Origin of the sequence: Hymenobacter sp. YC55, assembly GCF_029433095.1 — a bacterium.
In the GTDB taxonomy this organism is placed as follows: domain Bacteria; phylum Bacteroidota; class Bacteroidia; order Cytophagales; family Hymenobacteraceae; genus Hymenobacter.
In genome coordinates this window covers 1,958,617-2,016,287 of sequence record NZ_JARNTX010000001.1, presented here as the reverse complement: position 1 = coordinate 2,016,287, position 57,671 = coordinate 1,958,617, and the positions used below count along the sequence as shown (strand labels likewise).

The following is a 57,671-nucleotide window of genomic DNA, read 5'->3' as shown; positions in this document are numbered from 1 at the left end:
AAGAACTGGCGCGCGAGCTGCAGTACACGCCCAACCCGCTTGCTATTGGCTTGCTGAAAGACAGGAGTAGCACCATCGGCGTTATCGTCCCCGATCTGGTTACCTACTTCTTTTCCTCCATCATCAGTGGCATCGAAAGCATGGCCAACGAGCACGGCTACCACATCGTAATTCGGTGCAGCTACGAGAGCTACGAAAAGGAAAAAGAGTGTCTGCAAGACCTATTGCGGTTGCGTGTCGACGGCATTGTCATGTGTCTGGCCCAGGAAACCCAAGACTACGCGCACTTCGATACGGTACTGAAATCGGAAACACCCCTCGTGTTTTTCGACCGAGTGTGCCGCCCCGACGAAGTAGCTACCGTGGTAGTCGACAACCAAGAGGCGGCGCGCCGCATTACGCGCCATTTCTTTGAGAGCGGCTACCGCCGCATAGCCCACATTGCGGGCCCGGCCCAGCTTAATATCACCCGCGAGCGAATAGAAGGCTACAAGCAAGGCCTGGCAGAATGCAACCTACCCTTCGATACAGACCTGCTGGTCCACTGCGACCTAAGCATAGCCAGCGCTACGGCGGCCACCCAGCGCCTGCTGGCCCTCAGTTCCCCACCCGATGCTATTTTTGGGGTTAATGATACGACGGCCTTCGCGGCCATGAAAGAAATTAAGCGCCAACACCTTCGCATACCGCAAGACATCGGTTTGGTTGGTTTCACTGACGAGTTTCACGCCACCGTAGTAGAACCCACGTTGACTTCGGTGATGCATCCTACCTATGAGATGGGCCGAGAAGCGGCCTTGCTTTTTCTGGCGCAAGTAGATGCGAAGGTTGCTATTACGCCCAGCCAATCAGTGTTAACCACGCAACTAGTTGTCCGGGAATCCTCTAGCATGATTCCCGTAGAGTAAGCTCTTGCAACTTGGCCGCTAGTAACTGAACTCCCAAAACAAACCGGCCTCTGTGGCATTACTTGATATAGAGTCGTCATTATATACCGCCGTGCCGGTGATGTTTTTGTTGGTAGCTTGCCTTGTTGACAAGTAGTCTTCTACCTTTCTGCAAGCTGCTACTCTCACCTCGCGCTTGCCTCGTCAGCGCCGCCACACGAAGCACCCAAACTGCCTTAATTGCCCGTATGCGCCAGCTTGCCTTATTTCCTTTGAACCTCGTTGTATTCCCCGGCGAGAAATTGAACCTGCACATCTTCGAGCCCCGCTACCGCCAGTTGGTGCGCGACTGTTTGAGCGAGGGCATTACGTTCGGCATTCCCCCTTTCCTGAATGAAGCGGTAAGCCAGCTAGGTACTGAAATGAAGCTTGTAGACGTAGAAAAAAACTACGCCAGCGGCGAAATGGATATCCGCACCAAGGCAGTAGGTGTGTTTCGGGTGGAAGAGTTTTATCGGCAGGTTCCGGGCAAGCTGTACGCCGGGGGGTTAGTGGAAGACCTTGCCGACGACGACCGCACGGATATTCTGCTGCAAAGGCGCATTTCCGAGCAGCTACAGCAACTCTATGATGTGCTTGGCCTGCGCAAGCTAATGCAGGAGTTACCCGCCAATTTCCGGGTGTATGACGTAGCGCATCACTTGGGTTTGAGCACCGAGCAGGAATATCAGTTACTAGAAGCGCTGACCGAGGCCGAACGGCAAGAAATTGTGTTGGAGCATCTGGAGCACATTCTGCCGGTGCTGCTGGAAACCGAGCGCCTGAAAGAGCGAGTCCGCCTGAATGGCCACTTCAAAAACCTAACTCCCCCCAACTTCTAAGAATTGAACCTGCGTATTAACTGCTAGGCAAAATAATAGTAGAGCCCAACAAGCAACTCGTCTGGAATAAGCAAACGCAAGCCACTGGTTTTCACGTATAGAGGCAGATACCGTTTATCTCCTTGCGTTGGCTGTTATCCCCTCTCTCCTTCTTTATGCAATAGTAGCAGCGGCTTTGCTTTCGGCTTTGTGGTTGCTGTTGCGCTACTGGCAGGAACGGCAGTATCGTCGCCGGCCCTACGTGGCACCTGTCCGCAACGACTGGTTGCTACATCAGCCCGACGCCACGAAAGCGCCGCAACACCGCGTGGCGCTGCTCGGCGACCCTGGCGCCGTGGCCACCGATGGCACCGACCCCATACTGCAACTCTTAGCCGATTGGCAGCAGGAAACTGGCCCCGCCGGTACCGTCGTCATCCTCGGCGACAATGTGTATCCGGTTGGCCTGCCCGCCTCTGACAGCCCTGGCCGGCCCGCCGCCGAGAAGCGCCTAAATACACTACTCGATGTACTGCGTACTTTTCCGGGCCGGGTGGTATTCTTGAGTGGCAACCACGACTGGAACAAGGGCCGCGCTGATGGCTACGCTTATCTGCTCAGGCAGGAAGCCTACATTGCCGAGCAGTTGCCATCGGCACTCTACTTGCCTCCTGGCGGGGTGCCCGGCCCAGTTACGGTGCAGCTGAGTGACGATGTGCTGCTGGTGGTGCTCAACACCCAATGGTGGGTGCAGAACGGTGCCCGCCCGGCATCCGACTCGAAAGAGCCGTTTCGCCAGTTGCAGCAACTTTTGAATGCCAATCGACACCAGCGCGTGTTGGTGGCTGGGCATCATCCCCTGTATTCCAATGCGTTGCACGGCGGCAAGTTCACAGCCAAGCAGCACGTTTTTCCGTTGACTACGGTCTATAAGCGGGCTTATCTGCCCTTGCCGCTGGTTGGGTCATTGCTGCCACTGTACCGCAAGGTGGTAGGCGCTGCCGAAGATATGGCCCACCCCCGCTACCGCAAGATGCGGCGGCGCTTGCTGCGGGTGCTCCATGAGTTTCCCAACATCATCTACGCCGCCGGCCACGACCATAACCTGCAATACTTTCACCGGTATGGCGGGCACTACTTGGTAAGCGGGGCCGGCAGCAAAACAGCCTTCGTTCAGAAAGGTGGAAACGCCACGTTTGTGCACGAGCACAAAGGCTTTTTCAGCATCGACTTCTACGAAAACGGCGAGGCGTGGCTACGCACCCTTGAGCCAAGCACCGACGAGAATACGTCGGAAGTGTTCCGTCAACGGCTGCTGCCCGGCCCGGTAGTAGCTTCGCCTGTAGTATCTACCGGCCTTATCAATGAGTCAATAGCTGGCGTATAAGGCTGTGGCCGGTTGTTGATTGAGTTGCCGTGCAGGACTAGCCTTGCAAAGAGTGTACAGTGCCTTCTGTTGCCAACAATGCAAGCATAGTTTACTCGTTGGGTACTGGCACTAGCACCCGCAGGCTATGGTGGTTTATTTTCACCTCTACTGGATTGGGCAGCACTTTGGGCTCGCCATCAATCTGCACTAGAATGTCCCTTTCTCCTGGCACCGATATACTCGCCCGACGGCAACACAACCGCCGGGTATAGACCGATGTATCGAAACCGCTGGTGTAAAGATCATAGAGGATGCCGGGAGCGGCAGCGTTAGGGAATGGCTCGATAAGGCAAATTTCAAATTTGCCATCGTCCATGTCACTGTTAGGGTTGATAACTACGTTGCTCCCGAACGTGTTGGCATTGGCAATAGTCAGCATAAAGGCCGCGCCGTCCCAGGTTTCCTCATCCGTTTCAATGTGGTAGGTAGCCGGTTCGTAGTTCAAAAACTCTTGGGTGGCAATGCGGATGTACGCTCCGGGCCCACGTGTGTCGCCTTGGTCGAAGCGCTCCACCACTACGGCGTTAAACCCAAGGTCGGCGAGGTGCGCAGAGAAGTGGCCTCCAACCTGTAGCGTGTCGATAACGCGCACCTGGTGGCGCCAGATAAGATCTAGCGCCTCCTGTGGGTCTTGTGGAATGCCTAAGTCTTTGGACAGCCCGTTGCCCGAACCAAGCGGTAAAATACCCAGTGCGGTTCCTTTATCTACCAAGGCTTCTGCTACTAAACTAACGGTACCATCACCGCCGGCCGCAAACACGGCATCATAGGCGTGCTTGCTCAGGTAGTCCTGCAGTTTAGCAAGGTCGTCGGTGCCGGTTGTGTGGTAGAAATTGGCCGTGCGGCCTCGCTCGGTGCAATACGTGGTTATGGTTTGCTCTAGGTCAGCCTTGTCGATGTCGCCGGAGATTGGGTTCAGCACAAACAACAGGTGGCGAAGCATGGTGGCAGTGGCGGCAGTCATCGAAGTGAAATTCGTGGAACGCCTGAAAGATACCTTTATATGGGTTCTTTTGGGGCTTTCGTAGCTTCTGATGGTTTCAGACTACGGCTTTAGGTTGCTTGGCATACCTTGGGGAAATTCAGCAGCAATTTCCTGCTCTAAATGCCCAATACGGTTTCCAGGGTTTGGGTGCGTGCTCAAAAACTCGGGTTGCCGTCCGCTGCCACCATTCTGCTCTAGTATCTGCATTACCTGGATCATAGCGCGTGGGTCGTAGCCAGCTTGCGGGGTGTAGTCAACGGCCAGTCTATCGGCTTCTAGCTCGTCGTTGCGGCCATAACGCAAAGTGAGCAGTTTGCCAACCATAGCCGCGGCCGCCGAAGCAGCCATGGTGCCGGGGCGGTCTGGGTCGTACATACCAATAGCGGCGGCTCCCGTCAGTCCCTGCGTCAACTTTGATTTCGCTATTTGCTCGGCAGAATGGCGCCCTACCACGTGGCCAATTTCGTGGGCCAATACCCCCGCTACTTGGCCTTCAGTAGTAAGATGCTTAAGCAAACCAGCCGTAATGAACACCTGGCCGCCTGGCAAGGCAAAGGCATTGATGGTATTTTCGTCGGCCAGTAGGTGAAACTGAAATTTGTAAGGGCTTTGGCTGGCTTTGGTACTGCGTACTATCTGCTGACCGATTTGCTCGACCCGGGCAGCGGCTTCACGGTTAGGGTGCAAACCGCCGTATTGCTGCGCCATTTGGGGGGCTGCTTGCAAGCCGAGGGCTATTTCCTGTTCGGCAGTCATGTCTACGTGTTGCACTTCGCCCGTTACTTCATTCACTGAGCGTTTGCAGTAGTACGTGACGAGGGTAAACCCTGCCATCAGCAGGGCAATGATATAGCGGAGGTTTCCTCTCATGGCAGTAGGTGGTAAAGGCAGGATCAAGAGTTGGCTTTTCAGATAGTGAAAGCCAGATGGGCTTGTAACGCGCCTTTTCTAGAAGAGTTACCGAGAACCGACGTAACGAAACACAAGTAATTGGCACATAGAGCTCAACTAATAAACTGACCAGCAAACTGTTGTGCTACATCTGGCATTTCTTCTTATAGTTATACGTTATAATTTATATACCTAAATCCGGAATATACCGTATCAGGCTTATTCTCCCTTTTCCCGTTTCACATCTATTCAACATTCCCTTCTTATGAATCAGAAACGCACCTTCGGTTCTCTGCTTACCATACTAGGTATTATTGGCATTATCTATGGCGCTCTTGGTTTTCTGCATGTAGCGGGCATAAGCCTAAGCAAAATCAACTCACTCGTTCCCTTCGGCGTTGGGCTGATTTTCTTCTTTGCTGGCATCAATCTGGTAAAAGCCACCGGCGACCGAGCTTAAGCAGATTACAAACCAGAAGCCCTGGCTTCGGCACTCAGCTACTATCGTAGTAGGCGAGTGCCGAAGCCAGGGCTTCTGGTTTGTGTGAGATTATACTAGCTACGAGCTAAACCTTGCCGTTGGGCAAAAGCCAGTAAGGCCGGATCGAGTTGTAGCCACCCCGACGTGTATCGTACTTGGCTTGGCCCGTGCGCATAAATAACGGTTCCGCCCTGTATGGCACGGATAATGGCCGAGCTTTGCTGCGCTGGTAGTGCTGGGCACCCCTGGCTCCGGCCTAGCCGGCCGTGCTGGCGCACAAATTCCTCGCTTACATAGTCGGCACCGTGTACCACTACTGCGCGGTTTGCGGCGTTGGTGTTATAACCTGGGTCTTGGCCGTGCAGTTTCAACGACAACCCGTGCTTACCTTGGTAGGTGCTGCCGGTAGTGTAGAAACCCAAGCTGCTCATCTCGGAGCCTTCCCGGTTCGAAAAAGTACGGGCCAGATCATCACCCGTATTTCTGCCGTGGGCAACCAACGAATGAAACAACACAGTCTGTTTCTTTAAATCAATTACCCACAGGCGCTTTTGCCGGCTAGGACGCTCGAAATCAATGATGGTTAGCACTTGGCGGCTCGGCGAAATTTGTCCGCGCTGGCTAAGGCTATAGTAGCCCATCAGGGCCTCGCGGTAAACGTTGACTGGCACTTTGTAATTTACCAGCTTCGCCTTCATGTAACTAGTTAGTACATATTGCTCGAAAGCAGCCATATACTGCGCCCGCCGTACCTCGATAGTAGGCTTGGGGGCTCCCCCCGTCCGCGAGCCAGCGGCAGCAGAGGAATGAGAATCAACAGATGAAAAAACAAAGCACGCAGTTAACAGTAGCGTGGTAAAGGCGGTTGTTATCTTGGTCATCGGCTAAGCTGTCGGACAAGAGCAAACAAGGTGGCATTTGCTACGAAATAGCAACGTCGGAATTACAATAATAGTACTTTAGCGCAACTTCTTATGTTGGCAGCAACCAATTTATAAAGCCAACCAGTTCCCTTCATCCTGCCTTATGTTGCTGTATCGTTTCTCTTTGTTGAGTGTTTGCCTGCTTTTAATTGCTGCCTGCGGCCGTTCTCGCCCCAATTTACCAGGCCTTGACAGTGCTACCTGGCGCCAAGATCCTTATGGCTGCCGCAACGTACGAGCCTCACAGGCCAAGGCATTTTTAAAGGCAAAAGAGCAGCTTTACGGGAGTACTACAGCTACTATTGAGGAGCTTCTAGGCCGCCCCGATGAGGAAGAATTAGCCGAGCAAACCGAGAAAACCTACTACTATTACCTTGTACCTGGGCCACAGTGTTCACCCAACCACCAGCGTTCTGCTGTCAATAGGCTAAGCATTCATTTCGGGGCTATTGGTACCGTAACGGAAGTACTGACCACGCAACCGCTTTAGATCAATAATATAATTTATTTTATACTACCCTATTCATTTAGCGGCATTCATGCGTACAGGCACGCCGCGCAACTGTGTTGTCTATATTCACCCTGTTCAACCAGTAAAGCAAAAGAGGCACCTCCTTTTCAGGAGGTGCCTCTTTATTTAGCAAAACTTAGCTGGCGAGCAGTTATCCTAATTGCAACGGAATGATGAGTAGCTGTTTAACCTACTCCGCCCTCGTTAGCATCAATTGTGCTACGAATATCATCGTGCTGTTCTTCGGTGCGCAAAGCACTTATTTGGCTAGGTGTAAGAATGCGGCGGCACTCGGCTTCGTACTGCGACTCCAGTTCGCTGATACGCGCCCGTTGTTCTACAATGTCGTCTTTGTACTGCCAGGTTATTTCGTCTAAGCGCGTTAGTCTGATTTGATTCACGGCGCGCAGTCGAATGTATTGTGCTTCGTTTAAATGCAGGCTATTGCACAGCTGGCGGGTTACTTCCCGCACCCGCACAATGGAAGGGTCATTGTTTCCGGGCAGTTCCCCATGGCGGTCTTGCTTTTGCGCGCTTGCAACGCCAGTCAAACCTATAAACAATAATAAGGTGATAAGTGATGATTTCATGGTGAAGAGCAAGCAATAGGTACAGGGATGAGTAGAAAAGGAGGCCGCTAGATAAGCTTGGTTAAAGCAAAGTCATATTTGCTACCTTTTATACAAATATATGTTACCAAAGTTACAGCAACAACAAATAAAACAATTATTTTATTTTAATATTCCAACTAACTATTAGAACCATCATACAATCTGGCTCATCACAAAAAAGGCCTGACTTTCAAATGAAAATCAGGCCTTCTAAATCTTTTGCTAATAGTTATTCAATTCCTTCTATTGGCTTATGATCAGGGCTTTTGAAGTACTGCATAGCTACCAGTGAGATGATGGCACCACCTAGGCTCCCCATCAGAATAATAGCGAGAAAAGCCATAAGCGCCGATAAGTCATAGCCAAACAAGTCGCGGGCGTGGCTTAGATCCAATACATCAGGCTTGATGGCGCTTGTTATAATAAAGAAAAAGCCCAATCCCAAGCTTGCCACAATAGCCGTAACAATACCGGTACCGAAGCCAGCTAGGTAAGGCATTCTGTCTTCTTTGACGCGTTTGAAATTGGCAATAGCCATGGAAATTCCTATCACCAGAATTATTAGGTTGAGGGCGCCGGCCCCCAGGTTATCGAAAAATCCTGCGAAGATGGCAATCAGGGTATACAAAATCAGGGCGCCAGCCGTGAGTAAGCCGAAGCGTACTCCGTTGGTTTCGGGGGTAATGCGGGTGTCATTCATAGCGGGTTCAGGTTGAAGTTGGAAGGGAGATCAAAGAAGACCATACAAGCCATGCCTGTTCTTGATCAGGCATTTACTTACAAGGTTACTTGCTTCTTAATACCGCATTTAGGGAGCTATAGTTGGGGTAAATGCTGTTTTTTTTGTTAGGCTTTACCCAGCTAAACACTTCTGCCTTTTTCATTCCAGGCGATTTTATACCATAGTATTAGTCCCGACTATCGAACTGCATCAACCCATGTGAGCACATAGGTGGCGCTTGTATGCTTGTCGGTGGGCACTAAGAAATTCATCGTCTAGCCTTTGGCAGTGCCTATTGGAGCCTTCGCTATACTCCCATGAAAGGCACCTATCGTTGTAGCCTGCCTATATAATACCCTATAACATATCGGGCGCCACAACAAATTGGAACATGTAGCTTGCTTGTCGTGTTGCAATAAACCGGGCTGAATACGCTGCCAAGCCAGTTTCGCACTGCGCCATGACGTAGAACCGATGGTATTGCTGATGCATCTGATTGGAACCTTCTTCTGTGGACTAGGCAAGCAGCCGCTGCTCTCCAGTTTATTCGCGCATCGTCAACCCAACGATTATCGTAAAGTCTTTAGTTATACAATCTTGCGTCTAAGCTAGCGAGCCTACATTTTGCGTATTTTTGCGCCCGATTACTTTTTTTACTGCCGAAGTCCTACTCGTTTCTTCCTTCGTTTCTCCGCCTTTCACCTAAGATATGATCAGCACCTCCAACGTCAGCTTGCGCTATGGCAAGCGTGTATTGTTTGAAGACGTTACTATCAAATTCATGCCTGGCAACGTGTATGGCCTTATTGGGGCCAACGGGGCTGGCAAATCAACTTTCCTGAAGATTCTATCCGGCGAGATTGAGCCTAACACGGGTTCCGTAACGATGCCACCAAACGCGCGCCTATCGGTGCTGCGTCAGGACCAGTTTGCTTACGACGCCCACCCGGTACTGCAAACCGTTATTCGCGGGCACGAGCGGCTGTGGAAGGTAATGGAGGAAAAAGACGCGCTGTACGCCAAGGCTGATTTCTCGGACGCCGACGGTGAGCGGGCCGCCGAGCTAGAAGGTGAGTTTGCCGACCTCGAAGGCTGGAACGCCGAGTACGAAGCCGCGGAATTGTTGTCGGGTCTTGGCATTGCTGAAGACAAGCACTACACCCTGATGGGCGACCTAGGCAGCTCCGACAAAGTACGCGTATTGCTAGCGCAAGCCTTGTTTGGCAACCCCGATGTACTGCTGCTCGACGAACCTACCAACGGCCTCGATGCCGAAACCGTGCTTTGGCTGGAGAACTTCCTCGACTCATTCCAGAACACTGTAATTGTAGTGAGCCACGACCGTCACTTCCTCGACGCCGTCTGCAACTACATGGCCGACCTCGACTTCTCGAAAATCACGATGTATCCTGGCAACTACTCGTTCTGGTACGAGAGCAGCCAGTTGGCTTTGCGCCAGCGCCAGGAAGTGAACAAGAAAACCGAAGACAAGCGCAAAGAACTGGAAGAGTTTGTGCGCCGCTTCTCAGCCAACGCTTCCAAGAGCAAACAGGCTACTTCGCGTCAGAAGCTGCTCCAGAAGCTTACGCTCGAAGAAATCAAGCCTAGCTCGCGCAAGTACCCCTACATTGCTTTCAAGCCTGAGCGCGAAGCCGGCAACCAGCTGCTGACCGTAGAAAACCTGAGCAAGAAGGTAGACGGCCAGGTGGTGTTCAGCAACGTATCGTTCTCGCTCGACAAGAAAGACAAAGTAGCTATTGTTGGGCGCGACGACCGGGCAGCTTCCCTCCTCTTCGATATTCTGTTCCAGCAGATCCGGCCCGATACCGGCGACTTCAAGTGGGGCACCACCATTACGCCTTCTTACTTCCCGAAAGAAAACTCCGAGTTCTTCGACACCGACCTGAACCTAGTGGACTGGCTGCGTCAGTACTCGACGGAAAAAGACGAGTCGTTCATCCGGGGCTTCTTGGGCCGGATGCTGTTCTCGGGTGAAGAGTCGCAGAAGAAGTCGAACGTGTTGAGCGGGGGCGAGAAAGTGCGCTGCATGCTTAGCAAGATGATGATGGAGTCGGGCAACGTGCTGGTTTTGGATGATCCAACCAACCATTTGGACCTGGAAAGTATCACTGCTTTGAATAACAGCTTAGGTGACTTCGGTGGCACGCTGCTGTTTGCTTCGCACGACTTACAATTCATTCAAACAGTGGCCAACCGCATCATAGAGCTTACGCCCGATGGCATCATCGACCGGCGCATGAGCTATGAGGAATACCTGGCGGATGAAAACGTAAAAGCGCTCCGCCAGCGCAAATACCAATTAGTTTCCTAATGCGTTACCATAAGGTATGAACGCTCTGCAACGTCCCCTATTCGCAATTTTCCTGGTTGGTACCGGGCTGTTGGCGGCTCCCGCTGCCTTCGCCCAGCGCACCGACAGCACCTCCACAGTAAAACCCCAGCTGAACACGGCGCCTCCTGGTGCTGCGCCGCGTCCAACTCCTGCTCCTACCACGCCGGCTCCGCGCCAGGAGGTGCCGGTACCCGTGCCACCACCCGCCAACGAGCCAATTCCGGCCCGCCCTTCTACCGACAGCCCATCGGGGTTGGAACTGCCAAACCGACCTGGCGTAGCTGCGCCACCGCCACCCTTGCGTAAGTACTTCTTATACACCAATTTTGGGCTTGGCTACAGCAGCAACCCATATAGCGGCGGTCAGTTCAGCGTTAGCTTGAGTCCGGCCATAGGCTATCGAGTCACTGAGAAGTTGGCCATAGGCCCTGGTATCAGCTATGCTTACAACAATATTTCGTTTCCTGAGGACTATCAAAGAGTTGGGCTACCAGGTAGCATAAGCTTGAATAGTGTAGGGTTGAAAGGATTCTTGCAATACATTGTTTACAAGGAGTTTTTCATTCACGCCGAATATGAGGTAACAAAAGCGCAGAGCTACGATATCTACGAAGATGCTAGTACTCTGCAATATCGAATAGTGAAAACCAACCGGACGATGAATACGCCTTTGCTTGGAGCTGGCTACCGCAGCCAGATTAGCCAGCGGGCAGCCTTCGACATTGTAGCGCTTTATAATTTCAACAATGGCTACGATGGGCAAGGATATCCTCTCTCACCTTATGGCCAGCCGGTTATTCGCTTCAGCTTCTTGTACGATATCAAATAGCCAATAGACTTGGCTTAAACACAAAAAAGCCTCCCGACGTATCGGGAGGCTTTTTTGTGTTTTTCAGACAATGGTTCAAGAGGCCATCAACCTCATTGCGGGAGTTATACTACCCGGCCGCCGCGAATAACACGCAGCAAAATGGCGATGATAGCAATAACCAGCAGAATGTGAATTAGGTTGTTGCCGGCCATACCAGCGCCTAAAACGCCGAAAAAGCCCAATGCCCAGATGAGAATGAGAACGACGGCGATGATGTACAATAGATTGCCCATGGTGGATGGAATTGATTGGAGAGTGGTGGAAAGGTAGGCTCCGGCTTTGCAAGGAGAAATTGCATGTTGTCAAGCTGGACTGCGGATTTGTACGCGGGGGGTCGAGAAAAGGATATATCGGGTTTAAAAAATCTTGTCTTTTTGTTGCTTGTTTCCCAAAAAACCGCGTTAGCGCAACCCTGACGCACTTTCGCTCGACAAAAAATTTTCTTGCGTTTCCCAAAACATTTACTCTTAGCTTCTGTTTTCGTGACCTTGCACGTGGTAGCCAGTGTTTTCAGATTAGCTTTGTCGTTGCCGGTTTAGCCCCGGCTCGTTACCTCTTCCCACCCCTCTCATACGTTTTGTAGCATGATGCATGTCGCCGTTATTGGCTCAGGTACTATGGGCAATGGCATTGCCCACGTCTTTGCTCAGCACGGATTTTCCGTCGCCCTTATCGACATCAACCAGTCGGCTCTCGACAAAGCCCTCCAAACCATCAGCAAAAACCTGAACCGTCAGGTAGCCAAGGGCACCCTTGCTGAAACCGAAAAAACGGCCACGCTTGAGCGCATCCAAACCCACACCAGCATTGCCGACGGCGTACGCGACGTGCAACTGGTAGTGGAAGCAGCCACCGAAAATGTGGACCTGAAACTGCAAATCTTCCGCGACCTTGATCAGCACGCACCGCAGGAGGCTATTTTGGCATCCAACACCTCGTCAATCTCCATCACCAAAATAGCGGCCGTTACCAAGCGTCCGGCCCAGGTGATTGGGATGCACTTCATGAACCCGGTGCCTGTCATGAAGCTGGTGGAAGTTATTCGGGGCTATGCCACCTCGGATGCCGTGACGGAGCAGATAATGGACCTTTCGCGCCAGCTCAGCAAAACGCCCACCGAAGTAAACGACTACCCTGGCTTCGTGGCCAACCGCATTCTGATGCCGATGATTAATGAAGCCATCATTAGCCTGTTTGAGGGCGTGGCTGGCGTCGAGGAAATTGACACGGTGATGAAACTAGGTATGGCGCACCCCATGGGACCCCTGCAACTAGCCGACTTCATTGGCTTGGATGTATGCTTGGCTATTCTGCGGGTGTTGCACGAAGGCCTTGGCAACCCGAAATACGCCCCCTGCCCACTGCTGGTTAACATGGTAATGGCCGGCAGATTGGGAGTGAAATCTGGTGAAGGCTTCTATAAGTACACAGCAGGCTCCAAGGAGCTAGTAGTAGCAGATCGGTTTCAGAAATAAGCACCTGCCGCTACCTGGGTAAGCAGGTAACACCTGGGGTCCGGGGTAAAGAATCTTTCTTTTCTTCGCGCTAAGCCTAGAATATAACGAGCCCTTGACGACTATACGAGCGTCAGGGGCTTGCTTATTTAGAGGTAAGTTTTTGTGAAAGGTCGAAGTGCTTGGTCGTACTGCCTTGCGCTGACCGCAGCAACCAGAACATTAAACTTTTCTGCTCTATATTCTCTTTTACTCGTATAGGCTACTTTTTAAGCTGAACTAGACGCTGGTTTGTCTGGTGAGGGCTTAAGCAAACACAAGCCTAAGTCAATAAGAATCTCAACTATATGGAACTCGCAACTTTTGGAGCCGGCTGCTTTTGGTGCGTCGAGGCTGTTTTTCAAGACCTTCAGGGCGTACAAAAGGTGGTGTCGGGCTACTCCAATGGCCGCATTGCCAGCCCTACCTACCGAGAAGTATGCAGCGGCCTAACCGGTCACGCCGAAGTAATTCAAATCACCTATGACCCCAAGGTGATTAGCTATGCCGAGTTGCTGGAGGTGTTCTGGAAAACCCACGATCCGACAACTCTTAACCGGCAAGGCAATGACACCGGCACGCAGTACCGCTCTGGCGTGTATTACCACAATGACGAGCAGCGCCGACTAGCTGAAGAATACAAGCAGAAGCTCAACGATGCCCAAGCTTTCGACAAGCCGATTGTCACGGAAATTGAGCCGCTGAAAAGCTTCTATCCGGCTGAAAACTATCACCAGAACTACTACAAGCAGAACGGCCACGAGCCTTATTGCCAATTTGTGGTTCGCCCCAAAGTGCAGAAGGTACAAGCCGTGTTCGGCGACAAACTGAAAAAAGCAACGGTATAATACCTGTTGCTTTTAATTGAAAAGCCCGCTTCAGTCAACTGAAGCGGGCTTTTTCTTGCCCTACATGGCAGCTACCACTAACTAAGTGTGATGGCAAAAGGGCCGTTTTCCTTGCCTAGGAAATAAAACATAGCCACTTTATCAACCACGCTGCGGGCCAGCGGTGAGCAGGAAGCATCCACCACCTGGCCGTTTTTGACCATGATGAAGCCGACTTCTTCGCCTGGCAACGCCCCATCGGGTCCGACGGCTGGAACGGGCGTCAGAAACTTATGTGGCACGATGCGGATATCCTCCTGAGCAGGCAGCTCCAAGGTTGGGTTGGGTTTGCGCGGCTTGAAACCGAAAGTTGGCGAATATGAAAAGTGCGGGTTGTGCACCCAGTCGCCGTTGAAGATGTAGTACTCATCGGTGCCAATGCGAATAAATTCGCGCACCGAGCAACGAACCGCAATACGTGGCGCGTCCGGATTTTGCAGCGCCTCGAGCAGCATCCGGGTCCGCGTTGGGTCGGGCACATCTACCAGGGGCTGCGTGAGGCGAGCATGCGCTACTATTTCGGCGCCGGCATATAAGTTGATCAACTGCTGGCGCCACTCGTGCAAGGTGCCTAGGCGCTTGGCTTCTGCCAACGAAACATCGGGCAGCGTATAGGTATAAGGGCCAGCCATTGCTACCCCATCGGGACCGTTGGCCACCGACCACTCCACGAGGTAGCAGGTTTGCTTGCGCCCATCCACCCACGGCAGTTCCGTGTTGTAGATTACTTTGGTCTGGATATCGGATGGGGCGGATTCCAGCTCGTTTGCCAGGTAGGTCCGGATTTCTTCCCGGGCTTCCGCGGCGGAAGCGGGACTGACTTTAAAGTTCATTAGATAAGTATCAAGTATTGAGCGGCCAGTAAGGTTGACAGCAGCACGCAAGATATTGTCTTGTTGCGTAAGTACATACTACTGGCCGCTCGATACTAGTTAAACGGCTACGTTGTGCTCACGCAAAGCGTCGTTGAGGCTGGTTTTCAGGTCGGTGCTCGGCTTGCGCTGACCAATGATGAGAGCGCAAGGCACGTGATACTCGCCGGCCGGAAACTGCTTGGGCAACGAACCCGGAATCACCACCGAGCGGGCCGGTACGTGGCCACGGTATTCCTTGGGCTCGGCGCCCGTCACGTCGATGATGCGGGTGCTGCCCGTGATGGTCACGCCAGCGCCAATAACGGCTTCCTTACCCACGAAGCAGCCTTCCACCAAAATGCTGCGCGAACCCACAAAAGCGCCGTCTTCTACAATTACGGGCGCAGCCTGCACCGGCTCCAATACGCCGCCAATACCTACGCCCCCGCTCAAGTGCACGCCAGCGCCAATCTGAGCGCACGAACCAACGGTAGCCCAGGTATCCACCATGGTTCCCTCGCCTACCCAGGCGCCAATGTTCACGTAGCTCGGCATCAGAATCACGCCCGATGCGAGGTAGGCGCCGTAGCGGGCCGTAGCGGGCGGCACCACCCGCACCCCCTGACCAGCATAGTCGGTCTTCAGGCGCATTTTGTCGCGGTACTCGAAAGGCGGCAACTCCAGCGTTTCCATCTGCTGAATGGGGAAGTACAGGATAACCGCCTTCTTCACCCAGTCATTCACCGTCCAGCCGCCTTCCTGGTCGTTGGCGGGCTGCGCTACGCGCAGACGCCCTTTGTCCAGCTCTTCGATAACGTGGTGAATGGCGTCGGTGGTGGCAGTTTGTGAAAGCAAGCTGCGGTCGGCCCAAGCCGCCTCAATGGTTTGTTGCAAATCGGTCATGAAAGTTGAATAGTTGGTTGTTTGGCTTCGGTTGTTGGCTGCTGATTGGTTGGGTTGCGGAGCGTGACCAGCTGACAACAGTTCAACAATCAGCAGCCCACAATCGACAATCAACCCCAAACTTACCATCTTCGCGGGCAAGATGCCGCCTCCAATTCATCCTTCCGGTTCGCCGATTCGCATTATTCTGCTGGCTTCGGTGCTCAAGCCCCTGGACGACACCCGGATGTACGGCAAATTTGCTTGCACTTTAGCTCGCCGGCCTGCCACCACTGTGCACGTAGCTGGTCGGCAGGCTTCCTCCGTACCCACAACGCCCGCCAACGTACATCTGCACACGCTGCTGACCGGTACACGCATGAGCTGGGCCCGTCTCGGGGCGCAGCGCCGATATTGGCAACTACTGCAGCGCCTTCGCCCCGACCTTGTGGTAGTGCACGCCCCGGAGCTGCTACCCCTTACGCTACTATGGCAGCGGCTAGCTCCCTACCGCCGGTTTCTGTACGACATCCGCGAGAATTATGCCCTCAACGTATCCACTCAGCGTGTTTATGGTGGCTTCACGCGTCGCTGGCTGGCCGCCGGGTTGCGGTGGGTGGAAGCCTGGGCCGCCCGCCACGCCGCCGGACTGATTTTGGCAGAAGAAAGCTATGCGCAGGAATTGCCGTTTTTAAAGGCGCTGCCACCCTCCCGCGTCGTAACGCTGGAAAACAAATACCAGCCAGCTGCCGGCGAGGTACCCCGCACCGAGCCGCGGCCTCTACCTGCTGTGCATGAACCCTTGCGGCTACTATACTCAGGCACCGTTTCCGAGCTGAACGGTATCCACCAAGCCTTGAAGCTAACCGAAGAACTGCATCATCAGCGGCCAGGCGGTGCCTTGCTGACAGTTATCGGCTTTTGCCAACAGCCCGATTTATTACGGACCTTACAGCAGTTGCAGCAGACGAATCCGCCCTGGCTTCGGCTACTCGTACACGGTGCTACGCCCGTAGCGCACAGCGCCATTGTGGCCGAAATCCAGCGGAGCCACGTGGGTCTTTTGTTGTACCAGCCACATCCTAGCTCGGAGCGTTGCCGGCCCACCAAGCTGTTTGAATACCTAGCGCATGGTCTGCCGATGCTTATTCCTTTTAACCCACTATGGGAGGCATACATCCGGCGCTATGAGGCAGGTTTGGTGGTTGATCTGCATTCGATACCCGAAGCTGCTACCAGCTTACTTGCCGTCACAGAGTTGCCCGCTACCACCAAGCCCGTCTTCTACCCAATAGGCATTCCAGATGACGCTTTTTGGGCTTCGGAAGGCATAAAATTAGGGCGTCTAGTGGATTCAATTGGGTAACTGCCGACCTTTGCCGCCCGTTTACAGAATTTGGCTGCGCGGTTTTATTACCTTCGGCACCCTTTTCGTCTCTTCTCTCTGTACTCTCCCAAAATTTCCCTTTCTATGTCCACTCTCCGCCATTCCGAAATTGCCGGTGTCGGCCACTATGTACCTAGCCGTGTAGTCACCAACGCCGACCTCACCCAACTCATGGAAACGACCGAGGAGTGGATCCAGGAGCGCACTGGTATTCAGGAGCGGCGATGGTTCGAGGAAGGCAAGGATACCACGGCCAACATGGGCGCTGCGGCGTCCCGTAAGGCACTGGAAGCCGCGGGCCTCACCCCCGACGATGTGCAGATGATTGTGTTTGCCACGCTCTCCCCCGACTACTTCTTCCCAGGCTCGGGCGTATTGCTGCAACGCGAACTAGGCATTCAGGCTCCTATCCCCGCTTTCGACGTCCGCAACCAATGTTCGGGCTTCGTATATGCCCTGAGCATGGCCGACCAGTTTGTGCGCACCGGTATGTATGATACGGTGTTGGTTGTAGGCTCGGAAATCCACTCGTCGGGTCTCGACAAAACTACCCGCGGCCGGGGCGTATCAGTTATTTTCGGCGACGGTGCCGGTGCTGCGGTGCTGCGGCCAAGTACGCGCGAAGGGCACGGCATCTTGAGCACCCATTTGCACGCCCAGGGCGAGTTTGCCGAGGAATTGATTGTGAAAGAGCCCGGCTCCAACCGCGAAGGCCGCGTAGATTACGCCGTAGCCAATGCTCTCGACATGTACCCCTACATGAACGGCCAGAACGTGTTCAAGCATGCGGTAGTTCGCTTCCCTCAGGTGATCAAAGAGGCTCTGGATCAGAACGGCTACCAACCCCAGGACATTGATTTGCTGATCCCCCACCAAGCCAACCTGCGCATCACGCAGTTTGTGCAGCAGAAAATGGGCCTCTCCGACGATAAGGTGTTCAGCAACATCCAGCGCTACGGCAACACCACCGCCGCCAGCGTGCCCATTGCTCTCAGCGAAGCTCTGCAGGAAGGCCGCATCCAACGTGGCGACTTAGTTTGCCTTGCCGCCTTTGGCTCCGGCTTCACTTGGGCTTCGGCGCTAATCAAATGGTAGCTTTCACCTAATATTTGCAATTACAATTAGCCGCTTGTCGTTGATTCCCTGTGCACCTCATCTATACGATGGGGTGCATGGGGCTTATCAGACGCTAGTTGATTGTTGAATAACCACATGCCGAGCTTCACCGAGGAAAACTATCTGAAAGCCATTTACAAGCTAGCCGAAGCCGCCCCTGGCTCCGAGGTTAGTACCAATGGTATTGCGGAGGCGCTACAGACGCGGGCTGCCTCCGTGACGGATATGTTGCGCCGGCTTGGGGAGAAAGGGCTGCTGCACTATCAGCGCTACCGCGGTGTGTCGCTTACACCCGAGGGCCGGCAGTTGGCCTTGCTCACTATCCGCAAACACCGGTTATGGGAAGTGTTTCTGGTGCAGAAGCTAGGCTTCAATTGGGACGAGGTACACGACGTAGCCGAGCAGATGGAACACATCCACTCGCCGCTGCTTGTTCGCCGCCTCGACGAGTTCCTTGGCTTCCCCCGCCTCGACCCGCACGGTGACCCTATCCCCACCGAAGATGGTGCCGTACTACGTCCCCAAAACCGCCTCGTCGCCGACCTTGCCCCCGGTGACCATGGCTGCCTTATGGCCGTGAAAAACACCTCACCCGCCTTTCTGCAGTACCTCGACAAGGTAGGTTTGAAGCTTGGTTCTGATATTGAAGTACTAGATAAAATAGAGTTCGATAATTCATTAGAAATCAGGATAAACAGTACAGCCGTTCTAATGCTTTCTCCTGAGGTTGGGCGTAATTTATTCGTAGCTGATCAGGCATAGCTTTCACTCGTTTGTACTAATCTGAACTCTATCTTTTTCGCACAAAGACCAAGGAAATAGGTGCAGCAAGCAGCACTCGAAGTCATGCTGATAGATCTCAACGCTGCCCGACCCGCCCACCTTGCGTACCTTTGCGGCCCATACAACTACCCCGTCTGTGGCTGCTCTTCCCCCCGCACTTTCCGATACTATTGTTGCCCTTTCCACGCCTCCTGGCGCGGGCGCCATTGCCCTGGTGCGCCTTTCGGGCCGGGATGCCATTCGTTTGGTGGCTGATGTTTTCACGGGCAAGCGCCTGCTCGACCAACCCAGCCATACGCTCCATTTCGGCACCATCCGCGACGAAGGCCGCATCCTCGATGAGGTAGTAGTGTCCTTGTTCCGGGCTCCGAACTCCTATACCCGCGAAGACGTGGTGGAAATCAGCTGCCACGGCTCCGATTACATCGTGCAGCAGTTGCTGTTGCTATTCACGCGCCACGGAGCCCGCCTAGCGGAAGCCGGCGAGTTTACCAAGCGTGCTTTCCTCAACGGCGCCTTCGACCTAGCCCAGGCCGAAGCCGTAGCCGACCTGATTGCCGCTGATTCTCAACTGTCGCACCAAGTGGCCATGCAGCAAATGCGTGGCGGCTTCTCGCGCGAACTGAAAGACCTCCGGGCCCGACTAGTACAGTTTGCTGCCTTGCTGGAGTTGGAACTCGACTTCGGGGAGGAAGATGTAGAGTTTGCTGACCGGAGCGGATTGCTAGCCCTACTCGAAGAAGTTCGGACGCTGGTACGCCGGTTGCTGCGCTCCTTTGAGCTCGGCAATGTTATCAAGAACGGCGTCACCACGGTAATTGCCGGGCGGCCCAACGCCGGCAAAAGCACCCTCCTCAATGCCCTGCTCAACGAGGAACGTGCCATTGTTTCCAGCGTAGCCGGCACCACCCGCGACATGATCGAAGATGAAGTAAGCCTCGACGGCATCCGCTTCCGCTTCGTGGATACGGCCGGCCTCCGCGACACCACCGACGTAGTAGAATCTATCGGGGTAGAACGCACTTTGCAGCGGGTTAAGCAGGCCGCATTGGTTATATATCTGTTTGATTTAACGGAAACTACTCCTGCGGAACTTCAAGCAGAGATTGAGGCACTCAACTTGCCTGCTGCCACGCCCGTCTTGGCTGTTGGCAACAAGCTCGATGTAGCTTCCGACCAACAACTGGCCGTCTTCCGGTCCCGTCCCGATACCGCACTAATTGCTGCCAGTCGCGGCGACGGCCTCGATGAGCTTCGTCAGCTCTTACTAGCCCAGGTGCGCAGCGAAGGCCTCGACCGCACCGGCAGCAGCACCATCGTCACGAATCTGCGTCACGCTCGCAGCCTCGATGCCGCTGCCCAGGCCTTGGACGCCGTGTTGGCTGGCCTAACTGCCGGCACCGGTACCGAGTTGCTCGCCGCCGACTTACGCCACGCCTTAGCTGCCCTAGGCGAGATAACCGGCGAAATATCTTCCGACGATTTGTTGACCAGCATTTTCACCCAGTTCTGCATTGGCAAGTAGCGCAGCAGCAAGGCAAGAAGTTGAAAGAGCATCCATAAGTACCTTACTACTCTTTGTCTTCCTCTCTTACCGATGCTGCTCGTAGGTATTGGGGGCTATAGCTTGCTGAAGCATTTCGACTTCACCACTGGTTAAGGGGGATGCGGCAGCTATCTGCACTGCATCGGAGAGTTGCTGTTCCGTACGAATTCCTAGCACCGCCGAGGTCACAGCCGGGTGATGCAGCACAAAGCGGGCAGCTACTTCGGCCGCTGAGCGTTGGGTGGTAGCATCTACTTGTTGCACTGCTGCCGCGGCTTGGGCTACTTCTTGCTCCGAATAGTTCAGGTAGTTTTTTGCGGCTTTGTTTACCAGAAGCCCCTGCGCAAAACTACCCCGAGCTAATACGGCTACGTTATGGTCTTGCAGTAAATCCAAGCAGCTTTCCTCGGGACGCCGGTCGAGCAGGCTATACTGCATCATCACGCTGCCAATACGAGAGCGTTGTACGTACTCGCGAATCACGTTGGGCCGGATAGAGGAAATACCGTACGCCCGGATTTTGCCTTGCTGCTTCAGCAACTCAAACGCTTCAATGATGCCGTCGATGGGGTCTTCGAGAGTGCCGCCGTGTAGTTGGTACAGGTCGATGTAGTCGGTTTCGAGGCGACGGAGGCTGTGCTCCACAGCTTGCAGCAGATAGTCATTGGTAGGCACCCAATCCCAGCCGCTACCATCTGGCCGCCATGCGTTGCCCACTTTCGTGGCAATAACCACCTCGCTGCGTCGGCCTTTAAACGCTTTGCCGACTGTCACCTCGTTTTCCCCTTTTTGATATAAGTCGGCAGTATCAAAGAGCGTAATACCCTGATCCAACGCTTGGTGCAGTAGAATACGGTTGGCCGCGTGATCGGTGCCAAGCGACATACAGCCGAAACTAATTTCGCTGACTTGCAGGCCGGTTTTTCCGAGTGAGTTGTACTTCATGAAAACTACAGTTGATGGCAAGTAGCTTGATACTCTCTTAGAAAGTACAGAGTTATTACCGTATGCCGAAACGGCCTATTGTGAAATCTGAAACGCAACGAAGCCACTTACAACTGCAAGCACTTCCAATGCTTGAAAACCAGCTAGGTCGTTCCTTGGTTGTTATGCATCTAGAGAGGCCACCGGTTTACATAGCCCGGCTCTCAACTCTACTGCCTGCCAAGAATTGGTTGTTATCTAATGCTTCAATGCTCTCGAACAGTGTGCTTGAAAGGCAGAAAGTTAAAGCCAGGTTAATGCGCAGAACCCAAGCGCGAATTTTCGCCGATTTATTGTCGAAAAAGCTCGCTACACACTGCGTATTTTACTGGACTGTGTTTCTTTGCAGGTACTTTCTCATCTAACACAACATCCCAGGACGCATAGCAGTATAGAACTCGACTGGTTTTGCCTTTTCTGGCTTGCTGGTTATTCTTTAGCTTCGCCCCTGAACCACCCTCTATCCCTCTCCTATGGCAGAGTCTGCTGAGATTATCCTCGACGGGAAATCGTACACCTTGCCCGTCATCGAAGGCACCGAGCACGAAAAAGCATTCGATATCGGTAAGCTACGTGACCAGACAGGCTACGTGACCCTCGATTCGGGCTACAAAAACACTGGTGCAACTAAAAGCGCCATCACCTTCCTCGATGGCGAAGAAGGTATTCTGCGCTACCGGGGCTACCCCATCGAGCAGTTGGCCGAAAAATCGACTTTTCTGGAAGTAGCCTATCTACTCATTTATGGGGCACTGCCCAATAAGGCAGAGTTAGACGAGTTCAGCCATCAAATCACCAAGCACACGCTGGTGCATGAGGATGTCCGCAAGATTTTCGACGGCTTCCCATCGGCAGCTCACCCCATGGGCATTCTGAGCAGCCTCATTTGCTCACTCACGGCCTTCTATCCGAAGAGCATTGACCCCGATCAGAGCGCCGAGGAAATCAACCTGAATATTCTGCGCTTGATGGCCAAAATCTCGACCATCGCCGCCTGGACCTACAAGAACTCGCAGGGTCATCCGCTCAACTACCCCCGCAACGACCTCGACTACACGTCGAACTTCCTGTACATGATGTTCAGCTTCCCTACCGAGAAGTATGAAATCAACCCAGTGGTAGTTAGCGCCCTCAACAAGCTGCTTATTCTGCACGCCGACCACGAGCAAAATTGCTCTACCTCCACGGTTCGCCTTGTAGGTTCGGCCAACGCCAGCCTATACGGCTCGGTTTCGGCCGGTATCAACGCCCTGTGGGGTCCGTTACACGGCGGCGCCAACCAAGAGGTGGTTGAAATGCTGGAAGCTATCCAGCGCGACGGTGGCGACACTAGCAAGTTTATTGCGAAAGCCAAAGACAAGAACGACCCATTCCGTTTGATGGGCTTCGGTCACCGCGTATACAAGAACTTCGACCCACGCGCCAAGATCATCAAAAAGGCTGCCGACGAAGTGCTAGCGGCTCTTGGCATCAACGACCCTCTCCTAACGATTGCGCAGGAGTTGGAGCAAGCTGCTCTCACCGATCCGTATTTCGTAGAGCGCAAGCTGTACCCGAACGTAGACTTCTATTCGGGTATCATCTACAAAGCCATTGGCATCCCGACGGAGATGTTCACGGTCATGTTTGCCTTGGGCCGCCTCCCCGGCTGGATTGCTCAGTGGAAAGAAATGCGTGAAAATAAAGAGCCTATCGGCCGTCCTCGCCAGATCTATACCGGTGAGCTAGAGCGCGACTACGTGAGCATCGAGAATCGCTAGGAGCTGATTTATTGACCTGCTCGAACACAAAAAAGCCTGCTTCAGTACTGAAGCAGGCTTTTTTGTGTTCGATTGATATTACTTGGCAACACTCATTGCCATCAAATCGGCTTTGGTCTGGTTGTAAGCTACCATTTGACGAGGGCCAAGGATGGCCGTCAAATCCCACTCGTAGTGAGACTGTAGTTCAGCTAATTGCTGATCAATAGCAGCGGCATCGCCAGCCGACTGGGTTTTCACGGCTTGCACGTCGTTAAGTAGACGCAAATTCAACTGGCGCACTTTCACGTACTGGCCTTCGCTGAGTTGAATCTTCTTAGCTAGTTGTTTCACCATCTGGGTGGCGCGGGCATTGGGGCTGGTTTGGTCGCCAGAGCCGGCTTCAGCTAATTGGCTGGTGCCAATCATTGCAGACAGGAGCAGGAAAGTAAAGATTTTTTTCATGATGGTTTTGTTAGATGTGAAGTGGAACAGACTACTGGTGAGCTTCAGGAGACTAGCAATAACCTACCGAAGCCTTGTACTAAATATACAACATTATTAAATTAAGTCAATATGTTTTATAGATTTATTTTGATGTTATTCTATGTAACATTTGAATACTTATATACCGTATAACAGGGTTTGCCAAACTTATTTCAGTGGGTTAGCAATACCTTTCGGCTGCCAATGGGTCAGGCACTTAGTCTAAGCGCTGTAGGAACTCTAGCAGAATGCTGTTCCAAAATCCTGCTAAAGCTTCTACTACCTCGTTAAGTGTTATTTTATATCAGCCTTTAAAGAGCCTGGTACCACGCTTGCAGTACTAGTGAGGGGCACTAAGCGCCGTCATGCTATTGCGGGACTGATTGAACATTGCCAACTGAGCTGGACGCATAATCGAGGTAAGCTCCAACTCGTAGCGAGCCTGCGCCACCGCAAGCCGCTCGTCTAGAATAGCAGGATCAGACGCAAACCGGTTCTTAATGTCCTCCATTTCAGTGAGCATCCGAATGTTGAGGTTTTTCACTTTCAAGTACTGGCCTTCATCCAGACGAGCCTTTTGCACTTGAATGCGGGTGAGCGCAGTAGCACGTGTAACAATAGCAGATTCTTTATCGCCACTTGCGTAAACGGTAGCACCCAAGGCTAGGATAATACCGGTAAAGAGAAAAGCTTTTTTCATGGGTAATAAGTTGGGGAAAGTGAAAAAGTATACTGAAAGGGCCTATGTAATGATGCTTTCAATTGAGACAGCCGATACCTGCTGAATACAATTTTGAGTGGCCCAAATATAGAGGAATATTTAAACATGCAAGGAATATTTATAACTATTCTAATCCATTGCTTTTATCAGATAGCACTGTAAAGTTCATTATCAGTCTTTTAATAGTCTTATCATAAAGGAATACTACCAAATAAAAAAGTCCGACAACGGCTTTTGTCGGACTGCTTCATAAACTGTATTTATCTTTTACGCTGCCTTTCTAGAGTATTCGCAGCTCTATTCGGCGGTTTTGTTGCCGGTGGCTCTCCGAATCGTTCGCCATTAGCGGCTTACTTTCACCATAACCTTTAAAGCGTAATCGGTCGGCTTTCACCCCTTGGCTAACCAGGTAGCTGTACACTGACTTAGCTCGGTTCTGAGACAAAGCAAGGTTGTCGTCGTCCGAGCCGACATCGTCGGTGTGGCCGCTAACCTCGACTTGTACGTCTGGATATTGCTTCATGAATCCGACCAGCCGGTTAAGCTCAGTGCGCGACTTAGGCTTCAACTCGTACTGCTTGGTATCGAAAAACAGGTTGTTTAGCACTATGCTGCGGCCAGCTCGTACGGGCTCCAGATAGATATCGAGCGTGAGTGGGTCAAAGTTCTTCTTGTCGGTATAGTCGAAGCTCAAACTCTTCATGAGGTACTTATCGGCAGCAGCGTACATAGCGTACTGGCGGCCCTCGTTTAACACCACGGTGTAGTCACCGTTTTCAGCATCGGAACTAACATATTGCGTTAGCTCATCGGTATTCAGGTCGTAGAGTTGCACGTCCGCCTTGATGGGCTTCTTCGTGAAGGCATCAAAAACTCGGCCTTGGGTATAAGTGCTAGTTTCGCGAGGACGAATTTGTTCAGGCACCTCAAAGCTGAACAACTCCACCGGCCGTTCCCGCTCATTCCGCACCCCTGATTCGGCGGCCCGGGAGCGAGAGCAGAAGCCCCGACGGTTATCGGAGGAAATAAAGAGCGAGGCTTCGTTTTCGTGCGTGTTCAGCGGGTATCCGAGGTTTACGGGCTCGCTCCAGCGCCCGGCAGCTTGTTGTTCGCACCGGAAGACGTCCAGCCCGCCCATACCTACCAGCCCATCAGTTACGTAATAGAGCGTTGTGCCACTTGCGTGGATGAAGGGGGCCATGTCCTTGCCGGCCGTGTTGACAGGTTGTCCGAGGTTGCGGGCTGGGGTCCAGTTGCCATCGGCATCAAGGGTGGTTACGTATATATCTTCCTGCCCTTGTCCGCCCCGGCGGGTGGAAGTGAAATACAGCGTTCGACCGTCGGCTGAGAGTGTAGGCTGCGAATCCCATTCCGGCGAATTGACGGTACGTCCCAAATTCAGCGGCTTGCTCCAGTTATTGCCGGTGCGACGCGAAATATACAAATCGCAGTTTCCCACTGAATTAGGACGGTCGCAGGAAGCGAAGACCAAAGTTTTGCCGTCGCCAGAAATAGCCCCCGCCCCCTCATTGTAGGGCGTGTTGATGAAAGGAGATATAGACGCCGGGTCGCCGGTACTCCCATCTTTATTCATCCGGGAAACAAACAGATCCTCGCCACTATCAGCTGCGGGACGCCCCGTAAAGAGCAGGAAGCGGTTGTCGGCAGTAAGCGCGGGGAAGTACTGAAAACGAAACGTATTCAGGGGCGCGCCCATTCGCTCGGGCTGCACACCAATGGGCGCCGCCATAGCTTTAGTGGCAAACTCACAGTTCAAGAGTTGCCGTTGCGCCCGGGCGGCGTTACGTTGGCCTTTAGGGCCGCTTTTTAGCACACGCTTGTAGCTTTCAGCAGCAATTGGGTACTCCCCGAAAGTCATGGCCAGTTCGCCGAGCGTATAATAATCCGTTGCTCGGGCAGGGTCCATCGGGAGTTTGGCCAGTCCGTCGCGGTACGCCTCAAAGGCTGGCCGGTTCTCGCCCATGGCTTTCAGCAACGACCCACGCAGTACGTGTGGCTCCCCTAAGGAAGGAAACTTCTGATTGAGCACCGTTAGGGTCTCGATAGCCTTATCGAAATTGCGTTCCTTTACCTGGGACTGCGCTTTATCCCACAGGCTACGCGCCTTGGTATTAGAACTAGCCAACGTAGCCTGAGCTGCCGCACTAAGTGGCAGCAGCAACGCGCAAGCCAACAGCAGCGGCACGGATATCAATCGGCGCATAGAGCAGAAGCCTAAGGAATATCGAGGAACTTATGAGTCTGTAAGGATACTTGCCAACGCGGATTTGCCTTTACATAGTCTACTATAAGCGGCATCATTTGCGCGGACTTACTCCATTCAGGCTGCAAGTACAGCCGACATTCTGGCCCAACTAAGGCCGCGTGTTCTTCAGCCCACCGAAAATCCGACTTATTGAACACGATGATTTTCAGTTCGTGTGCACGGGCCAGGACGGAAGGTAACGGTGCTTTAAACTTCTTGGGTGAAACGCAGATCCAGTCCCACTCACCGCTCAGCGGATAAGCGCCACTGGTTTCAATCCAGTTCTGGCAACCCGCCGCGTGTAATGCCTGCGTTAAGGGGCCCAGATTGTGCATCAGAGGTTCACCGCCCGTAATAACCACGTTACGACCAGCATGGGCCGTGGCCGAAGCTACAATATCGGAGATGGATACACGGGGATGGGCATCAGCATCCCACGACTCTTTCACGTCGCACCACACGCATCCTACGTCGCACCCGCCGAGGCGGATGAAGTAAGCAGCGCGACCTGTGTTGTAGCCCTCCCCCTGAATCGTATAAAACTGCTCCATCAAGGGCAGTGCAGGAGCTGGGGATTCAGGGGGAGTTGAAGCCGCCAACACAAGAGGAAGTTCGTGCAGCAAAGTAGGGTATTCAAACAAGTAAAGCCAGGCTGTTGGCCGTTACTCCGAACGTTAAAATGCCCGATGTTCGTTCCCTCAACCCGACTCTAAAAGTAGTACAACGCCTTGAACTTCAAAAGCTCTGCCCAGTAATTATTGGATTCTAACGCGGATAAACGTCGCCTTTACAAGCTTTTAAGGTGTTGAGTAGTAACATGGCAATAGTCATCGGACCAACCCCACCCGGCACTGGTGTGATGTAGGAAGTGAGGGGTGCAACTGCTGCAAAGTCCACGTCTCCCTTCAGCGCCCAGCCCGACTTACGGGAAGCATCGTCTACGCGCGTGGTGCCTACGTCGATAACCACCGCACCGGGCTTCACCATGTCGGCCGTTACGAATTCTGGTCGGCCCAAAGCAGCTACCAAGATATCAGCAGTCTTGGTGATGCTAGCCAGATTCTGGGTACGGGAGTGGCATAAAGTAACGGTGCAGTTGCCTGGCGCTAAGTTCTTAGCAAGCAGAATACTAACTGGCGTGCCAACAATATTACTACGCCCGATTACCACACAGTGTTTGCCATCGGTAGGTAGTTTATAGCGGCGGAGTAGCTCCACTATGCCCGAAGGGGTAGCGGGCAATAAAGCCGGCAGCCCAGCCACCATCCGACCAATATTCATTGGGTGAAAACCATCCACATCTTTCTCGGGGCGAATGGCCTCAATCACCTTTTCCGACGAGATGTGACGGGGCAATGGCAGCTGCACAATGAAGCCGTCGATGCCTGCATCCTGGTTCAACTCTTCCACCTTGGCCAGCAGTTCAGCTTCGGTGATGTTGTCTTCGTAGCGCAGCAGCGTGCTCTCGAAACCGACCCGCTCGCAGGCTAGTACTTTATTGCGAACGTAGGTTTCGGAGCCCCCGTCGTGGCCAACGAGGATGGCAGCTAAGTGAGGTACTTTGCTGCCGGCTGCTTTTAGCGCCGCTACCTCAGCAGCAATTTCAACTTTGATATCCTCGGCAGTTTGCTTGCCGTCGATGAGGCGGTAGGTAGTGGCTTCGGGTGCAGTGGTCATGAGTGGTATCGTTTGTTCGGGTACAACTACAGGGGGTTATTCTTCTTTTCTTGATGCAGGAGAATGGCGGCAGTGCCTGCTTCCATCAGAGCTTTTTCCATAGCGGGCCAATCATCCCGCCACCGGAACTTGCGCTCCTGGCCTTTGATAATCTTTTCTAATTGAGCTTCGCTCGTACAGTTGTTGGTGAGGCTTGCAGACATTGGATTGGAGGTAAGTCATAGCACGCCGTGTCAAGAAGTGTATGAGGTGAAAAAGAAAAGAGGAATTTATTGGGCACAAAAAACGCGGCCCTGGAGGAGCCGCGTTTCACGCATTAATCAATCTTCAGTACGGCCAAGAAGGCTTCTTGAGGTATTTCCACGGACCCTACCTGACGCATCCGCTTCTTACCTTCTTTCTGCTTTTCAAGCAGTTTGCGCTTCCGGCTAATATCGCCTCCGTAGCACTTGGCAATTACGTTTTTGCGCAGGGCTTTCACCGTTTCGCGGGCAATAATCTTTTGCCCGATACTGGCCTGGATGGCAATTTCGAACATCTGGCGGGGCAGCAGTTCGCGGAGCTTTTCGCAGAGGCGGCGGCCCCAATCGTAGCTCTTGGAACGGTGCACAATGGCCGACAAGGCGTCTACCTTCTCACCATTGAGTTGGATGTCGAGCTTCACCATGTCCGACTCGCGGAAGCCAATTAGCTCGTAGTCGAGGGAGGCGTAGCCGCGGCTAATGGTTTTAAGCTTATCGAAGAAGTCGAACACGATTTCCGACAGCGGCAGCTCGAAACTCATTTCCACCCGCTCCGAGGTCAGGTACGATTGGCCTTTGATGATACCACGCTTTTCCATGCACAGCGTGATGATCGGACCTACGTAGTCGGCGGCCGTGATGATCTGGGCTTTGATGTAGGGCTCTTCGATCAGCTTGATCATGTTCGGCTCCGGCATTTCCGACGGGGCGTTGATGGTCAGTTGCTGGTCTTTGGTACCAATGGCGTGGAACTGCACCGACGGCACGGTGGTAATTACCGTCATGTCAAATTCGCGCTCCAGGCGCTCCTGCACGATTTCCATGTGCAGCATCCCGAGGAAGCCACAGCGGAATCCAAACCCAAGCGCCACGGAAGTTTCAGGCTCCCACACCAGAGAGGCATCATTAAGTTGAAGCTTTTCCATGCATGAGCGCAGCTCCTCATACTCGGTAGTATCGACGGGGTAGATACCGGCAAATACCATCGGCTTCACGTCGGCAAAACCGTGAATGGCTTCCTTGGTCGGATTTACTACGTGCGTGATAGTGTCACCTACCTTTACTTCACGCGCTTCCTTGATGCCCGAAATGAGGTAGCCCACGTTGCCTGCTGCTATTTCGAGGCGGGGCTCCTGGTTGAGGCCAAGGATGCCGATTTCATCGGCGCCGTATTCCTTGCCGGTAGCCATGAAGCGCAGCTTGTCGCCTTTGCGCATGGTGCCGTTCTTGATACGGAACAGAACTTCGATACCTCGGTAGGAATTGAAAACCGAGTCGAAGATCAGCGCTTGCAACGGGGCTTCCGGGTCGCCTTTCGGCGCTGGAACCCGCTCGACAATGGCGTTCAGGATGTTTTCGATGCCGATGCCGGTTTTGCCGGAGGCATGAATGATGTCTTCGATGTCACAGCCGATGAGGTCCACGATTTCGTCGGACACTTCTTCGGGCATGGCGTGGGGCAAGTCAATCTTATTGAGGACGGGAATGATTTCCAGGTCGGCACCGATAGCTAGGTACAAATTAGAAATCGTCTGGGCCTCAATTCCTTGGGAAGCATCAACGATCAGCAAAGCGCCTTCGCAGGCGGCAATGCTACGCGACACTTCGTAACTGAAGTCGACGTGGCCGGGCGTATCAATCAGGTTCAGCGTGTAGGTTTCGCCTTTGTAGGGAAACTGCATCTGAATGGCGTGGCTCTTGATGGTAATGCCCCGCTCCCGCTCCAGGTCCATGTTGTCGAGCAGCTGGGCCTGCATATCACGCTTGGCCACAGTACTGGTAAACTCCAACAGACGGTCGGCCAGCGTGCTTTTGCCGTGGTCGATATGAGCAATGATGCAGAAATTGCGGATGTTCTTCACTAGAGGCAGTTTTTTCCAACTGCGAAGGTACGCAAAGCGGGCTGGAAATGCTAGCTAGGCCGTACCGTTGCTCTATTCTATTCTGGTTTCGACACCTATTATTAAGTGAGTGCACAGCTCAGCAACCGGAGCATGCAGCCCACGCTTGACGTATTGGTAAACGATGCTGGTGTTGCGGCACCGCTTTGGCTGTGCCCCTTTACGTGAGGCGCAGGCTTCGCGCTACGGCTAATAACCCTGGGTATTAAGTTAAGCACTGTTCTAAGCTCCACTGTAGCACCTCAGAAAGGAGACTGTATACTTCTTTCCTGAGGTGCTGCCTTAAACAAGCTTGACGAAATACCGTTGTTGACGAGGTAATTTTCTCCCACTAACTCCACAACCATCATGGGCATCACTCTCAAACAAGCACAGACCGCTGTACAGGCCGCACACGAAAAGGCCATCGAAATGGGCGTCAAGATGAATATTGCCGTGGTCGACTCCGGCGCTAACCTTGTGGCTTTCATTCGCATGGATGATGCCTGGCTAGGTTCGCTCGACATATCTATCAAGAAAGCTAAAACGGCCCGGTTCTTCGACATGCCTACCGGTGCTATTGGTGCTCTTTCGCAGCCAGGTGGTTCCCTCTACAACATCGAGCATTCCAATGGAGGCCTCATCACCTTCCCTGGTGGTATTCCTATTAAGAACAGTGAAGGCGAAATTTTTGGCGCTATTGGTGTATCGGGCAGCACCGTAGAAGACGACCACGCCGTAGCCGAAGCAGGTGTACGCGTACTGGAAGGACAATAGACGTTTCGCCGCATTACTAGAGCGGTTTTAGGGCAGTTGTTTTAAAGCCAGTTCAACCCTTAGCGTAAGCACAGGGTTGAACTGGCTTTTCTCGTAGGCATACCAGAGAGTTCCGTGGCTTTAGACTACGCACTGAGGTAGATTACACGCAGCAAAAGCTGCCGTTTTGCCCCAATACTCTGCTAGGCATTCAGGAAGCTGAACATTAACTACTCAAGTAGCGACGCGTACATATTGCCGGGCCAAGGGGCCTATTGCGTACGTACCTAACCTCCCACACTTATGAGTATCGAACTGAATCCAGCTGCTGTGAAATTTGCCCAACGGCTTATCGAGGAAGGCAAGCTAAAAAACGACGAAGGCCACTGGGGAGAGCACAACCCCAACACCAAGGCCGAAAACGATTATTTAGATCAGCACGAAATTGCCGAATACGGACAGTGGCACTTAGGCCTGGACATGAGCAAGGGCGAAGACACCAAAGGCCGCTACCACTTCCCCTACGGCGACTTCCAGACCGTCCACCGCGACGGTTTAATTGCCGCCAAGGAACGTGCGGCTCAGCAAGGCTACACAGCTATAGAAAAGGCGGCAGATGAGTTGTTGCAGCAGCTAGAAAAACAAGCTGCTTCCTAACACTGCTTTCACGCCGGGCTTAGGTCCGGCGTTTTTGCTTTATGCAACCGCATTTCCTGCTACAACTTCTTACTAATTTTTATACCTTTCCAAGCTGTTATACATTTTTTTACAAATCGGCGCTTATATTAATATAATTATTTACCGTTGGACTACCTGCATTTTTTCTCCCGCTTTACGTCCAGTAGCCGGTTGCTGATTGCTCTTCTGCTCAGCACTGGAGCTCATCTGGCGCACGCGCAAACAAAAATAGTTGAAGGACAAGTACTTAACTCTCGCACCGGAGAACCTGTGCCGTTTGCTACCCTGGGTGTTCCGGGTCGAGGTCTTGGCACCGTAGCCGATGAACAAGGGCACTACTTGCTGCGCCTCCCTCCTAGCCTGAATGATACACTGATTGTTTCGTGCGTGGGTTTTTCGTCTGCGGTGGTAGTGCCCGCCGCACTAGCCGCCGGAAAACGCGTTTTCCAACTTGCCCCGCAGGAGCATCTCCTGAGTGAAATAAAGGTAGAGCACCGTCGCATGCACCCGGCGCTGCTAGGCAACACCAAAGCCAAGGGCGACATTTTCTGGATGGGAGGCTCTAGCGGTAAGAGAACAGTGGATACGGAATGGGGCTGGGAATTTGGGGCGCTTCTCAAGCCTGTTCGACGCACCTACTTAGAAGAATTTCACATCTTCTTATCGGCCAACAATTACGAACTGCTCCGCTTCCGGTTGAACCTCTATACCGTAGAGCAGGGTCGGCCGGGCCGGACGCTGCTGTCGCAGGACATTCAAGTGGTTTGCAATAAACAGCAACAAGGCTGGATTACGGCAGATCTGCGGCCTTATGAGGTGCTGCTGGATGCGCAGCCGGTGATGGCTACCATTCAGTGGCTGCAGAGTGAAAAGACCGACCCGGAAGATAAATACTTCTCGATTCCTGTAACGCGCCAGTCGCGGCAAGTCATGGTAGAGCGCGAGAACAGCCAAGCCGCCTGGACTATCCACGACATGCAGCCGAGCCTGTACTTCACCGTTATGACGGAGTAGCTCACTCGTCGGCCGCACCCTTTTTGCGTATCCTCCGGATAGCTAATTCCTCTTGGGCGAGCAACTGGCATGGCCCATTGCGCCTGAAACATAAAACGTCTACATCTACCACCCCGGCCAGCCGGAACCAGAAGTGGTGCAGAGCTTCGACAACGAGCTATCTGGCGAGGACGTGCTGCCGGGAGTTCCGGCTGCGGCTGGCGGAGCTGCGGTAAAACATTTATATGCCTACAGGTAATTCGTTAAGACTATCTTGACGCGAATTATTAGTCAATTAGCTCATACATAAATCTATTGCCCGCTTCTACCCAATAGTAAGCAGTTCCTTGATAATTAATCGACCAGCTTTCGGAATCCAAGAACGGCGCATCGTTCCAGATTTGTAGGGCACGACCTGTGTCGAAGTAGATAGCTAAATCACCCCATTCGGAAAGTGTAACTTTAGTAACCTGAGTATCTTCTAATGCTTTTAGTGCGGGTGCTAAAACGGAATCAGCATCATTATGCCCTGTGCAAATGATAGCATCTCGTTCAACAATCCGCCAAGCACAGTATACCATCAAGGAAAATTTCCCCTGAGTTTCGTTGGTGGATAATGCTGACCCAAATTGCAGGGTAAAAATTGAGCCTGTACCACTTCCCGCTCGGCTTCGCCATGCAAGCTGACCCTGTATAAGTTGTATGATCTGCTCAATCTCATTGAACTTGACAAGGCGTTGCTTCATAGAGCGCTAAGGGAATGGATGATCCGGCAGTTGGTCCGGTTAACTTACGCAAATCCCCTCGCCGGGGCTTTTTTCGTACCTTTGCTGCCCCAAATTCCACCCAATTCCCACCTGCGATGCAAGTAGCTCCCGTAGCTCCGTATAAGCCTCAGAACCACGTTCGTATCGTGACGGCGGCGGCCCTCTTTGATGGGCACGACGCCGCCATCAACATCATGCGCCGCATCATCCAGAGCAGCGGCGCCGAAGTTATTCACCTTGGCCACAACCGCTCGGTGCAGGAAATCGTGGACTGTGCCATTCAGGAAGATGCGCAGGCCATTGCCATTACCTCGTACCAAGGCGGCCACAATGAGTACTTCAAGTACATGTACGACCTGCTCCAGGAGCGCGGCGCGGGTCACATCAAGATCTTCGGCGGCGGCGGCGGCGTGATTCTACCCACCGAAATCGAGGAATTGCAGCAGCACGGCATCACCCGCATCTACTCCCCCGACAACGGCCGGGCTATGGGGTTGCAGGGAATGATCAATGACTTGCTGGAGCGCTCCGACTTTCCAACCGGGCAGAACCTGAATGGCGAAGCCGGCCACGTGAAAGAGAAAGACGCTCGCAGCATTGGTCGCCTAATTTCGGCGGCTGAGAACTTCCCGCAGGAATTTGAGCGGGTGAAAGGCCAGCTGATTTCCGAGTTTCAGAAATCGGAAGGTGAGGCCGATCAGCGCATCAACTCCACTCCTACCGACAGCAAAAAAGCGCCTATCCTCGGCATCACGGGTACGGGCGGCGCGGGTAAGTCGTCGTTGGTAGATGAGCTGGTGCGGCGTTTTCTGTTGGACTTCCCCGAGAAGACCATTGCTATTATATCTGTGGACCCGAGCAAGCGCAAAACCGGCGGCGCCCTCCTCGGCGACCGTATCCGGATGAACGCCATCAACTCGCCGCGGGTGTACATGCGCAGCCTCGCTACGCGCCAGAGCAACCTCGCGCTGAGCAAGTACGTGCAGGACGCCGTGGACGTGGTGCGCGCCGCCGACTTCGACCTGATTATTCTGGAAACCTCCGGCATCGGCCAATCCGACACCGAAATTATCGAGCACTCCGACGCCAGCCTCTACGTGATGACGCCTGAGTACGGCGCGGCCACGCAGCTCGAAAAAATCGACATGCTCGATTTTGCTGACGTTATTGCCCTCAACAAATTCGACAAGCGCGGGGCGCTGGATGCGCTGCGCGACGTGCGCAAGCAATACCAGCGCAACCACGGCCTGTGGGACAAACCGCTGGACAGCATGCCGGTGTTCGGCACCATCGCCTCGCAGTTCAACGACCCCGGCATGAACCGGCTGTACCGGGCGCTGCTTTCCACCGTAGAACAGAAAACTGGTGTGCCCTTCGCGTCGCAGTTGGAAACTTCCAACACGGACTCCGAGAAGATTTACATCATTCCGCCGCACCGCACGCGGTATCTTTCCGAAATCACTGAAACCATCCATCAATATGACCAGTGGGTTGATAAACAATCGGCAGTGGCCCAACAACTCTTCGGAATCCGAGAAGCCATCGGAGCCGTTGAAAGCCTCAGCGGACAGCAGCAATCTGGAAGCACTGGCGCTGGGAACGGCAGCCACGGAGTCGCACCAGCAGCACTCGTGGCCGGCCTGGAGAGCACCTTCGAAGAGGTCAAGCTTCGGCTGGACGGACAGAACTGGAAACTTCTGGAGACCTGGCCGCAAAAGGTAGCCGCTTACAAAGCCCCCGAGTTCGTATTCAAGGTGCGCGACAAGGAAATCCGCATCCAGACGCACACCACCAGCCTTTCGCAGCAGCAGATTCCGAAGGTGAGTTTGCCGCGCTACACCGCGTGGGGTGACTTGCTGCGCTGGCAGCTTCAGGAAAACGTGCCCGGCGAGTTCCCCTACACGGCCGGTGTGTTTCCCTTCAAACGCGAAGGTGAAGACCCGACCCGCATGTTTGCCGGCGAAGGCGGCCCCGAACGCACCAACCGCCGCTTCCACTACGTATCGGCCGGGCTGCCCGCCAAGCGCCTGAGTACGGCTTTCGACTCGGTGACGCTCTACGGCGAAGACCCTGACCACCGGCCCGACATTTACGGCAAAATCGGTAACGCCGGCGTGAGCATCTGCTGCCTCGACGATGCCAAGAAGCTCTACTCCGGCTTCAACCTGGCCAACCCGAGCACTTCGGTGTCGATGACCATCAACGGGCCAGCGGCCACGCTGGCGGCTTTCTTCATGAACGCGGCCATCGACCAGCAGTGCGAGCTGTATATTAAGGAGCAAGGCCTGGAAGCGGAAGTTGACGCCAAAATCAATCAGATCTACCAGGAGAAAGGCTTGGAGCGGCCCCGCTACCAGGGCGAGCTGCCCGCCGGCAACGATGGCCTAGGCCTCATGCTGCTGGGTGTAACTGGCGACCAAGTGCTGCCCGCCGACGTGTACGCTACCATCAAGGCGCGCACGCTCAGCCAGGTCCGCGGCACCGTGCAGGCCGACATTCTGAAGGAAGACCAGGCGCAGAACACCTGCATCTTCAGCACCGAGTTTGCCTTGCGCCTCATGGGCGACGTGCAAGAATACTTCATCAAGGAAAAGGTCCGCAACTTCTACTCGGTGTCGATTTCGGGCTACCACATTGCCGAGGCGGGCGCCAACCCCATTACGCAACTGGCCCTGACGCTCTCCAACGGCTTCACCTTCGTGGAGTACTACGTGAGCCGCGGCATGGACGTGAACGACTTCGCGCCCAACCTGTCATTCTTCTTCTCCAACGGCATCGACCCGGAATACGCCGTAATTGGCCGCGTGGCGCGCCGCATCTGGGCCAAGGCTATGAAGTTGAAGTACGGCGCTAATGCCCGCTCGCAGATGTTGAAGTACCACATCCAGACAAGCGGCCGGAGCCTGCACGCGCAGGAAATCGACTTCAACGACATCCGCACCACGTTGCAGGCCCTCTACGCCATCTACGACAACTGCAACTCCTTGCACACCAACGCCTACGACGAGGCCATTACCACGCCTACCGAGGAATCGGTGCGCCGGGCCATGGCCATTCAGCTCATTATCAACCGAGAGCTAGGCTTGGCCAAAAACGAAAACCCGCTGCAAGGCTCTTTCATCATCGAGGAGCTAACGGACTTGGCAGAAGAAGCCGTATTGGCTGAATTCGACCGCATTACGGAGCGCGGCGGCGTGCTCGGAGCCATGGAAACCATGTACCAGCGCGGCAAGATTCAGGAGGAAAGCATGCACTACGAGATGCTGAAGCACACGGGCGAGTACCCCATCATCGGTGTAAACACCTTCCTCTCCTCGAAAGGCTCGCCCACGGTCATCCCGGCCGAGGTAATCCGCGCCACGGAAGAGGAAAAGCAGTATCAAATAGCGATGCTCCAGAGCCTGCACGCCCGCAACGAAGGCACTGCCGAGCAGCGCCTAAAACAGTTGCAACAAGTCGCCATTGCCAACGGCAACCTCTTCGAGGAGCTGATGGAAACCGTAAAATTCTGCTCGCTCGGGCAGATTACGAATGCGCTATTTGAAGTCGGCGGGCAGTACCGCCGGAATATGTAAATGACGGCTTTGGCTGAATGAAAACGGGTGCTACCTCAGCAAGGTAGCACCCGTTTTTGCTTTAGGACAATGAAAGAAAAATTTTTTGGCGCTGGTCTAATTGTGGGTGAATCGTCGATTGTGGTCGTCGATGCAGAGTTGCAAGCGGATGCGGTGCATGGCCAGTGAGCGACTGAACGAGCAGGTCTTGCGTACGAGCACGGCACAGCGCTGGCGCAACGAACAGTTCACCGCCTCGACGATGCTGGCCTGGCCGCTGCCTTTGGCACTGGGCCGGTGGGCGTGGAGCGGAAGCACGCCTCGATACGCCTCCCACTCATCCGTGAAATACCACGTGCCCGTGTGATAATCCGCCGGCAGTGCCCGCCACAGCCGCCGGGCTGTAGCCGTGCCCCGCGTGCCTAGCACCCAGGCCACAATGCGCCGGGTGTGCCGCTCCACAGCCAGCCACAGCCAGACTTTTCGGCGCTTGCGGCCCACAAACGTCCACATCTCATCCAGTTCTAGTACCCGCGGCCGTGCCGGTAGTGGCCGACTCGGCGGCTTGTTCTGCGCTTTTTTTTGCCAACTTCGCTACCGTCATGCGCGACACGCCAGTCAGGCGTACGATGCCTCGCTGAGAAACACGTTCTACTAACAGTTTCTCGACTTGGGCATAGCGGGCAGCGCGAACCGGTGCAGCCGGCTGAAAATATCCTTGGTGGCCGCAACTCGTACACTGATACTTGGCCCGCCCACCACTGCTGCCATTTTTGCGAATCTGCTGGCTGGCGCACCGGCCACAGGTGTGATAAGTCCTTATCATACCAACGTATACGGCATCACCTTACATTAGACCACCGCCAATTTTTTTACTTAATACAGCCATCTACCGAAGAACTTGCAGAGTTATGGGATGACTGTATTTTTACTTTTGATACAAATATTTTACTTAATTTTTATAGATACAAAACCGAGACAACTAATAATTTCTTCGAAATTCTTGCGAAGCTCAAAGAAAAAAGCTGTATGGCTCATCAAGCTATTGAAGAGTATTTAGGCAGGAGACTGGATGTTATAAGCGAACAAGGCAAAACCTATTCAGATTTTATTTCTGATTTGCAGAATGTTATTGAACAGCCATTGACTAATTCAAGGCGGCACCCATACATTAGCCACGAACTTTTAGATGAATTTCTAAAATCCGTATCCAGTGTTAAAGCAGAGCTTACTGATAGAAACCAAAAGTATTCTAAACGTTTAACAGACGATGAAATACTCAGCCGAATCATCAATTTATTTGAAGAAAAAGTAGGAGAGCCATTCTCAGATACAAAGCTTATTGATCATTACAAAGAAGCTGACAAACGCTATAAGGATAAAATTCCACCAGGATTCGAAGACATTAAAAAAGAAGGCAATAGAAAGTACGGTGATTATATATTATGGCTACAGATTATAGATATTTCTTTGGCATCAGGTAAAAATATAGTTTTTGTTTCTGACGATGAGAAAAAAGACTGGATTCTAAGCCACAAAGGCAAAAAAATAGGGCTACTCCCTGAATTAAGAAAAGAATTTAACATATTAACCGGAAAGAAAATACACATCTATAATGCGTCACAATTCTTAGATTTCGCAGGAAAAACTCTCGGGACTCAGGTTCCTGAAGAAGCAATTAAAGATGTTAAAAGTTTTCAAACTGAATCAAGGCCTATCCTAGAGGCAGATTTAATCTGGGAATCAAGTGGACGTTCTAACCAGGGTTTTAGCCAAAAAAATCGTGAACGATTTGGAGATGAACCTATAATGGCTGGTTCGCCTCTTATAGTATTCTGGAAATTAGATTGGTATTTCAAGTTTACTCTACATAATAACTCAAGCTTTCCTGCATACAATATAAAAATCGAACATAATAGCGATGTTTTGTTTTCTTTTTCAAATGGATTGCCCACTATTAACAATCTTGCACCTTTTGCTAATTTAGAGCTAGAAGCCCGTACTCACTTCTTTATTGAAGGTGATAATACAGGAGCTGACAACTTAATACATGAGCGTATACCCAAACACTTGAACGGTTTGCAAATTAAGATTTCTTATAAAGACGAATCACGTAAAGAATATGTAACGCTTGTAGAAATTAATAATGGTGAAATCACGAATGAACAGATTAAGTAGCTTCTATCTAGCGCGAGTTTAAGCACGGTCGTAACTCGTGACTAGCTCTGATATGGAATCTGTGTCTCTCTTGCAGTGCAGACGACAATGCATCACCGCGCTGCCTAGTAGCAAACCCGGCTACCTTGAGCAACAAAGATTCCAGAAAAGCCACTGGTTGCTGCTCCCGTCACGCTGGTTCGGGCCTTAAGGGTAGTAAGCGGGACGTTGCTGGTAGCGAGCATCGTAGATTGGGTTCGGCAAATCGTATTCCTAATACAGGCGACTTGAGCGCGAACCATTTACTCATATGCTAACTGATACCCTACGCCTACTTTTCAGCCGCGACTTGAATCGGGTGAAACAGGAACTTGCGTTGTATAACAATGAGCAACTAATCTGGCACATCGAAAAAGGCATTGCCAATTCGGCCGGCAACCTGTGCCTGCATTTAATCGGTAACCTGAACACTTATATAGGGGCTGAGCTTGGGGGTATAGCGTACATCCGACACCGCGACTTGGAGTTTTCGCTAAAGAACATTCCTCGCCCGGAGTTGCTGGAGAAGCTGGAGGAAACCAGCCGCCGAGTAGATGTGTCATTGGGAAACGTAGGCCCCGAGGTACTGGCGCAGGAGTACCCCCTCCTAGTTTTCGAGCAAAAGACGTCGACCGAATACTTTCTGGTTCACCTGGCTGCTCACCTGACGTACCACTTGGGCCAGATCAATTACCACCGACGCTTGCTCGACTCCACACAGCCGTAAGACACGTTACTCTCGCTACTGATGCGCTTGGTAGCACACGTGCTTGCCGATACGGTATGGCAGCTAGTTGAATTGGGCTACACACGTGGTGGCGTTTCAAGCTAAGTTCAATTGGTGACAAGCCCAGTTGATCGAAAAGCGCAGGATCGACGCCCGACATTTGTCTAGCTTTACTCCATGTGTACGGCTTTCAATAGGTGGGGGAAAGGTCTATTATTAGTGTTTTTAGCGCTGGCTGCCTGCTCGTCGCCTGAGCAGCAGACAGGCGCACCAACGCAGGACCCCACTACGGGCGAGGTGTATACCCGGCGCCGCGTGGTAGTGAACGACTCGCTCATACGGGGCCGCGTGCTCGACCGGAACGACTCGGTGCTGGTGGACACCCGCCTGCAATACCTACTGAAGCTGCCGCGCCGCTCCCCCCTCGACACGCTGGCACTGGGCGAGCTATTAGGCTGGGATTCGACGACCGTCCGGCAGCGCATTGCCGATGCCCTGCCATACGAAAATACGCCCGCCGGCTACCCCGTTCAGCTCAGCCTCACCGCGGCCGAAGTCAAACGGGTACGCCGCGACAGCGCCGATTGGCCAAACCTAATCCTGACCGAGCGCACCCAGCGGGTGTACACTACCGGGGCGGGTGCGCCCGTGCTAGGCTATATGGGCGCGGAGGCGCAGGCGTTCTACCGCCAGGCCAAGCGCTACCGGCGCGGCCGCTTCTATCGGCTCCGCAACGGTGGGGTCGAAACCTACTACAACGGCTTGCTCAACGGGCGCCACGGTTACCTGCACCCGTTGGTGGACGCCAAGGGCAAAGAACACGGCACCTGGGCCAAGGATACCACCTTCCAACAAGGCCAGGACCTGCACCTGACCATCGACGTGAAGCTGCAGGCCTACGCCGAAAAACTGATAGGCAACCGCAAAGGCTACCTTGTGGCCCTGGACCCGCGCACTGGGGAAATCCTGTGCTTTGTGTCGGCACCTGTTTACCCGGCGGCCACCATCACCGCGCCCGATCAGGCTGGTGTGCGCGCCAAGCTGCTGGAAAGCGAAGATATGCCGCTCATCAACCGGCCGGCCATGCTGGCCAACCCGCCCGGTTCGGTTTTCAAGCTGGTGAATGCCGCCGTAGCCTTGCAGCTGGGTGCCATTAGCCCCAGCACTGCCTTCCGCTGCGACCAGTCGCTGGTTAGCTGCGTACATGACCACCCGCAGGCCAGCAGCCTGACTAAGGGACTGAAGTACAGCTGCAACCCGTATTTCTACCAGGTGATGCAGAACCTCATCAACCGCATGCCCGACAGCCTGGCCGTGGATACGGTGGCCGTCCGCCACGCCAACCTGGACCTCTGGCGCCGCTACACCCGGTCGTTTGGGCTGGACTCGGTGCTGGGCGTGGATGTGCCGCGCGAAGCCCCCGGCTTTCTGCCCACCGCGGCGTACTACGACAAGGCTCGCCGCACTACCCGCTGGACGTACCGCTCCGTTTACTCGCTCAGCATTGGCCAAGGCGAAATCAACCTTACGGGCCTGCAAATGGCCAACATGGCGGCCATTATTGCCAACCGCGGCTGGTACTACACGCCCCATCTGGTGCGCAGCGTCGGGGATGGTGGACCGTTGGCGCGCTTCACCGAAAAGCACCGCACCCTTATCGACAGTGTACACTTCGCCGCGCTGGTGCCGGGTATGGTGGCCGTTATGCAGCGCGGCGGCACCGCCGATGCCTCTAGCCTGGCCGATGTAGGCATCACGGTGGCCGGCAAAACCGGCACGGTGCAAAACGACGAGGGCGACGACCATGCCGCCTTCGTGGGCTTCGCGCCGGCCAATAATCCCAAGATAGCCGTAGCAGTTTACATCGAAAATGCGGGCTTTGGGGCTACGGCCGCCGCGCCCTGCGCCGTTATGGTGATGGAGAAATACCTGCGCGGCAGCATTGCGCCCAAGCGCAAACGCTGGGAAAAGCGCATCCAGCGACGGGCACAGAACGGGTATTAATAAAAGCAGCCGTAGGAGTTCCCCGCAAAGAGGCTTGGCAGCTCGACGGCTGGCTTTCTTAGGTGGGTATACCACTGACCTTAGCTGAACGTATAGGCAGCTTATTGCGTTGGAAAGCGCTGCTACCTTATTCTCCTACGCTGTTCGGGTACATGGTTTTGTCTAAGCCTGATTTCCTTGATTTTCTTGCGGTATTTAACGCCATGCCGGGCGCTTACTTGTTGCTCTCGCCCGAGCTTATCATTGAAGCGGTTACCGAAACATATTTAATAGAGACGCTGACCCGGCGGGAAAACTTGCTGGGACGCAACATCTTCGATGCGTTTCCCGACAACCCCGACGCACCCCAGGCCAATGCCGTCCGCAATCTGCGGGCTTCGCTAGAGCAGGTACGAGCCACCGGGCAACCCCACGTCATGGAGCTACAACACTACGACGTGCCCGACCTCGTACACGCCGGCAAGTTTACGGAACGCTATTGGCTGCCGCGCAACACCCCCGTCCTCGACGCGCAAGGGCAGGTGCGGCATATCATCCACGAGGTGGTCAACGTCACGCAGAGTTATCAGACGGATGTCTTGCTGCGCGACAGCCAAGCCAATGAGAGAACTGCGCGCGCCGATGCCCAGGCCGAAATTCTTGCTCGGCAGCTAGTGGAACGTAGCGAAGCTCGATTACGAATTGCCAACCAAGAACTCGAAGCCCGTGTGGTCGAACGCACGCGGGAAGTTCAAATCGCGCAAGCTGAGGCCGAGCGGCAACGGGCTCGGTTGGAGCGACTATTTATGCAGGCTCCAGCGGCTATTTGCATTCTTGGCGGCGACGATTTTGTGTTTGAACTAGTCAATCCCACTTATCAGCAGCTATTTCCGGGTCGGGAGTTACTAGGCAAACCTATTCTGACGGCGCTGCCCGAAATTGCCGAGCATACAGTGTTTCGGACTATTTACCAAGTCTACAACACAGGCGAAACGCACCAGGAACTGGGTACCCTTGTTCCCTTGGCGCGCTCCGCCGACGGCGTATTAGAAAACCGCTATTTCAACTACATCCAACAAGCCCGCTACAACGAGCAAGGCCGCATCGACGGTGTTATTGTCTTTGCTTTCGAGGTGACGCAGCAAGTAGAAGCCTGGCAATTGCTACGCGCCACGTTCGACAGCTCCGCTGACATGATTCAGGCGTTCGAGGCAGTCCGAAATGAACAGGGCGCCATCGTGGATTTTCGCTGGACGTTAGTTAACTCCGTGACTCAGACTTACTACGGTACCGACGTGGTCGGCAAGCAACTGCTGGAACACAATCCGGGGGTACAGGCTGCCGGCATTTTCGAGCGGTTTGTGGAAGTAGTAAAAACGGGTGAACCCCAGCGCTACGAGCAAGAATACCGCTTCGAACAGTTCAACGGCTGGTTTGAGCAGTCGGTGGTGCGCCTGCGCGACGGCTTAGTTACCACTACCGCCAACATTACCACGCGCAAGCAGGCCGAGCAGCAAGTGCTGGCCACCAACGAACAGCTGCGGCGCATCAACGTTGATCTGGACAATTTCATCTACACGGCCTCCCACGACTTAAGAGCTCCTATTACCAACATCGAAGGCCTGGTACACGCCATCCATACCGCTCTTCCGGATGATTTGGAGTGCGCCCAAACCATAGCCCCGCTACTTGCCATGATGCAGGAATCGGTCGAGCGATTCAAACGCACGATTGATTACTTGAGCGACGTAATCAAGCTACAGAAAGAGCACGAGCAAAGCCCCACCCCGCTGGAGTTGGCAACAGTAGTGGAGGATGTACGACAAGACCTACTGCCGCTCATCCAGGCCACCACGGCGCACCTCGATGTTGCCGTCGATTCCTGCTTTACGGTGAAGTTCTCGGCCAAGAATTTGCGCAGCGTAGTGTACAACCTACTGAGCAATGCCCTGAAGTACCGTTCGCCGGACCGGACACCGCACGTGCAGATTCGTTGCGGGCAGGAAGGGGCATTCACTGTACTGACGGTACAAGACAACGGGCTTGGCATCAAATCAAGTCAGCAGCAAGATTTGTTTACCATGTTCCGCCGCTTCCACGACCATGTAGAAGGCAACGGTATCGGCTTGTACATGGTGAAGCGCATCGTGGAAAACGCAGGTGGCCGAATAGAAGTAGCCAGTGAGCTGGGGCAAGGTTCGACCTTCTCTGTTTACTTCCGCCGCTAGCTTCCTCATCGACCTTCAGCATCTATTGGCCAACGCACCCTAACTGGTCTGTTGCCTATTTTACTAACCGACTTACCACCTAGTCCCTTGAGCACAACCATCACCATCGCCCAAACCGCAAGCCAGCCTCTTACCGTCAACCGCTTAGGCTACGGCACTATGCGCCTAACCGGTCCGGAAATATGGGGCGAGCCTGCCAACCGCCCCGAGGCACTGCAAATTCTGCGCACCGCTGTGGAGTTGGGCGTCAACTTCATCGACACGGCCGACTACTACGGCGAGGATGTTACGAACCGGCTTATCCGCGAGGCGCTGCATCCCTACTCTTCCGACCTAGTGATTTGCACGAAGGTAGGCGCCACCCGCCGCCCCGATAAAAGTTGGGTGCCCTACAACACGCCCGAGAACCTGCGCGCCAGCATCGACAACAACCTGCGTACTCTGAAGCAAGAGCAAGTTCAATTAGTGCACCTACGCCTGATGGGCCATGGCCAAGTGCCGCTGGACGAGCAGCTCGGGGCTATGTTTGAGATGCAGCGCGAAGGCAAGATCCTGCACGTGGGCCTAAGCAATGTAACCCGTGAGGAATTGGAAGCTGGTCTGCAGCTAGGACCCATTGCCACCGTGGAAAACATGTACAGCTACGCCCAGCGCACTACCGTGAAGCTCCCACACGGCGCCAACCCCGGTGGCGAGGAAGTGCTCGACCTATGCGAGCAGCACGGCATTCCGCTTATTCCCTTTTTCTCGCTCTTGCACGCGCTGCCCAAGGAGCTAGATAAAATCGGTGAAATAGCGCGCCGTCATGATGCCACCCCGGCCCAAATCAACATTGCCTGGCTACTGCATAAGTCGCCGTGGCTGCTGCCCATCCCTGGCACTTCGTCGTTGGCGCACTTGCAGGAAAACCTGAAGGCGGCCGATATTCGTTTGAGCGCCGAGGATATGGCTTACCTCGGATAATACGTTACTGCGGCGGGCCCGAAGCAACCACCAAGGGCTTCATTCGACTCTAAGCAGAAAACTAGAATTACTTGGTAAAATGAAACGCAGTTTTTGGTACGTTGTAATGGTCCTGCTCCTGGCCGGGCCGGTGCATGCCCAGTCACTGACGGGCGTGTGGCAGGGAGTGGAAACAGATACTGGCGAGCCCGACGGTGTGTGGCCGGCGGTACTTCGGTTACAGAAAACCAAAGGCACCAACCTAATGGGGGTGCTTTATCAGGAAGTAGGTGGGCAGCCTAATGTGTCGGCTACGTTCCAGGTGCAGGGTGTGCGCACCTCAGACGGAATGCGCCTCGACCACGTGCGTAAGCTAAACGAAACCGGCCGCACACCCGACACTTATTGGTGTGAAGGCTCAATGGTTTTCACCTACGATGCCAGTCAGGAAAAGCTAACTGGCCGGGCCGCCTACCGCCCCGTTGGTAGTTGCGACGTGGGTGCTTTCACTTTTTACCGCATCAAGCTGAAATCGGCGGCCTCGGTGAAAGCCAACACCGAAAGCACTCTGCGCGTTTCGGGTCGCAACGTGCTTTGGTATGCCGATGCAGACTTGAAGCAACCGTTGAATACTGGCAACACCTACCGCACCAAACTTGCCAAAACCACCACCTTCTACCTCACGCAAGGCTATTACCCTACTCGCCAAAGCACTGCCGTACCCATCACGATCCAGGTAACCGGAGCAGGTGCGGCACCAAGACCCGCACCGGCCCCTAGCCCTGCAGCTGCTCCCGTGGCAGCCGATACAGTTCGTCCAGCACCGGCCCCCGTTGTGGCTGCTACCCCCGTGGTGCTACCCAAGGTGTTGTTCCGGTTGGGCACCCCCGAGTTGCTACCCGAAGGCTTTCCGGCACTCGATCAGTTAGCCAGTGAATTGAAGGCTAGGCCTGCATTGAAGGTGCGCGTGGCTGGCCACACGGATAAGATTGGGGAGCCTCAGAAAAACCAGACATTATCGGAGCAGCGGGCAGAGGCCGTGAAGGCGTATTTGGTGAAGGCAGGCATTGCAGCCGAGCGCATCAGCACCGCAGGCTACGGCGACACGCGCCCCCTCTACGCCTCTCCTGACGCCCGCAACCGGCGGGTGGAAGTGGAAGAAGTGAAAGAGTAAGGTCAGGCCACGTTCTGAAACCAATTCCAGTTTGCTTCCGGCATTCACTCCGTGTAGCATCTAGCACACGTTGTCTACAGAGATATGTAGAGACGCGACACTTCGCGTTTCGTCGTTGCTGACGTTTTTGGAAAGGTTACTCTAATACCAAATCGTTCATACGATGCAACGTGTAGTGCCACAACTCCACATCGGGTATATATAAATCCGCCCAACAGACGATAGAGCAAGCAAAACTATTTTTTGATTGCTTCACATTGATTTGAGGTAGATTAGGTCGGGGTGAATTACACTAAACTTGTGGGCTCGTGCCCGCTTCTTAAGGCACCCTCTACCTCGTTACCTAAGCCTTAAATCTAGAATGAACCCAACCAAAATTCTTGCGCTAGCCACTACCTTACTTCTGGCAGCACATTCGGGTAGCCACGCCCAAACTAGTAGAACCTGGAACAACAAGCAGTGCGCCGTGGTGCTGACATACGACGATGCCATCGATGTGGACCTGGACAACGTAGTACCGGCCCTCGACTCGCTGAAACTACGGGGTACCTTCTACTTAATAGGTTCCTCGCCAGTGGTCGCCAAGCGGCTACCGGAGTGGCGCCGCGCCGCCCAACGCGGGCACGAGCTAGGCAACCATGCCCTCATGCACCCTTGCGACGGTAGCCTACCCGGCCGCGGTTTCGTTACCCCCGACAACGATTTAAGCAAATACACCGTCAGCCGGGCCGTAAGCGAAATACGGGCAAACAATACCCTACTTAACGCCATCGACGGCAAAACCGCCCGCACTTTTGCTTACCCCTGCGGCGACTTGCAAATCGGCGGTGTTAAGTTCTACGACCAGCTAAAAAACGATTTCGTAGCAGCCCGCGGCGTAAGCGAAGGTCTACAAACGCCCGCGCAAGTAGACCTAACCAATATTGATGCTTATTTCATCAACGGCCACTCGGCGGACTACATGATTAATTTGGTGAAAAAGGCCCAACAGTCGCACACGCTGCTGGTGTTCCTGTTTCACGGGGTGGGGGGCGGCCACTCGCTTAATGTCGGCTTGAAAGAGCACCGACAACTGCTTCGCTACCTCAAAGCCCACGAAAAAGACATCTGGGTGGCCCCTATGGTAGAGGTGGCTCAAAAGATCAAGACAACTCAAGCAGGAGCAACCACCAGCAAGCCGCGTGAATAACAGGGCTGCCTAGCTTTTCATAACTTCTTCTTTTGGACTGGGAGAAATACGACTAATCAGCAGAGCAAAACCCCTACGAAAGCATAGGCTACTCCAATTTTAGCACTCATTTGCCAGAAGAATCAGGAACATCACCTTGGGTCTGGTACACATATCCCTAACAAATAAGTTATGCTTGCATAACAATTTTCCTTTCTATCCGTATTACCTTTGCAGACAATAAACTGACTTCCTTCCATATACATACATCGCCATGAAAAAGAGTACTGCCGCCATTTCTTCTCTCTTGGTATTAGGGGGCCTAGGCTCGCTGAGTTTTCTCGCGGCCCAAGTGCGGAATTTAAACCTGCATTTTGACCTTAACGACGAAGAAGAACTGCACTTTTGCTAAGCGGCCCGAACTCCCGTTTTGCCATAAACCCCGCCTCTGGTGGGGTTTATTTTGTTTAGGGCCAGAAGAAAGCCGGATTATTAATCAGCACTTTATGGCAGCGGTTTGAAAAAAAGCGTATCCATTCTCCACTGTTTTCGGTACTTCACAGTTTGGCAGCTCACTCGGAGCCGCACCTATTCTCTCACCTGCTGTGCGTGCAGGCTGCGCAACACACGCGCAACAGCCAAACAATCAGCGAAAAATAGTGATTTATGAACCTGAGCAGTCTCAAAGACCAGATCAGTTACATCATTGGGCGCGACTTAGCCCGCAACTTCGCCCAGCAAGGTCTGAGCCTGGACGTGGACGTACTGGCCGCTAGCATGAAAGAAGGCCTGAACGGCGAGCCGAGCCGCCTCACCCAGGAGCAAATGCAGTCTGCTATGCAGCAGCTCCAGCAGCAGATGGGCGGTGTTGAAGACGATGACGACAACCAAACTTCCAGTTCGATGGCCAACAATAAAGAAGAAGGTCAAGCCTTCCTAAGCGAAAACAAGAACCGTGCGGGCGTAACCACGCTGCCAAGCGGCCTGCAGTACGAAGTAATCAACGAGGGCACCGGCAAGAAGCCTACGCTCAACAGCTCGGTTACCACGCACTATCATGGCACTCTTATCAATGGCAACGTGTTTGATAGCAGCTACCAGCGCGGTCAACCGGCTACCTTCCCTGTCAACGGCGTTATTGCCGGCTGGACAGAAGCGTTGCAGCTGATGCCCGAAGGCTCGAAGTGGCGCCTCTACATCCCATCGGAGTTGGCCTACGGCCGGCGCGGTGCTGGCCGCGACATCGGCCCCGACACTGCGCTCATCTTCGACGTGGAGTTGCTGAAAGTAAACAACTAAGCTAATTTGAAAGCCCCGCCGACCGTTTCCTCTTCCACCCCACTGCGTTGGGTAGGAACGAATACGGCCGGCGGGGCTTTTTTACGTATGACAGATTCTACGCCTGGTCCTGCAGATGCCCCGCAGCCGCCAGCGCCTGCTGCGGAAGTGAAACCACCGGAACCAGCCGATTCAGCCGATAGCGAGGCAATGCCCCTGGCCCCTATAGCCAGCGCCCCCATGCCTCTGGTACTACCAGACCCATTGCAGTTCACGGAAGTACGCAGTGCCGACGGGCGTATGGTCTTAACCAACGACCAGCTGCAAATCAACGGACAGGTGTTTGGGTGGTGGGAGCTTGAGGGCGTGGATGTTCAACGCGTACGGTGGTTGCTGTGGCTGCTGCTTGGCGGATTCACGCTGGCGGGCTTTCTATTGGGTTTTCTACAAAACTGGCTGCGCACTATGCCGGCCGTTTTGGGCATTATGGTGGGCACGTTGTTGCTGGCCATGGGGCAACGAGGCACCAACCGAGTGCGCCTACACCGACTAGGGCGAGAAGCTATGCACTTTGCGCTGCCCGGCGAGCTAGCAAGCTGGCAGAAGCTAACCGCCGAAGCCAACCGCCGCATCCGCCAACGTCACCACGAAGCGGCCCAGGCTGCTACCGCGGTGCTGTTAGCATCTACTCCTGCATTTCCTGATTCGCCACTCAGTACGGAGGCAACTTAACTGCTGCTTTGTGTTTGGCAGTTTCATTGTAAAAAAGCTAATGTTTTGGTTTAAGCGCCGCCCGCTACCTTTGGGCGCTTTATAAACAGTTTGCAGGTAGCGCATTTATTTTCTTTCCGCCACACATGGACGCCAAACACCAGCACACCGCTATTTCAACGGCGGGCTTGCTTATTGCCCTCGGCATCATTTACGGGGATATCGGCACCTCGCCGCTCTACGTAATGAAGGCTATTGTGCCGGAGCAAATCAACCCACACCTCGTGTACGGGGGGATTTCCTGCGTCATCTGGACGCTTACGCTCCAAACCACTATTAAGTATGTGATGCTCACGCTTAATGCCGACAACAACGGCGAGGGTGGCATTTTCTCACTTTACGCCCTAGTCCGGCGGCGGGCGGGCTGGCTTACTATTCCAGCCATTATTGGCGGTTCAGCCCTGCTAGCAGACGGCGTAATCACTCCTCCTATTTCGGTTTCCTCGGCCATCGAAGGACTGGAAGCCGTGTACCCCAGCATCCCGACGGTACCCATCGTTATTGGCATTCTCCTGGCGCTGTTTCTGCTCCAGAGCTTCGGCACTCAAATCGTGGGCAAGGCTTTCGGGCCCATCATGCTGATTTGGTTTTCGATGCTTGGCGTGTTGGGCGTTACCTGGATTGTGCAGCAACCGGCTATTCTGAAGGCCTTTAACCCCTACTACGCCTACGATTTGTTGGTGAACTATCCAGGGGGGTTCTGGCTGCTCGGGGCCGTGTTTCTTTGCACTACCGGAGCTGAGGCTCTGTATTCTGACCTGGGGCACTGCGGCAAGGGCAACATCCGAATTAGTTGGGTTTTTGTTAAGACCACGCTGCTGCTCAACTACATGGGCCAAGGCGCTTGGCTGCTAACCCACCAAGGCGAGCACCTCAACAAGCGTAACCCCTTCTATGAACTGATGCCAGAGTGGTTTCTGCTCATCGGCATTGGTATTGCTACCATTGCGGCCATCATTGCCTCGCAGGCGCTTATTACTGGCTCCTTTACGCTGGTCGCTGAAGCTATCCGGCTTAACATGTGGCCGAAAGTGAAGCTGAATTACCCTACCGACGTGAAAGGGCAGCTGTACGTGCCGAGTATGAACCGGCTGCTGCTTTTCGGCTGCATTGGGGTGGTGTTGTACTTCCGGCGGTCGGAGAATATGGAAGCCGCTTACGGCTTGGCCATTACCCTGACCATGCTCATGACCACGCTGCTACTCACCGTATGGCTGCGGACTAAGCGCGTGCCCTTGGCTGCGGTGGCGCTGTTTGCGGTGGTATATGGCCTGATTGAAGGCTCGTTTCTGATTGCTAACCTAGTGAAGTTCCCGCACGGCGGATGGGTGTCGTTGGCTATTGGCGCTACGCTGGTAGCCGTGATGTATGTATGGTTGCGGGCCTTCTACATCAAGCGCCGCCTCACGGAGTTCGTGAAGATTGACCCGTATATGGAGGCGCTGAAGGAACTTTCCGCCGACGAATCGGTGCCGAAGTACTCCACGCACCTCGTGTTCATGACGTCGGCGGAGCGGGCTTCGGAAATCGAGTCCAAGATTATCTATTCCATCTTCCAGAAGCGCCCCAAGCGTGCGGACATCTACTGGTTTGTGCACGTCGATACCACCGACGAGCCGTATACCATGGAGTACAAAGTGGTGGAGCTAGCCCATGATGACGCCTTCCGTATCACGTTCCGGCTTGGGTTCCGGGTAGAACAGCGCATCAACCTCTATTTCCGCAAAGTGGTGGAAGACCTCGTGCGCAACAAGGAAGTGGACATCACCTCGCGCTATGAGTCTCTGAGCCGGCAGCACGTAACGGGTGACTTCCGCTTTGTCGTGCTCGAGAAGTTCCTCTCGGTGGAAAACGAATTCCCAGCCATCGAGAAGCTGGTTATGCAGGCCTACTTCTACATCAAGCAGTTCATTGCTTCCGAAGACAAATACTTCGGCCTCGATACTAGCTCGGTGAAAGTCGAGAAGGTACCACTGGTTATTACCCCGGTCCGCGACGTAGCCCTAAAACGCGTTTCGTAACAAGTTACTAGTAGTCACTTCGAGAGCCCTGCTGAAAACCAGCAGGGCTTTTTTGTTGCCTACACTTTAGGTGTGAAGTATTGCGCCAGAAGAAAGCCGCTCATGACTTGCGTTTGACCTCACTTTTGCGTCCCTTGGAATTCGCCTTTCTTCTACAACCCTAACTCCCACAACCTCATGCGAACTTCTACCCTCTCCGTGGCGCTGCTGGCACTGCTCTTAGCCGGCTGCCAGTCCCAAGTTGACGAACAGCAAGCCCCACTGCCTACCCCCGACCCTTCCACCGCCCTCAACAGCCAGCAACTCGACGCGCACATTATGAGCACGTTGCGCGAAACCGGGCAGTTCGATTGGAATAAGGCCTCGGCCCATTTTGTGTGGAGCGCCCTTACCCGCTCCGACTACGTGCTGTCGGTGGGCTATCAGCCCGCCGGCAACAGAAGCCTCGCTCCTGCCGACGCAGCCAACAATCCCGCTTGGCAGGAAGCCCGTGCGCAGGTGCTGGACTTGATATTAGCCGAAGAACGTAAAGCGCACCCGGAGCTAACCCTAACTGATATAATTGCCTACGACGAAAACGTGTTGCCTGCGGTGGATGTAATCGTGCGGGAACTTGGCACTATCAAGGCGTTGCGCGCCTCGCGGCTGGTGCGCTACGCCGAACCGATGGGCTACGAGCCCAACCGCCCCGCCGAGGTAGCCAGCAAAAGCGCCTCCTCCCAAGGCAGCAGTAGCGGCTGCGGCAACAACATTCCCACTCCTGGCTTGGTCCCCGACGAAGATTTTACGGTGTTGCCGGGCGGCAGCAAATCATCGTGGAGCCAGGCCGACCAATACCACGGCATTCGGACGGCCTGGAGCCAAAGCACTGGCCAGGGCATCAAGGTGCTTATCATTGACACAGGCTGCTCGGATAGCCAAGAAAATATTGGCACTGCTTTCAACCAAGGCTTTAGCTCTGGCCGCACCGTGGAGCGGCTAGTTACGCTGCCCCGTTACACTTTTCTAGGCATCCCAACTGGCCCCGTTGAAACGCCCAACGACGGCTGCGGGCACGGCACCAGCATGGCCGGTGCCTGCGCCGCCCCCCGCGGCACCGATGGAGCTTCAGTGGGTGTGGCCTACAATGCCAACTTAGTTGTAGTGCGCGCTGCCGAGGATGTATTTCTGGATGGAAGCCGGGAGGTGAAAGGCGTATCCGACGCGTACGTACTGGCTGGCAACCGGCCCGACGTCCGCATCATCAGCATGAGCATGGGTCGTCTCACCAGTTCCGGGCAAATGACTGATGCCATCCGCTACGCCTACAACCGCGGGAAGCTGCTCTACTGCGCCGCGGGTACTTCTTTCGAGTGGTCCTCGGGGCTGGTGGGCGTTATCTACCCGGCATCCTTGCCCGAAGCGGTAGCCGTTACGGGCGTGAAAGACAACCTCACCACCCGCTGCGACGATTGCCATGTTGGCGCCGACGTAGAGTTTTCGGTGGTGATGCAGCGCAGTAGCAACGCCCTAAGCACCCTGACTTTGGCCATGAGCGGCGACGAGCCGAGCACGGTGGGTGGCTCCTCGGTAGCTACTAGCTATATGGCCGGCATGACGGCGCTGGTTTGGTCGCGCTACCCCACCGAAACCCGCGCCCAAATCATGAGCCGCCTCGTAGCCGCTAGTTCCAACCGCAACGCCCGTAGCAGCAGCTTCGGCTGGGGCCGTGTGAACGTAGCCGCTGCCGTAGGTGGACCAGCGCTGTAAGCCTTGGATTACTTTAATGGTCTAAAAGCATAAAGGCCGGTCTGAGATTCCTCAGACCGGCCTTTATGCTATCTATTCAAGTGTTATTGCTTGAAGGTCAGCCACTTTTGCAACACCGCTTGCTGCTCAGCGGTTGGGCTGGCAGCCTGCTCGATGCGGTAACGAATAGCCGTGCTAGCCAGCAGCGGGAAGGTGAGTTCTTTTAGCTGCCCATCACGCGAAACAAGCATCTTCACTTGCGAACCAGCGGGGCGGCTTGCTAGCAGCTTGTTGGGGTCGTCGGTGAGGCGGTTGCCATCGATAGCCAGCAACTCGTCGTTCACATTGAGGCCACCTTGCCAGGCACTGCCATTGCGCAAGGTGCTGGTTACGGTGAATTTACCGCCGGTGGTGCTGAACGTGGCGCCCAGGGCAGCATCGGTGGTGAGGGGTGCGGTGGTTAGTTTGAGGCCAGCATAGCCCAGCATGGTTTCGTAGGGCAGCATTTCAGTGCCGTACACGTAGCGGCGGAAGAAGTCATCGAAGCGGCGACCAGCTATTTTCGCCACGGCCGCCTGGTACTCTTCGTCGGTGAAGCCGCGGCCCTGCTTCTTGTAGTACTGGTCGTAGAGGTAGCGCATCACGTCGTCGAGCTGCTTCTGGCCTTTGGTTTCGTTGATAATCAACAGGTCCAGCATGGCCCCGATTAGCTCGCCCTTGTCGTAGTAGCTGATGCCGGTGTTAGCTGAATTCTCGTTGGGCCGGTACCCTTTGATCCAAGCATCGAAGCTCGATTCGGCGGCCGACTGCACTTTGTTGCCCGGCGTATTTTCTACGCGGGTAATGCTGGTGCTGGTGTTGCCGAGGTATTCTTCGGGGCTCACAAAGCCGGCCCGCTGCACAATTTTGTCGCCGAAGTAGCTGGTGCCTCCTTCGCTCACCCACAGCATGTGCGTGTAGTTCTCGTTGTCGTAGTCGAAAGGCCCGAGGGCTATAGGCCGGATGCGCTTCACGTTCCAGAGGTGGAAATACTCGTGTGCTACCAACCCCAGGAAACCCTTGTAGCCCGCCTCGGTGCTGTAGGCATTGCGCGAAGTGGAAAGTGTGGTGGAGTACAAATGCTCCAGGCCGCCAGTTCCCCGCTCGATGTTGTGTACGATGAACACGTAGCGGTCCAGCGGATTCTGCCCTACTACGCGGTGCGCTTCTTCGCACACTCGCTTCATATCGGCTAGCAGCTTGGCTTCGTCGTACTTAGCATTGCCGAACATAGCAACAGTATGGGGCGTCCCATTGGCCTCGAAGCTCATCACCTTGTGCGTGCCGATTTCGATGGGTGAGTCAGCCAGTTCGTCGTAGTTGGAGGATGTAAAAGTGAACTGGCCACCCACGGGCTTCAGGCTGGTGCTTACCTGAGTCCAGCCCGTAGCGGGGCGTACCTCCAGCGTGCTGGCGAGCTGCTTGCTATCGGCGGGGTACATAAACACGCTGGTACCGTTGACGTAGCCGTGGGCTGCGTCCAAGAAGCTGGTGCGCACGCTTAGCTCGTAAGCATACACGCTGTAGTGCACGGTGAAGTCCTTGGCTTTGGGGTGGTACACCCGCCAAGTGTTCTTATTGATTTTCTCGGTACGCAGCTCTTGGCCGCCCGCTTTGGCTTGAAAGCCTTCGACGTGGCGCGCAAACTCGCGCACGAGGTAGGAACCCGGCGCCCACACCGGCATTTTCAGGTCGGTATATTGCTTACCAAAACCTCCCAGGCTCATATCAACCTCGAAATAGTGCGTCTGCGGGGCAGGCATGGCCAGGGTGTAGCGCAACGTAGAAGCGGCCAGCGCCGGGTGGAAGTCACTCAGCAGCAATACCAACCCCACTGCGGCCAGCAGTCGGAGACGAGAAAACATCATGCGAAAAAGAAAATTAGAAGGGTTTGGAATGGATGAGGTAGCAACGCTGGCCTCGTAGTTTGCCGCAAAGAACGGCGAAAACCGCGCAGGGCTGCACAAATCACCGAAAATTAGCGGGTGCAAAGCGTAGTGGCACCTTATTTGGCTAGCCGTTCTACAACGCAGCTGCAACTCGCTCTGGCTGCATTATTCACTGACTCCGCCACCCATGGCTTTATTTCCTACTGCCCTGCTTTCATACCCGAACCTCGTCCGTGCCTCCACCGTTAGGAGAGCATCTTTTGGCTACAGCAGCTACTCTCTCCCCTATCTGGCGGCAGGATTCCGCTACGTGGAAAGCCGAATCGGGCCAGAATTTCGCATCCCCTTCATTGCCTTTAGCAGAACCACCCCTATGCGCTACATCTGGATAACATTCGTTGCGCTAGTTGTTTTAATGCTTGGCGTATTTGGGTTGTCAAAGCCACAACCTGCTGGCCAGCCCCAAAACGAACCCAACCGTGGGCAGTCCCCCGTGCCGTCGGCCACTTGGACAAGCAACCGCTCTACTACGCCCCGTCCCGACAGTGTAGTGCGCTTCGCCATGCAGCAACTTGGCACCAACTATTGCTATGCCGGCAATACCCCGGCCACCGGCTTCGATTGTTCTGGCTTCGTGCAATATGTATTCGGACGCTTCAAAGTGGAAATGCCCCACTCCACGAGTTTGCTGATTTCGGTGGGCAAGCCGGTAGCCCGCGCGCAAGCCCGTCCTGGCGATATTGTGGTATTTACCGGTACGGCGGCCACTTCTTCTACGCCCGGCCACGCAGGCATAGTAATATCGGAACCCGGTGAGCCGCTACGCTTCATTCACTCCTCCTCGGCCCGCCGCGAGTCCGGCGTGAAGATCAGCCAGGTCGAAGGCACCGACTACGAGCGCCGCTTTATGGACGTTAGGCGGGTGCTTTAAATGCGAAAATGAGGACCCGGGGAATTGCTGTTCTGTTTGCGCACAGTATGCAGCAAGAACAGCAACCTTCCCCAAGTCCTCATTTCACTTATAAAAGAGCGATGCCCGGACTACCTATGCAAAACCTCAGTTGAGAGGCTGCTGGGCGGTCCGGGCATCTAATCCTTCAAATCTTACCGAGCGACGAGTCTGGGGTACAGCCCCGTCATCTTATGTGTAAGACCTTGCCAGAATGCGGGAAAAAGCTAAATGGAAGCGTTTTTCCGCGCGAAAGCTGTTGTTAAGCGCGTCCGGCGGTGAAGCGGACTACATTCGACAGGCTTGGCAGGATTTGTTTGGGACTATTAGACATTTTGTACCTCCTTTCTTTACGTTCGACATAACCCCGGCCGCGCTTCCCAGCACCTTAGGGCTGCTTGGGCGGGGCTGTAGCACTCGCTACGGATGGTAAAGTTAAAAGCCTGTAGGATGGTTCAAAATTAAAAGGCCTTTTTTTAAGCCACCTAGGGCCATTCCGTGTCAGACCATTGAGGTTCAGCGACTTTATTTTATGTAGCTACACGCTGCTTAACCTGGCCTCAAAGTTGCCTACTGACAATTCGCAGTAGCTGCACAGCACACCGTGCTTTTGTTGGAGTTTTCTTTTATCTTTTTCCCCACATACTCATTCCCACTCTCCCTCTCCATGAAAAAGTTTCTCCTCTTGTGCCTGACCTGCTTGCTAAGCTGTGTGGGCGTGGCTTCCGCTCAAACCCTTTCGCCTCTCGGTGTTTGGACCAATGCTGAGAAGAAAGCCACTTTCGAAATTTATAAGTGTGGCGACAAGCTGTGCGGCAAAATCGTGACGCTGACCGTGCCCAACGACCCTGCTACCGGCAAGCCCAAAACCGACTCCATGAACCCTGATCCGAAGTTACGCAACCGCCCCCGGTTGGGTTTGGTGTTTATGCAGGGCTTTGAATACGACGACGACAATAAGTGGGATGACGGCAAAATATATGACCCCGAGAGCGGCAAAACCTACTCTTGCTACATGAAGATGAACAGTGCCAATTCCATGGAAGTGAAAGGCTATATCGGCTTCTCGATGATCGGCAAATCACAGACTTGGAGCCGGGTTAAATAACCGTTGCCTAGCTATCTGGCGTATATCAAGCGACGCTCCTGCCCCGGCAGGGGCGTCGCTTTTTTACTAACTTACCCATCTCCCCAACTTTACCTTATCGGTTTTTCCAACCAACTTACTGATTATGAGTAGTTCATCTTACGGCAGACCTCCTTTATAGGAGTGATTCGACCGGCTTGTAACTACGCTATACTTCTTGCCAGCTACCCACTAACCTGCTCTTTCACTTTGAAATACACTCTGCTTAGCTATTTCT

At 54.0% G+C, this 57,671-nt stretch carries 51 protein-coding genes and 1 pseudogene (2 of these 52 only partly in view); 33 read left to right on the top strand and 19 right to left on the bottom strand.

Annotation, left to right across the window (positions count from 1 at the left end; all coding sequences use genetic code 11):
- The 3 genes from P1X16_RS08570 to P1X16_RS08560 all read left to right on the top strand — a co-directional run.
- On the top strand, nt 1–908 hold the 3' portion of the coding sequence (locus P1X16_RS08570; protein ID WP_277227525.1) for a LacI family DNA-binding transcriptional regulator. It extends 148 nt beyond the left edge of the window; the window shows 908 of its 1,056 coding nt (coding positions 149–1,056); its start codon lies off the left edge, out of view; it ends in the stop codon at nt 906–908.
- A gap of 227 nt (nt 909–1,135) precedes the next feature.
- Nucleotides 1,136–1,768: an LON peptidase substrate-binding domain-containing protein gene (locus tag P1X16_RS08565; RefSeq protein ID WP_277227524.1), complete on the top strand. Its 633-nt coding sequence runs from the start codon at nt 1,136–1,138 to the stop codon at nt 1,766–1,768.
- Between the two features lie 187 nt (nt 1,769–1,955).
- On the top strand, nt 1,956–3,134 hold the full coding sequence (locus tag P1X16_RS08560) for a metallophosphoesterase (RefSeq protein WP_277227523.1): 1,179 nt from the start codon (nt 1,956–1,958) through the stop codon (nt 3,132–3,134).
- A gap of 91 nt (nt 3,135–3,225) precedes the next feature.
- Here the strand turns inward: P1X16_RS08560 and P1X16_RS08555 are convergent, their stop codons facing one another.
- Both P1X16_RS08555 and P1X16_RS08550 read right to left on the bottom strand, forming a co-directional pair.
- The gene (locus tag P1X16_RS08555) at nt 3,226–4,140 is read right to left on the bottom strand and encodes a diacylglycerol kinase family protein (RefSeq protein WP_277227522.1); all 915 of its coding nucleotides are present in this window, start codon (nt 4,138–4,140) and stop codon (nt 3,226–3,228) included.
- A gap of 81 nt (nt 4,141–4,221) precedes the next feature.
- A complete protein-coding gene (locus P1X16_RS08550; RefSeq protein WP_277227521.1) occupies nt 4,222–5,031 on the bottom strand; it encodes a M48 family metallopeptidase in 810 nt (269 codons plus the stop codon).
- A 286-nt stretch (nt 5,032–5,317) separates the two neighbouring features.
- Between P1X16_RS08550 and P1X16_RS08545 the strand changes: the two genes are divergently transcribed.
- A complete protein-coding gene (locus P1X16_RS08545) occupies nt 5,318–5,512 on the top strand; it encodes a hypothetical protein (RefSeq protein ID WP_277227520.1) in 195 nt (64 codons plus the stop codon).
- Between the two features lie 95 nt (nt 5,513–5,607).
- Here the strand turns inward: P1X16_RS08545 and P1X16_RS08540 are convergent, their stop codons facing one another.
- Complete coding sequence (locus tag P1X16_RS08540) at nt 5,608–6,414, bottom strand: murein L,D-transpeptidase catalytic domain family protein (RefSeq protein ID WP_277227519.1); 807 nt, start codon at nt 6,412–6,414, stop codon at nt 5,608–5,610.
- A gap of 145 nt (nt 6,415–6,559) precedes the next feature.
- Between P1X16_RS08540 and P1X16_RS08535 the strand changes: the two genes are divergently transcribed.
- Complete coding sequence (locus P1X16_RS08535) at nt 6,560–6,946, top strand: hypothetical protein (protein WP_277227518.1); 387 nt, start codon at nt 6,560–6,562, stop codon at nt 6,944–6,946.
- A 206-nt stretch (nt 6,947–7,152) separates the two neighbouring features.
- Here the strand turns inward: P1X16_RS08535 and P1X16_RS08530 are convergent, their stop codons facing one another.
- Together P1X16_RS08530 and P1X16_RS08525 are read right to left on the bottom strand one after the other, a co-directional pair.
- Nucleotides 7,153–7,557 carry a hypothetical protein gene (locus P1X16_RS08530; RefSeq protein WP_277227517.1) on the bottom strand — a complete coding sequence of 135 codons (405 nt, stop codon included), beginning with the start codon at nt 7,555–7,557 and terminating at the stop codon, nt 7,153–7,155.
- Between the two features lie 250 nt (nt 7,558–7,807).
- A complete protein-coding gene (locus tag P1X16_RS08525; protein ID WP_277227516.1) occupies nt 7,808–8,278 on the bottom strand; it encodes a DUF4199 domain-containing protein in 471 nt (156 codons plus the stop codon).
- A gap of 730 nt (nt 8,279–9,008) precedes the next feature.
- Here P1X16_RS08525 and P1X16_RS08520 point away from each other — a divergent pair.
- Together P1X16_RS08520 and P1X16_RS08515 are read left to right on the top strand one after the other, a co-directional pair.
- On the top strand, nt 9,009–10,631 hold the full coding sequence (locus P1X16_RS08520; protein WP_277227515.1) for an ATP-binding cassette domain-containing protein: 1,623 nt from the start codon (nt 9,009–9,011) through the stop codon (nt 10,629–10,631).
- A gap of 16 nt (nt 10,632–10,647) precedes the next feature.
- The gene (locus P1X16_RS08515; protein WP_277227514.1) at nt 10,648–11,481 is read left to right on the top strand and encodes a hypothetical protein; all 834 of its coding nucleotides are present in this window, start codon (nt 10,648–10,650) and stop codon (nt 11,479–11,481) included.
- A gap of 104 nt (nt 11,482–11,585) precedes the next feature.
- On the opposite strand, the gene P1X16_RS08510 is transcribed toward P1X16_RS08515, so the two are convergent.
- Entirely contained in the window at nt 11,586–11,756 is a 171-nt protein-coding gene (locus P1X16_RS08510; protein ID WP_022823051.1) for a lmo0937 family membrane protein, read from the bottom strand.
- 351 nt (nt 11,757–12,107) lie between these two features.
- Here P1X16_RS08510 and P1X16_RS08505 point away from each other — a divergent pair, with 351 nt between their 5' ends.
- The gene (locus P1X16_RS08505) at nt 12,108–12,998 is read left to right on the top strand and encodes a 3-hydroxybutyryl-CoA dehydrogenase (RefSeq protein WP_277227513.1); all 891 of its coding nucleotides are present in this window, start codon (nt 12,108–12,110) and stop codon (nt 12,996–12,998) included.
- A 326-nt stretch (nt 12,999–13,324) separates the two neighbouring features.
- Entirely contained in the window at nt 13,325–13,864 is a 540-nt protein-coding gene (gene msrA, locus P1X16_RS08500) for a peptide-methionine (S)-S-oxide reductase MsrA (protein WP_277227512.1), read from the top strand.
- A 77-nt stretch (nt 13,865–13,941) separates the two neighbouring features.
- On the opposite strand, the gene P1X16_RS08495 is transcribed toward msrA, so the two are convergent.
- Nucleotides 13,942–14,736 (bottom strand): hypothetical protein, encoded by a 795-nt coding sequence (locus P1X16_RS08495; RefSeq protein WP_277227511.1) that lies wholly within the window; start codon nt 14,734–14,736, stop codon nt 13,942–13,944.
- Between the two features lie 99 nt (nt 14,737–14,835).
- Nucleotides 14,836–15,660 (bottom strand): 2,3,4,5-tetrahydropyridine-2,6-dicarboxylate N-succinyltransferase, encoded by an 825-nt coding sequence (locus P1X16_RS08490; RefSeq protein WP_277227510.1) that lies wholly within the window; start codon nt 15,658–15,660, stop codon nt 14,836–14,838.
- A gap of 142 nt (nt 15,661–15,802) precedes the next feature.
- On the opposite strand from P1X16_RS08490, the gene P1X16_RS08485 reads away from it, so the two are divergent.
- From P1X16_RS08485 to mnmE, 4 genes are all read left to right on the top strand, one after another.
- Nucleotides 15,803–17,005 carry a glycosyltransferase gene (locus P1X16_RS08485; RefSeq protein WP_277227509.1) on the top strand — a complete coding sequence of 401 codons (1,203 nt, stop codon included), beginning with the start codon at nt 15,803–15,805 and terminating at the stop codon, nt 17,003–17,005.
- 105 nt (nt 17,006–17,110) lie between these two features.
- Nucleotides 17,111–18,121: a beta-ketoacyl-ACP synthase III gene (locus P1X16_RS08480; protein ID WP_277227508.1), complete on the top strand. Its 1,011-nt coding sequence runs from the start codon at nt 17,111–17,113 to the stop codon at nt 18,119–18,121.
- Nucleotides 18,122–18,238: 117 nt separating this feature from the next.
- A complete protein-coding gene (locus P1X16_RS08475; RefSeq protein ID WP_277227507.1) occupies nt 18,239–18,904 on the top strand; it encodes a metal-dependent transcriptional regulator in 666 nt (221 codons plus the stop codon).
- 157 nt (nt 18,905–19,061) lie between these two features.
- A complete protein-coding gene (gene mnmE, locus P1X16_RS08470) occupies nt 19,062–20,450 on the top strand; it encodes a tRNA uridine-5-carboxymethylaminomethyl(34) synthesis GTPase MnmE (protein ID WP_277227506.1) in 1,389 nt (462 codons plus the stop codon).
- Nucleotides 20,451–20,516: 66 nt separating this feature from the next.
- Here the strand turns inward: mnmE and P1X16_RS08465 are convergent, their stop codons facing one another.
- The gene (locus P1X16_RS08465) at nt 20,517–21,416 is read right to left on the bottom strand and encodes an aldo/keto reductase (protein ID WP_277227505.1); all 900 of its coding nucleotides are present in this window, start codon (nt 21,414–21,416) and stop codon (nt 20,517–20,519) included.
- A 512-nt stretch (nt 21,417–21,928) separates the two neighbouring features.
- Here P1X16_RS08465 and P1X16_RS08460 point away from each other — a divergent pair.
- The gene (locus P1X16_RS08460; RefSeq protein ID WP_277227504.1) at nt 21,929–23,215 is read left to right on the top strand and encodes a citrate synthase; all 1,287 of its coding nucleotides are present in this window, start codon (nt 21,929–21,931) and stop codon (nt 23,213–23,215) included.
- Between the two features lie 78 nt (nt 23,216–23,293).
- Here the strand turns inward: P1X16_RS08460 and P1X16_RS08455 are convergent, their stop codons facing one another.
- The 7 genes from P1X16_RS08455 to lepA all read right to left on the bottom strand — a co-directional run bounded on the left by P1X16_RS08455 (nt 23,294) and on the right by lepA (nt 30,448).
- A complete protein-coding gene (locus tag P1X16_RS08455; protein ID WP_277227503.1) occupies nt 23,294–23,659 on the bottom strand; it encodes a hypothetical protein in 366 nt (121 codons plus the stop codon).
- 361 nt (nt 23,660–24,020) lie between these two features.
- Complete coding sequence (locus P1X16_RS08450; RefSeq protein WP_277227502.1) at nt 24,021–24,380, bottom strand: hypothetical protein; 360 nt, start codon at nt 24,378–24,380, stop codon at nt 24,021–24,023.
- 301 nt (nt 24,381–24,681) lie between these two features.
- Entirely contained in the window at nt 24,682–26,625 is a 1,944-nt protein-coding gene (locus tag P1X16_RS08445; RefSeq protein WP_277227501.1) for an OmpA family protein, read from the bottom strand.
- Between the two features lie 11 nt (nt 26,626–26,636).
- Complete coding sequence (locus tag P1X16_RS08440; protein ID WP_277229511.1) at nt 26,637–27,218, bottom strand: 7-carboxy-7-deazaguanine synthase QueE; 582 nt, start codon at nt 27,216–27,218, stop codon at nt 26,637–26,639.
- Between the two features lie 214 nt (nt 27,219–27,432).
- Nucleotides 27,433–28,344 (bottom strand): tetrahydrofolate dehydrogenase/cyclohydrolase catalytic domain-containing protein, encoded by a 912-nt coding sequence (locus P1X16_RS08435; protein ID WP_277227500.1) that lies wholly within the window; start codon nt 28,342–28,344, stop codon nt 27,433–27,435.
- 26 nt (nt 28,345–28,370) lie between these two features.
- Nucleotides 28,371–28,547, bottom strand: a complete 177-nt coding sequence (locus tag P1X16_RS08430) for a hypothetical protein (RefSeq protein WP_277227499.1) — start codon at nt 28,545–28,547, stop codon at nt 28,371–28,373.
- A gap of 113 nt (nt 28,548–28,660) precedes the next feature.
- Complete coding sequence (lepA, locus tag P1X16_RS08425; RefSeq protein ID WP_277227498.1) at nt 28,661–30,448, bottom strand: translation elongation factor 4; 1,788 nt, start codon at nt 30,446–30,448, stop codon at nt 28,661–28,663.
- A gap of 387 nt (nt 30,449–30,835) precedes the next feature.
- Between lepA and P1X16_RS08420 the strand changes: the two genes are divergently transcribed.
- The 3 genes from P1X16_RS08420 (at nt 30,836) to P1X16_RS08410 (ending at nt 32,914) form a co-directional block, all read left to right on the top strand.
- A complete protein-coding gene (locus P1X16_RS08420) occupies nt 30,836–31,243 on the top strand; it encodes a heme-binding protein (RefSeq protein ID WP_277227497.1) in 408 nt (135 codons plus the stop codon).
- 282 nt (nt 31,244–31,525) lie between these two features.
- The gene (locus P1X16_RS08415) at nt 31,526–31,879 is read left to right on the top strand and encodes a hypothetical protein (protein WP_277227496.1); all 354 of its coding nucleotides are present in this window, start codon (nt 31,526–31,528) and stop codon (nt 31,877–31,879) included.
- A 147-nt stretch (nt 31,880–32,026) separates the two neighbouring features.
- Nucleotides 32,027–32,914 carry a carboxypeptidase-like regulatory domain-containing protein gene (locus P1X16_RS08410; RefSeq protein WP_346771241.1) on the top strand — a complete coding sequence of 296 codons (888 nt, stop codon included), beginning with the start codon at nt 32,027–32,029 and terminating at the stop codon, nt 32,912–32,914.
- A gap of 266 nt (nt 32,915–33,180) precedes the next feature.
- Here the strand turns inward: P1X16_RS08410 and P1X16_RS08405 are convergent, their stop codons facing one another.
- A complete protein-coding gene (locus P1X16_RS08405) occupies nt 33,181–33,639 on the bottom strand; it encodes a hypothetical protein (protein ID WP_277227495.1) in 459 nt (152 codons plus the stop codon).
- Nucleotides 33,640–33,755: 116 nt separating this feature from the next.
- Between P1X16_RS08405 and P1X16_RS08400 the strand changes: the two genes are divergently transcribed.
- Entirely contained in the window at nt 33,756–37,235 is a 3,480-nt protein-coding gene (locus P1X16_RS08400) for a methylmalonyl-CoA mutase family protein (protein ID WP_277227494.1), read from the top strand.
- 96 nt (nt 37,236–37,331) lie between these two features.
- Here P1X16_RS08400 and P1X16_RS08395 read toward each other — a convergent pair.
- Nucleotides 37,332–37,751: pseudogene (locus P1X16_RS08395) on the bottom strand (IS1 family transposase); the annotation flags it as partial.
- 159 nt (nt 37,752–37,910) lie between these two features.
- Between P1X16_RS08395 and P1X16_RS08390 the strand changes: the two are divergent.
- The 12 genes from P1X16_RS08390 to P1X16_RS08335 all read left to right on the top strand — a co-directional run bounded on the left by P1X16_RS08390 (nt 37,911) and on the right by P1X16_RS08335 (nt 53,451).
- Nucleotides 37,911–39,392 carry a PIN domain-containing protein gene (locus tag P1X16_RS08390; RefSeq protein ID WP_277229505.1) on the top strand — a complete coding sequence of 494 codons (1,482 nt, stop codon included), beginning with the start codon at nt 37,911–37,913 and terminating at the stop codon, nt 39,390–39,392.
- 289 nt (nt 39,393–39,681) lie between these two features.
- Entirely contained in the window at nt 39,682–40,137 is a 456-nt protein-coding gene (locus tag P1X16_RS08385) for a DUF1572 family protein (RefSeq protein ID WP_277227493.1), read from the top strand.
- A gap of 177 nt (nt 40,138–40,314) precedes the next feature.
- Nucleotides 40,315–42,141: a penicillin-binding transpeptidase domain-containing protein gene (locus P1X16_RS08380; protein ID WP_277227492.1), complete on the top strand. Its 1,827-nt coding sequence runs from the start codon at nt 40,315–40,317 to the stop codon at nt 42,139–42,141.
- A gap of 152 nt (nt 42,142–42,293) precedes the next feature.
- Nucleotides 42,294–44,348, top strand: coding sequence for an ATP-binding protein (locus P1X16_RS08375; protein WP_277227491.1), 2,055 nt, complete (start codon nt 42,294–42,296; stop codon nt 44,346–44,348).
- 87 nt (nt 44,349–44,435) lie between these two features.
- Entirely contained in the window at nt 44,436–45,311 is an 876-nt protein-coding gene (locus P1X16_RS08370) for an aldo/keto reductase (protein WP_277227490.1), read from the top strand.
- A gap of 79 nt (nt 45,312–45,390) precedes the next feature.
- Nucleotides 45,391–46,464: an OmpA family protein gene (locus P1X16_RS08365; RefSeq protein WP_277227489.1), complete on the top strand. Its 1,074-nt coding sequence runs from the start codon at nt 45,391–45,393 to the stop codon at nt 46,462–46,464.
- Between the two features lie 361 nt (nt 46,465–46,825).
- Nucleotides 46,826–47,653, top strand: a complete 828-nt coding sequence (locus tag P1X16_RS08360) for a polysaccharide deacetylase family protein (RefSeq protein WP_277227488.1) — start codon at nt 46,826–46,828, stop codon at nt 47,651–47,653.
- A 253-nt stretch (nt 47,654–47,906) separates the two neighbouring features.
- The gene (locus P1X16_RS08355; protein ID WP_277227487.1) at nt 47,907–48,044 is read left to right on the top strand and encodes a hypothetical protein; all 138 of its coding nucleotides are present in this window, start codon (nt 47,907–47,909) and stop codon (nt 48,042–48,044) included.
- A 254-nt stretch (nt 48,045–48,298) separates the two neighbouring features.
- The gene (locus P1X16_RS08350) at nt 48,299–48,931 is read left to right on the top strand and encodes an FKBP-type peptidyl-prolyl cis-trans isomerase (RefSeq protein WP_277227486.1); all 633 of its coding nucleotides are present in this window, start codon (nt 48,299–48,301) and stop codon (nt 48,929–48,931) included.
- An 87-nt stretch (nt 48,932–49,018) separates the two neighbouring features.
- Nucleotides 49,019–49,642, top strand: a complete 624-nt coding sequence (locus P1X16_RS08345; RefSeq protein ID WP_277227485.1) for a hypothetical protein — start codon at nt 49,019–49,021, stop codon at nt 49,640–49,642.
- Between the two features lie 125 nt (nt 49,643–49,767).
- On the top strand, nt 49,768–51,702 hold the full coding sequence (locus P1X16_RS08340; RefSeq protein ID WP_277227484.1) for a KUP/HAK/KT family potassium transporter: 1,935 nt from the start codon (nt 49,768–49,770) through the stop codon (nt 51,700–51,702).
- A 177-nt stretch (nt 51,703–51,879) separates the two neighbouring features.
- On the top strand, nt 51,880–53,451 hold the full coding sequence (locus P1X16_RS08335; RefSeq protein ID WP_277227483.1) for a S8/S53 family peptidase: 1,572 nt from the start codon (nt 51,880–51,882) through the stop codon (nt 53,449–53,451).
- An 83-nt stretch (nt 53,452–53,534) separates the two neighbouring features.
- On the opposite strand, the gene P1X16_RS08330 is transcribed toward P1X16_RS08335, so the two are convergent.
- Complete coding sequence (locus P1X16_RS08330) at nt 53,535–55,337, bottom strand: PDZ domain-containing protein (RefSeq protein ID WP_277227482.1); 1,803 nt, start codon at nt 55,335–55,337, stop codon at nt 53,535–53,537.
- Between the two features lie 208 nt (nt 55,338–55,545).
- Here P1X16_RS08330 and P1X16_RS08325 point away from each other — a divergent pair, with 208 nt between their 5' ends.
- The 3 genes from P1X16_RS08325 to P1X16_RS08315 all read left to right on the top strand — a co-directional run.
- The gene (locus tag P1X16_RS08325) at nt 55,546–56,289 is read left to right on the top strand and encodes a C40 family peptidase (protein ID WP_277227481.1); all 744 of its coding nucleotides are present in this window, start codon (nt 55,546–55,548) and stop codon (nt 56,287–56,289) included.
- A 685-nt stretch (nt 56,290–56,974) separates the two neighbouring features.
- On the top strand, nt 56,975–57,415 hold the full coding sequence (locus P1X16_RS08320; protein WP_277227480.1) for a DUF2147 domain-containing protein: 441 nt from the start codon (nt 56,975–56,977) through the stop codon (nt 57,413–57,415).
- A 228-nt stretch (nt 57,416–57,643) separates the two neighbouring features.
- Nucleotides 57,644–57,671, top strand: the beginning of a protein-coding gene (locus P1X16_RS08315; protein WP_277227479.1) for a DUF2147 domain-containing protein. 419 nt of this gene lie beyond the right edge of the window; the window shows 28 of its 447 coding nt (coding positions 1–28); it begins with the start codon at nt 57,644–57,646; the stop codon falls past the right edge of the window.

Coding starts and splice junctions, on each gene's coding strand:
- P1X16_RS08335 (WP_277227483.1), top strand. CDS start 51,880: ATGCGAACTTCTACCCTCTCCGTGGCGCTGCTGGCACTGCTCTTAGCC.
- P1X16_RS08375 (WP_277227491.1), top strand. CDS start 42,294: ATGGTTTTGTCTAAGCCTGATTTCCTTGATTTTCTTGCGGTATTTAAC.
- P1X16_RS08490 (WP_277227510.1), bottom strand. CDS start 15,660: ATGACCGATTTGCAACAAACCATTGAGGCGGCTTGGGCCGACCGCAGC.
- P1X16_RS08350 (WP_277227486.1), top strand. CDS start 48,299: ATGAACCTGAGCAGTCTCAAAGACCAGATCAGTTACATCATTGGGCGC.
- P1X16_RS08405 (WP_277227495.1), bottom strand. CDS start 33,639: ATGAAGCAACGCCTTGTCAAGTTCAATGAGATTGAGCAGATCATACAA.
- P1X16_RS08505 (WP_277227513.1), top strand. CDS start 12,108: ATGATGCATGTCGCCGTTATTGGCTCAGGTACTATGGGCAATGGCATT.
- P1X16_RS08415 (WP_277227496.1), top strand. CDS start 31,526: ATGAGTATCGAACTGAATCCAGCTGCTGTGAAATTTGCCCAACGGCTT.
- P1X16_RS08355 (WP_277227487.1), top strand. CDS start 47,907: ATGAAAAAGAGTACTGCCGCCATTTCTTCTCTCTTGGTATTAGGGGGC.
- P1X16_RS08360 (WP_277227488.1), top strand. CDS start 46,826: ATGAACCCAACCAAAATTCTTGCGCTAGCCACTACCTTACTTCTGGCA.
- msrA (WP_277227512.1), top strand. CDS start 13,325: ATGGAACTCGCAACTTTTGGAGCCGGCTGCTTTTGGTGCGTCGAGGCT.
- P1X16_RS08530 (WP_277227517.1), bottom strand. CDS start 7,557: ATGAAATCATCACTTATCACCTTATTATTGTTTATAGGTTTGACTGGC.
- P1X16_RS08340 (WP_277227484.1), top strand. CDS start 49,768: ATGGACGCCAAACACCAGCACACCGCTATTTCAACGGCGGGCTTGCTT.
- P1X16_RS08565 (WP_277227524.1), top strand. CDS start 1,136: ATGCGCCAGCTTGCCTTATTTCCTTTGAACCTCGTTGTATTCCCCGGC.
- P1X16_RS08550 (WP_277227521.1), bottom strand. CDS start 5,031: ATGAGAGGAAACCTCCGCTATATCATTGCCCTGCTGATGGCAGGGTTT.
- P1X16_RS08365 (WP_277227489.1), top strand. CDS start 45,391: ATGAAACGCAGTTTTTGGTACGTTGTAATGGTCCTGCTCCTGGCCGGG.
- P1X16_RS08320 (WP_277227480.1), top strand. CDS start 56,975: ATGAAAAAGTTTCTCCTCTTGTGCCTGACCTGCTTGCTAAGCTGTGTG.
- P1X16_RS08440 (WP_277229511.1), bottom strand. CDS start 27,218: ATGGAGCAGTTTTATACGATTCAGGGGGAGGGCTACAACACAGGTCGC.
- P1X16_RS08435 (WP_277227500.1), bottom strand. CDS start 28,344: ATGACCACTGCACCCGAAGCCACTACCTACCGCCTCATCGACGGCAAG.
- P1X16_RS08520 (WP_277227515.1), top strand. CDS start 9,009: ATGATCAGCACCTCCAACGTCAGCTTGCGCTATGGCAAGCGTGTATTG.
- P1X16_RS08535 (WP_277227518.1), top strand. CDS start 6,560: ATGTTGCTGTATCGTTTCTCTTTGTTGAGTGTTTGCCTGCTTTTAATT.
- P1X16_RS08385 (WP_277227493.1), top strand. CDS start 39,682: ATGCTAACTGATACCCTACGCCTACTTTTCAGCCGCGACTTGAATCGG.
- P1X16_RS08540 (WP_277227519.1), bottom strand. CDS start 6,414: ATGACCAAGATAACAACCGCCTTTACCACGCTACTGTTAACTGCGTGC.
- P1X16_RS08400 (WP_277227494.1), top strand. CDS start 33,756: ATGCAAGTAGCTCCCGTAGCTCCGTATAAGCCTCAGAACCACGTTCGT.
- P1X16_RS08510 (WP_022823051.1), bottom strand. CDS start 11,756: ATGGGCAATCTATTGTACATCATCGCCGTCGTTCTCATTCTCATCTGG.
- P1X16_RS08345 (WP_277227485.1), top strand. CDS start 49,019: ATGACAGATTCTACGCCTGGTCCTGCAGATGCCCCGCAGCCGCCAGCG.
- P1X16_RS08325 (WP_277227481.1), top strand. CDS start 55,546: ATGGCTTTATTTCCTACTGCCCTGCTTTCATACCCGAACCTCGTCCGT.
- P1X16_RS08380 (WP_277227492.1), top strand. CDS start 40,315: ATGTGTACGGCTTTCAATAGGTGGGGGAAAGGTCTATTATTAGTGTTT.
- P1X16_RS08485 (WP_277227509.1), top strand. CDS start 15,803: ATGCCGCCTCCAATTCATCCTTCCGGTTCGCCGATTCGCATTATTCTG.
- P1X16_RS08330 (WP_277227482.1), bottom strand. CDS start 55,337: ATGATGTTTTCTCGTCTCCGACTGCTGGCCGCAGTGGGGTTGGTATTG.
- P1X16_RS08475 (WP_277227507.1), top strand. CDS start 18,239: ATGCCGAGCTTCACCGAGGAAAACTATCTGAAAGCCATTTACAAGCTA.
- P1X16_RS08525 (WP_277227516.1), bottom strand. CDS start 8,278: ATGAATGACACCCGCATTACCCCCGAAACCAACGGAGTACGCTTCGGC.
- P1X16_RS08545 (WP_277227520.1), top strand. CDS start 5,318: ATGAATCAGAAACGCACCTTCGGTTCTCTGCTTACCATACTAGGTATT.
- P1X16_RS08420 (WP_277227497.1), top strand. CDS start 30,836: ATGGGCATCACTCTCAAACAAGCACAGACCGCTGTACAGGCCGCACAC.
- P1X16_RS08495 (WP_277227511.1), bottom strand. CDS start 14,736: ATGAACTTTAAAGTCAGTCCCGCTTCCGCCGCGGAAGCCCGGGAAGAA.
- P1X16_RS08445 (WP_277227501.1), bottom strand. CDS start 26,625: ATGCGCCGATTGATATCCGTGCCGCTGCTGTTGGCTTGCGCGTTGCTG.
- P1X16_RS08465 (WP_277227505.1), bottom strand. CDS start 21,416: ATGAAGTACAACTCACTCGGAAAAACCGGCCTGCAAGTCAGCGAAATT.
- P1X16_RS08450 (WP_277227502.1), bottom strand. CDS start 24,380: ATGAAAAAAGCTTTTCTCTTTACCGGTATTATCCTAGCCTTGGGTGCT.
- P1X16_RS08480 (WP_277227508.1), top strand. CDS start 17,111: ATGTCCACTCTCCGCCATTCCGAAATTGCCGGTGTCGGCCACTATGTA.
- P1X16_RS08515 (WP_277227514.1), top strand. CDS start 10,648: ATGAACGCTCTGCAACGTCCCCTATTCGCAATTTTCCTGGTTGGTACC.
- P1X16_RS08460 (WP_277227504.1), top strand. CDS start 21,929: ATGGCAGAGTCTGCTGAGATTATCCTCGACGGGAAATCGTACACCTTG.
- P1X16_RS08430 (WP_277227499.1), bottom strand. CDS start 28,547: ATGTCTGCAAGCCTCACCAACAACTGTACGAGCGAAGCTCAATTAGAA.
- P1X16_RS08455 (WP_277227503.1), bottom strand. CDS start 23,659: ATGAAAAAAATCTTTACTTTCCTGCTCCTGTCTGCAATGATTGGCACC.
- P1X16_RS08555 (WP_277227522.1), bottom strand. CDS start 4,140: ATGACTGCCGCCACTGCCACCATGCTTCGCCACCTGTTGTTTGTGCTG.